This is a genomic window from Rhodohalobacter sp. 8-1 (genome assembly GCF_038150125.1).
In the GTDB taxonomy this organism is placed as follows: Bacteria; Bacteroidota; Rhodothermia; order Balneolales; family Balneolaceae; genus SW132.
Genome location: NZ_JBBVMF010000015.1, coordinates 115,343 through 162,762, shown reverse-complemented (window position 1 = coordinate 162,762; position 47,420 = coordinate 115,343). Strand labels below are relative to the sequence as shown.

The window sequence follows — 47,420 nt, the reverse complement described above, 5'->3', positions numbered from 1 at the left end:
TGGCTCTATTCTCTTGTGATTAGATAATAAGAATGAATTACCCACACCGATCAACATAGACCCACATTTTCTTGTAATACAGCATGAAAAAGATAAAAACAGGCAGCAACCCGAATAAGGTTATTGTGCCTGTTGTGGCCTGCAGCAATGAACTTAGAAACTCACTTCCGGTATCAAATAGATTGTTTATACTGTTTGTTACATACTCTGTTTGTTTGCCCTGGGAAATACCGGTGAATCGTTCAAAGAAAATCGTGCCTTCAATCACTGACTCTTTTAGTTTTTCTGCGGCTTCAGGGATCTTATCAGTAAACCCTATGGCGCGTACTGTGAGCAGCGTCAACAGACCCGTCACGATCACGATGATCATAAGTAAAACAAGAACGATGCTAAAGGTTCGTCCCATTTTCCAGGTCTCAAATCTTGCTACAATCGGATTTAGAAGCATTGAGAAGATGGCGGCGAAAGCAAGAGGCATCAGAATAAATTTTCCAAAGCTTAAAGTGACCACCAACAAGCAGAGCCCAAACAGTATAATAGTCGACTTAAACCAGAATGGGTAGGTTACAGACGAATTGAGATTTTGATTTCGCATGAGAGGCTCTTATCTCGGAATCTTGATCCACGTGCCGCTCTCTATTCGCTCATCGAGTGCTACCTGGTTCATAATCGCAAGATCTTCTGCAGTTACGTTTATGGACAGGCTTTCAATATTCGCCGGAAGAAAGGACATGAATAAGTCCGACCGGGTCGTTTTGACGGTTTGAAGGCGAACCGGCTGAATATTCAAAATGCCTGAATCTGTCAGTTGCCTGAAGCCATTGGTAATCTCCACAAATCGAGGCACATAGGTTCCGAATTTTTCAAGTGTGGTATAGTTTATAAACCGATAAATCATCCCATCGTACTCTACAGAGTAAAGATAGAATTTGAGTTGGGTTCCATCCTCAGTCTGTCCGGTGGCTTCTGCCCGAAACGAGGTGAGGCCATTGCTTTCTGCATTTGATTTTCCAATGGTGATAATACCTTCCTGATTTAAAAATTCGTTAACCGAGGCCTCTGCTCCTGCCGACTCGCCATCAAGTGTCATAATCGACACGGCATCCTGGTCTCCGTTGACAATCGCTACCAGTGACCGCTGATTAATCACCTGCCAGCCGTCAGGGGTTGGAAATTGAAATTTCATTTCCGGGTGATAAAAATTGCCGCTTCGGGTAAATCCTTCCCGCGGATTTTCGCCGTAGATCAGATTGTTAAGCTTGCCCATATACTGATCTGTATTATCTATAGTCTGCTCATATCCTTTCAACCTCCACTCCTCGGCAAGCTCAGGGATACTGTTTGCCCGTTCTGCAGGGTCAGGATGGGTAGACTGCCAGTCAGGGATACTTTGTCCCGACTGTTTCGACATCCGCTCAAGCGACACAAAAAACTGGGCTCCTTCAGCTGCTTTATACTTTTGCATAGAGGCGTACTCTACGCCAAGACGGTCCGATTCCCTCTCATCCTCTCTGCCATAACTTAAAAACAACATTTGAGCTGCCTGACTGCCAATACCAAGAATATCACCCCCGGGAAGGCCCAGTAATTCACCGCCAACGGCTCCTCCGATTAGTGCAATTTGTCCTATCTGTTGCTCAAAGGCACGCTGGGAAGCATGACGTGCTAACACGTGGCCAATTTCATGCCCCAACACCACGGAGAGCTGGGCTTCATTATCAAGATGTGACAACAGGCCACGGGTTACATAAACATATCCTCCGGGCAGGGCAAATGCATTGACCACCGGGTTATCTAAAACACGAAAGTAAAATTCTGTGCCTGCATACTCAGACGGCGTGTCGGGTCGGTTCAGATGGCTGACGGCGAGCATTTCCTGACCAATATTATTGACATACGCAGAAAGCTCATCATTATCATATAACCCGTACTGCTGCTGGATTTGCAGATCGGCGTCTTTACCAATCTGTTTTTCCTGGTCCCAGCTGTAACCATACGCCCGCTTGTCTCCGGTTATCGCACTTTGCTGAATGCTGCATGCAGAAACGAAAAGCGTTAGTGTTACGAAAAGGCATAACTTAAATATGACGGATCGCATTATCGACCTCTCTTGCTTAATTTTTTTCTGTTTGTTGATACATGATATGGGATGCAGTCTTGGATGAGTCCATACATGTACTAATTTCAATCAATAACAGTATGCATCATCCCCATCGGATTATTTAGTCTTATAAATGGCAACTCCCACAACGAGAACAATGAGTGATATTAGAATCGGAACATAATCACCGGTGCTTACGGCAACATCTGCTCCCAATAACTCAAATGACTCTGAGTCATTCAGATATTCAATTCCAAAAAATATTACCCCAATCAATCCTGCTATACTCAGTATACCGCCTAATGTTTGTTTCATCATTTTCTTATTTAAATTTTTGGTCCCATAATAACAGCTATCTGCTACGTATCTTTTTGATGTTTCAATGTGGTTAGATTGGTGCATGTATGCATTATGCCCTATGTATAAATTGTTACATATATCACAGGGTTTTTTTGATAGAAGACAAATTTGGTTAGGTATCTGCACATACTCCAAACCCTCCAAGAGTTTTGAACTTTTGGAGAGTTTTCTGCGGAGAAATTTTAGTTACTCCTGCAAATATTTCATCTCTGCTGAAAGATCTTTTTCCGGATGAATAACCTTTCTAATCGACGTACTCTGTTTCCGTTTTTCCTGCAGCTGCATCTGTTTTAGCATGCTGATGACCTCATCAACATTTTCCACACAGAGCATCACAAGTGTGCCCGGCAGTGCATTGTCCATCGCAACCAGAAGCGCCTCTTTTTCATTTGGAATACACTCTACTGGCGGATTCAATCCTGATCGTTCTACGCCCCGTTTCACAATCGCTGATGATTCTCCGGCCGCTTTCCCCCTCAGATCGGTATCTTCACGGATAATAATGTTGCTAAAAAGTTCAGCTGAGAGCCGGCCAAGCTCAAGGCTGTCTTCTTCTCTGCGATCACCAAGGCCGCATATGATGCCCGTTTTGTAGCTATAGGATGAATGATCAATAAACTCCCTGATCGCTACCAGGCCCGCAGGATTATGGCAGTAGTCCACTAAAACATCGTAATCTTCAAATTGAAAGAGGTTCATCCTGCCGGGTGTTTGCTCCGGTGACGGCATAAAACTTTTCAGCGATTTACGGATCACGTCAGCAGATATCTTTTGTGTATAAGCCACTGCTACAGCCGCCAGAATATTCTCGATCATAAATCCCGCCCGCCCGCCAAAACTAAGCGGAATATTTTCAACATTTTCAATGACGAGTGAATCCGGCCCGTCCCAGATGGTAACGTTATTATCGGTAATAACAGCACAGATACCGCCGGCTTTACGGTGTTTTCTTAACCGCTCACTGTTATCCTTCATAGAAAAGAGTACCGGTGTGCACTGCACATTTTTCCGCATCGCATACACCCTGTCATCGTTGGCGTTTAGGATGGCGTAACCATCAGCATGCACGCTTTCCGGCACAACCGCTTTCACGTGTGCCAGCTGATCGAGAGTATGAATTCCTTTCATCCCAAGATGGTCGGCGGTTACATTGGTGACGACAGCAGCATCACACCTGTCAAATCCGAGCCCGGCCCGCAAAATCCCCCCTCTTGCGCACTCGAGTACAGCGGTGTCCACGGTTGGGTCTTTCAGAATCAACCGGGCACTTTTGGGGCCACCGCAATCCCCTTTCATAAGAAGCTCATCATTCACATAAATTCCGTCTGTTGTGGTGTAACCTACCCGCCGCCCCGCTTCTTTCATGATATGTGAGATCAACCGGGTTGTGGTTGTTTTTCCATTGGTTCCGGTGACGGCTATAAGGGGAATCCGGCTCTTTTTGTTCTCCGGGAACAGCATATCTAATAAAGGTGCGGCTACATTCCGTGGTTCTCCTTTTGAGGGATCGAGGTGCATTCGAAATCCCGGCGCGGCATTTACTTCCAGTACAACGCCTCCTGTGTCAGCCAGGGGTTTTGTTAATGTTGGGGCAATCAGATCTATGCCACAAATATCAAGACCAATGATCTTGCTGACTCGTGAGGCCGTCTTCACCACTTCCGGATGCACCCGGTCGGTGACATCTTCGGCAGTCCCTCCTTTGCTCAGGTTCGCTGCATAATCTAAATAAAGCACCTCATCACTCTTCAAAACGGTTTTTAGGGTATAGTTTTTTTGAGATAAAATGAATCTTGCGGCGGGTCCCACATGGATTTTTGTAAGAACGTTTTCGTGGCCCTCTCCCCGTTTGGGATCACTATTCACCTCTTTAACTAATTGCCGGACAGATGACTTTCCATCACCCACCACATGCGCCGGCGTACGTTTTGCGGCAGCGGCCAATTCTCCGTCAATCATCAATAGGCGATAGTCGTAGCCGGGGATGTATCTCTCGACAATCACCCGCTCAGAAACTGTGGATGCAAATCTGAACGCTTTTTCAGCCTGCTCTGCGGTCGTAATATTTGTTGTAACGCCCCGTCCCTGGTTTCCATCTGCCGGTTTAATTACAAGAGGAAATCCCAGGGAATCAATGGAATCTACCAGTTCATCTGATGATTCTACCGCAGCACCATCGGCTATCGGCACCGACATGCTCATTAACAGATCGCGGCAACTCTCCTTATTGCACGCTATTTCCACGGCAGTATAGCTGGTTGATGAAGTGACTGTTGCGGATATTCGCTTTTGATTGCTGCCATACCCCAACTGCCAGGACGAATTGTCCTCCAGTTTAATGGCCGGTATATTACGCAAAGCAGCTTCGCTAAGAATCGATGCTGTGCTGGGTCCCGGAGTGTTTTCAGCCTTCGTATTCCTGATCTCTTTTACATGCTTATCAAGATCAGCTTCCGTTCCATACACCAGGTGCTGTGCAATCAAAACAGCTTTTTCTGCAGTGAGCCGCCCCGACTCTTCATCTGTGCAATCAAACACAACATAATAGTGTCCCTCTTCACCGGTTCCCCGGGTTCGTCCAAATCCGGCTTCAATACCGGCCATAACCTGCAGCTCTATTGCGATATGTTCTATGACGTGACCAATCCATGTGCCATCTTTTACCCTCGCAAAAAAACCACCCCGTTCCCCTTCCGAACAGTGATGCTCATAAAGGCCTGGAATGAGCTCTGTTATACGTTCATGAAATCCGTCTATTTCATTTGTAGGCCGGTATTCCAGGTCACCGATATCAAGCTGCATCACAACAAGCGGGAACCTTTTTACTGACCATTTATTAGGACCAGACATCACATTTATGTTCAGAATATTCATCAGATTTTTTTATTGAAAAATTTTGATACAAAATTGCAGAATATTCAATCTATTAAATAGATGGTGATTTAAGGTTACAGGATTCCCACCTCTTGTTACATATACCCTACTGTTGTGTCATTGATGAAATGTCGTAAGCAACCTGAGCACCCACCGGATCTGACAGCATTGGTTATTGACGCTGACATCCCGACCGCTGTCGGGACGGAAAGCACCGGGAATGCTGTCAGGTCTTTATGCGACAAATGAGAATTGACATGATACTACTCTTATTCTGGTGCAAACAGCTTTCTAATAAAATGACCCACTATAAAGGCTATTCCCAGATTGAAATATCCAAACAAAGAAAATTTTACTACTGAAAAGTTAGCTACCTTCGGATAATAATCTCAGTTCGTTTAATAAATTTTTTAAAAGATCAAAAAAAGTCTCCCTTAACAAGGGGAGATTGAGAGGGGTGTCTATCGGATTTTACCAGAATCTGATAAACATCCCCCTAATTCCCCCTTTTCTCCCAAAGGGATCCCTAGCGGGGTAAGGGGGACTCTTTCTTTTATGATTAAAAAATCGAACTCAGGCTTATACTATTATGACCAAATCTTGCAGAATCCATCTCAATGAAAACACCCATTGGAACGCTGATTGCCATTGGTGGCAATGAGCAAAAAAAGTTTAAGAAAACAGATGAGAGTTTTCATACCCAATTTGGGGAGGGGTTCATCCTTCAGGATATCATTAACAATTCCGAAGTATCTAAACCACGCATTGAGGTGATCACCAGCGCCTCCGAAATTCCTGAGATCGTCGGTAAAAAATATAAAGAATCATTTCTGAGGCTGGGAGTGGAAAACGTCGGCATTTTAGATATCCGTGATCGTGACGAAGCAGATCTGTCTTCTACACTGGATAGGATAAACAGTTCGGATATCATCCTCTTTTCAGGGGGAGATCAGAGCAAGATCAGCCGGATTATAAAAGATACGCTGACCCATCAATTGCTCCGAAAACGTTATCAAAATGAAAAATTCACCATCGCGGGAACCAGTGCCGGGGCGGTTGTTATGTCTGATGAGATGATTTCAGGAGGGCGAAATGGCACTATTCTAAGAAAAAATGATCTCAACATGGGGAAGGGACTGGGCTTAATGAGTGAGGTTATTTTCGACAGCCACTTCATCAAAAGGCACCGGTTTGGCAGGCTTGCGGAAGCTGTTGCCCGGCATCCCGGGAAACTGGGTGTGGGGTTGGGCGAGGATACCGGCGTTATTATCAGGGAGGGAAATATTTTAGAAATTATCGGATCGGGAATGGTTGTCATCTTTGACGGCAGCAACCTTACTTATAATCAATATGATAAATTGAAGAAACGAATACCGGTCTCTCTTGCTAATTTGACGGTACATATCCTGGCTACGCAAGACAGATACAACATCCGGGAGAAAGTTGCACGGATTCATTACGATACAAGGCATCATAACCCGCCAATCAAAAAATCCGGGTGATGGTTTGGGTCTTATTTTTCATGCCTCTGTACATCCCTTCGGTATTAAAAGGCATGCAAATGTTACCTGAAGAATCAACAGCGATCAATCCGCCTTCACCGCCTGCTCGTTTTAATGTTTCATGTATCACTTGATTTGCGGCCTGTTCGAGGGTTTTGCCGCCATATTCCATCCTGCATGAGACATCATGGGCCACCACTCCGCGAATGAAATGCTCCCCATGGCCCGTACAGGATATTGCGCAGGTGCTGTTGTTTGCATAGGTTCCCGCTCCAATCAGAGGGCTGTCGCCCACCCGTCCCCACGCCTTGTTTGTCATACCGCCGGTTGATGTTGCAGCGGCCACATTCCCATCAGTATCTACGGCCACAGCTCCCACAGTCCCAAATTTAACTCCCTCCCCGGAATGATCCAGTGTCATCTCTCCACCACCCTTCATTTCCTGCCACTGATCGTACCGAAGCTGGGTGAAAAAATAGGAATCCGGCTCAAATTTAAAATCGTTTTGGCGCGCATATTCTATCGCTTCCTCCCCTGCAATCATCACAAAGGGTGTGTTTTGAAGAACATCATAGGCTACCAAAACCGGGTTTTTTACTCCCTGCAGGCCTGCTACTGCACCCGCTTTAAGTGTTTTCCCATCCATGATAGCCGCATCCATCTCATGCTGACCTTTTGCCGTAAACACCGAGCCTTTGCCTGCGTTAAACAGGTCACAGTCTTCCAGGATTGTCACCGCTTTACATACACTCTCCGTAGCTGAATGTTCTTTAGTCAACATTTCAAAACCAACATCTAAGGCGGCAGTCAGAGCATCGAGGTACTGTTTCTTTAATTTAGAGTCTTTGGCGTCAAACGTGATTGTTCCGGATCCGCCGTGAATGGCAATTGCGGGTAATTTCATTAATTTGGAGGGTAAGTGGAATTTTTCCCAAAAGAGAAGTTCTCTGTTCGATGTAAAATAATGATTGTGAAAGTCATCTTTCCCGATTATAGCTGGAGCACTAACATTGGGGTTTTGCAGGTATTCGTCGGATGATTTATATCAAAAACCCGGGTAAAGTGGAGTCAACATGTCAATCATAGATGACTCACTCGTTGACTGTTCACAAAAATTACCCCCTCTACTTTTGAGATCCATTCAGTAACAAGGCCCCGTCTTTAAGGGTAAAGCTGGATGTGTTTATTCGGTTCAGATTATTATCTGGAAGTGGAAACGATAATGAAAATATTGTTCCTGAGTTTTTATCGCTCTTCACATCAATATGACCATCCTCATCTGAAACCATTTTCTTGACGTGCTGCAGCCCGATACCAAAACTCTGTTCCCCGTTGGTGCCATTCGCCCTTTCAACGGGCTTGCCCTGATTAAATGCAGATACCTGGTCAGGCAACATTCCTTTCCCGCTATCCACTACCGTTATATTTAACGTGGTTTGATCATCACCTTCATCCAGGGTAAAAACCACGTTTACGGAGCCGCCAGACGGAGTGAATTTGACAGCATTCGAAACTAAGTTTCCGGCAATCTGAATCAAATTAATATAGAAATCAGGTGTTAGCCGTATCTCTGTATCGATATAGGTTCTCAGCGACAGCGAGAGATCTTTATTTTGTGCCATTGGAAGATACAAGCGGTTAATCTCCAACATAGCAGACGAAAGTTTTCGATCGATATTCTTGCTGCCCCCCTCTTTTTGAGACTCTCCTACAAGCAACGTCCCATTTACAAGATTCAATAGGGATTGGGCAGATTCCTTAATTATATTCAGATCGCTGGTTCTTACTTTGACAATGTCATCTTCTTCAATAATCAGCAGGTCCATCATTCCGGTAATGCCGCCAAGCGGACTTCGAATATCATGATTAAGATTTTTCATGCGGCTTTTTAGTAAATCTAATTCTGATAGCACCTGTATATATTTCTCTTCAAGCTCATAATGATCGTCAACCAGCCGGGCAATATTTCGCAGCTGCTTTTCTTGATCAGATTTTATTGATGAATCATTTTTATGTTTATCCATTTCTTCCAACTTTACTTGTGGTTAACACGGAACACAATCATATTAAAAGATAGCAACCACTAAACCATTGTAATAACTACTGATACTGTTACATAAATCGCAGATTTTTCGATTAGATTATGTCATTTCACTGAACAGGTAATGAATATCATCATTTTATTCTGGTGTTTAATATTGGTTTGATAGCTGTAGAGGGATTTGAAAATAAAATAGAAGAGAGTGTGAATAACCAGCTATTAGGCCGGGTAAAGGCAGTAGCTCCAAAATACGGTCAATTATTTTTTGGTTCTACGGGAAACCTTGTGGGTACATAAAAATAGCCGGTGTTCAGCTTCTCTTAAAGTCCTCTCAAGACAGTTGGATCAATAAGTTCGCAAAACCAATCACTGGTGTCATTCGATAGAACATCATGTATTGCTTTTACAGATTCTTCATAAACCGGAAAATCACCGTTTTATTCAGAATGACCATTATTCGGCAAGGATGGAGGGCGGCGTGAAGAAATAACGAGGTAAAAAGCAACGACTGAGCCTACGCCGCCCGCTTGTCATCCCATGAACGTGTCATCATGATCAAGCCATTGTAGTTGATGGCGCAGAGAAGGATCTGCAAAAGCAATGGCTTACCATTTGAATTATTTTTTTAAATAATATTGATAGATTAGCCTTTAATCTTGAAAACCATCTTGCATTGAAAAACAACACAATCGATGAAATGAACACGAAGAAACTATACGGTAAAATTAGCCTGGGGAGATGTTCACAACCGAAGTTCCGTTTTTAACCTTAGTGTGAGCGATATTTTTCAGGGTTAAATTATTTTCAGAAATTGGAAATGATAATGAAAATTTTGACCCTGACCCAATACCGCTTTTCACCAAAATTTGGCCGTCGTCTTCTGAAACCATTTGCAGGACGTGCTTAAGCCCAAGTCCATAGCTTTGTTCCCCATTGGTCCCCTTGGATCTTCTTACCGGTTCGCCCAGATTAAACGCGGATACCTGGCCAGCCGACATACTTTTCCCTGTATCAGTAACAGTCATATTCAGCATACTGGGATTTTCGCTTCGATCCAGTCTGAAAACCACATTGACCGAACCTTTGTCCGGTGTAAATTTGATAGCATTCCCAATTAAATTCCCAATGATCTGTATCAGATTAATAAAAAAATGGGATGGCAGATGTATTTCTGTGTCGATCTGGCTATTCATCGAAAGAGAAACACCTTTATTTTGTGCCATTGGAAGATACAACCGATTGATCTCCGAAATAACGGAAGAGAGTATTCTGTCGATATTCATGCTTTCATGAATATTCTGATCTTCCAGTGTACCATTTATAAGGTCCATTAAGGATGCAGCAGATTCCTTAATCATCATCAGATCTTTGGTGTTTACCTCAATCTGATCTTTATCTTTGATAAGCAACAGGTCAATCATTCCGGTAATAGCTCCAATCGGGCTCCTAACATCATGATTCAGATTTTTTACGCTGTTTTTAAGATGATTTATTTTAGAGGAGACCAGTATGTACCTGTTCTCAAGCTCCTGTACCTCGTCCATCAGCCGGGCATTATCCTGGCCCTGTTTATTTTGTTCAGGTTTTCCAGACTGATCTTTCTTAATACGTTTATCCATGAGTTAACGATTTCTCAGATTATAATTACGCTAAAAATAGACGATAGTAAGCAGCTCACCATTACATAAGCCACAGTTAAAAATTAGACATACCACATGGTTTTATCGTAGTACAGACGGTTCAATTCCGGGGTTTTTTGAGGGGTGTGATCGTGTGATGCCGCTGTACCGGCTCTCAATCAATTTGTTCAAGCTAATCAAAGTAATGGTTGATTACTATCTCATTAATTATTAGAGGTGAAACAGGATAAATAACCCAGCACCTGTTAAATATATAACTTCAAATCGCCGCTGTATAACACTTCTCTCTTAAATTCCTCACACATTGCATGTGTGGAAATACTATCACGCCAAAAACTTAGTGGTAGTGGGTTAATTTTTGAAACCGTATTGGATGCAGATCTAAGATCGGATGTACAAACAACCCTTTTTTTAAAATTCTGCCCCCTAAATAACTCGCCCTGAATGTCGTCCTTTAAGAAAGTTTAAAATCAAACAAACAACAAAATCAAAATACTTATGAAACAGATACCTGGAATACTTACAACCGTCACACTTTGTGCAGCAATTTTTCTGACCGGTTGTGATAGCTCGTCTAACAAAATGGATGAGGCTGAAACAGCGGTTATCGAAGCAAACCGCGATTTGGAGATCGCCACAAGTGAGGTGGTAGCAGAGCTCCGAATCTACAGAGAAAAAAATGCGGATCGGATAATGGAGTATAATCGCGCCATAAGTGATATAAAGAAAAAAATTAATAATGAATCCAAAAGCGATATCAAAGCCAGATATGAAACAAAGCTTGATGGATTTGAAGCCACCCATCGCGACCTCAAACGTGAAATGGACAATTACGAAGCTTCAGGAAAAGAAAACTGGGATGACTTCAAGGTTAACTTCAGCAACAAAATGGATGATCTTGGTGACTCATTGAATGATTTCTTTGCCGCTGCCAATACCACTAATTAACATTAATCATACATATAAAATATCATGGGAAATCTATTATATCTCGTTGCCGTCGTTTTAGTAATCGCTTGGTTAGTCGGATTTGTTGGCTACAGTACAGGCGGCATTATTCACGTCCTGTTGGTCATTGCTGTTATTGCAGTACTGCTTCAGGTGATACAGGGCAGAAGAATTCTATAACAAAGCGGGAGAAATCGATTCGGCAAATTGTCTGTCCGTTACTTTTCGGGCATTCAATCGTCTCCGCAATCATATCAAAAGATTCAACTAAATTGTGTTCAATCATCAAATAAATCTAAAAAGAAAAAACAGTATGAAAATCTCATCTATCATTTTAACAGCTCTTGTTGCGGGAACCGCAGGCGTTATCGCCGGAACTCTGTTTGCACCCGTTAAAGGATCAAAAACGAGGGGCAGAATTGCAAAGAAAGGCCAGGAATACAAAGAGTACGTTCAAAATAACTTCGATGACTTAGCTGACTCTGTTTCTCATCCATTTGAAAACCTGGAAGACGAAACGATGAGGTTAGGCAAAAAAGCTCTTGCAAAAACGAAAATAATTAAGGCAGAAGTTAAACAACAACTAAACTAAGAAAATAACAAAGATCTTTGTTATAATATGTGTGAAAGACCTCTATAGAACAAAAACTTAAAACCGTTGCTGTTCTGAAAATTTTAATCTCCCACACGTTCTAACGCAGACACAATAACTATTACGCTAAATCAACACCATTATGAAAACAATCAATACCATATTCGCTTCCTTACTTCTGTTATGTGCATTTCATACAGCATCTATTGCACAATCAACAAACGTTACCGAAACCTTTAAAAAGCATTTTAATGAAACTGTTGAGAATGTTCATGATGCAGAAAATGCAGACGAAAAAAGAGCCATTTTAAATGACTCGTTCAACAAAATGATTAAAGCGTTAGATAAAATTGAATCGCGGGCTTCTCTTACTGAAGAAGAACGCGCGGGACTCAATACTTATAGACTCGGTCTGACGGAAAAATTGAGCGAATTAAACGGTTTGGATGGTTTTAATGACATCAATGATGAAGACCTGGATGACTTCTCCAATTTCTCCCAGGATTTCGTTGAACAGGCCGACCGGACCGTTACCATTGGTGTAACCACTGCCCTTTTGATTCTTATCATACTGCTGCTTTTATAATTCCCATCAACTCTGTGAATTGAAATTGCTTGAGAAAAAAAGTCCCTTTCTGCCTTCTTTTGGATTGATTCCATCGGATAGTGGAGGGGACTCTTTTCATTTATCCAGGTGTGGTGTTGGTTCGTAAAAGGCCGGAATTATTCAATGCCAAAGCTATTTATATACAGTAAAAATGAATGAATTCACACCTATCACGTTCCCGATTTTGCCACGAGGGTTCTTTAAGAATTGAATCGTTGTTTGTAATCATTGGCAAGTACTAATGCATTTAAAACCTTCGTGTATCTTTGGGCCTTTGTGTCCTCGTGGCAAAATCGGAGCTATAGTACGCAGAACAATTATTAACAGGGCTACTTACATACACCCTGTTGTGGCAGAACCATTTCTACTCATGAAAAACTTTATTCTTTCCCTGATTCTTTTTGCCGGGCTCATTATTTCAGGATGCAGCCACACATCGGAATTAAGCATGAAAACCCTGCCCGAAAATCAATCGGCTATTAGCTATTCAGTAACCTATTACATCCACGCCGATTCTGATTACCTGTATCACACACCTGACGGTAAACCGGTGCGGGAAAATTCTAAGATACTTACCACCGCATTTGACGTGGCTGAGGCAGCACATTCAGGCGAAGTGTTTATTTACCATCAGCGGCCGGAAAGAAAATTCTTAGGCCTCTTTCCACGGAAAAGCAGCCGGTTTTATCACTATAAAAACGGGCAGCTCATTAACCGGGTAAACTATCGCCATCCGGATAAAAAGGAAGCTTTTCTTGCTACCGAAGCGCAATTAATGAAGCAATACCGGGCTCATAACCGGACTGAGACCCATCAGAATTACTTTCTCTATTCTGGTCATGAACTTCCATCGGAAAACGGTTTTGGATACCATCAAACACTGCCTGATATAAATGTGAATACGGCAGCATTTGCCAAAGGTATTCAGAATTTCTTATTGTCGGATGACGATCGGTTCAGTCTGGTCGTTTTATCAACATGTAATAACGGCACGCCTGCGATGGCTGACCACCTGGCACCCTTTACGGATCTGATGCTTGCCTCTCCGCAAAACTTACACCTCTCCCACATAAATTCAGATGCTATAGCCAAACTGGAAACAGAACCGGGGACGTCACCCACTCAGATAGCCCATTCAATGGCAGAGCAAACGTTTGAGCGATTGGAAGAAACGGTTCTTACCACCATAACACTTGCCCTGTACGACTTTAAAGACGTTCGGGCCTATATCAATTCTCTTGCCTCACTCACTGCATCTGATGAAATTCCGGATCCTTCCATACAATTTCAGGACAATGTAGATTGTGCGATGTTGTCGCTCCCGGATTCTGCACGTTTCCGTGAAGGCGTGGAAACATGGTTCAAACCGGCTCGTTTTGGCAGGCAATCGGGTCGGAATACGCATTCCGGGTGGGGATGCAAACCGGGCGTGCGTTAATAAACTGATTTGATTTAGCGATTTTTGAGATGTAGCGACGTAGCGAATTCCGATTGGTGATACTCCAACCTTTATCAACGGTGTCTGACAAACTGCACCAAGTGCAACGTGACAGTATTACTAAGAGATACCTACTTGAGACCTTACGATAAACATAAATATTCTTGACTTCTGCACTTTTTTGGAGTCATAATTTTGGGCATTGAATATCAATGACTTACGCTTTAAAAATTGATCACTGGGGTGTCCCGATTTTTGATCCATTTTTGCGGTAATCTCGATCAGGAAAAAGGTCTCCGGCCTTGATGGGTAGAGGATTAGCATGGGTTGCACCACAGCACGGGAAAAATCGCAATGAGCGCTTACGCAGTGAGCATTATCATTGTGTACCCGTGCGGGACAACCCGTGCCCGGAAGCCATCACAGCCGGGAGTTTTTGCATACTTTCTTCTTTTGGTCCCGCTCCTGCGGGGTGGCGGTCCACCTGTCCCCGCGGAGAAAGTATGGGGAGATAACGCCACGTTAGGCATCTGTCATTGGTAGGCCCCAATTTTGCCCCGAAAACGGGCAACACCATTTAAACAGTGACCGATTAAGAGGATCCATGCAAGAATACCATAGATTTCACTCCAGAAGAAGAGATTTCGGCGTACCAGTATATCGCACGTTTAATGTTCTGCAATCACCCCATGATGAATCCACGGATTAGTTCTATCATGCCTCCTTCGACAAGATCCATTGCTTCTGCGGAATTAAACGCCTCGGAGCCCCTGGATTGTCTGCTCATCTTAACCCCGCACTGCGCGCCGACGCCGTAGGCATCCCTTATACCGGAAGAACCACGGCGCTTATGCGGGGCTATTAAGCTGACGCCCCTGCCAGGGGCTTGTTGTTACGCGCAGGCGCGAAACCGGACCTGGAGTGATAAGCGACAAGACATGTTCTCAATTAATTAAATCTTCACAATCTGTCATTGATAGCAACTAATTTTGCCCAAAAACGGGGCAACACCATTTAAAAAGTGACAGAGCAGATCCAGTCCTGTTCAAGAAATATTGTTTAGGACGCTAAGGTGTCCGGCCTTGATGGGTGGAGGGATAGCATGGGGTGCACCCCAGCACGGGAGAAATCGCTACGAGCGCTCACACAGTGAGCATTCTCGTAGTGTAACCGTGCGGGGCAACCCATGCCCGGAAGCCATCACAGCCGGGAGTTTTTGCATACTTTTGGCGGTCCAAAAGTATGGGGAGAAAACGTCATGTTTAGAATCTGTCACTGGTAGTTGTAGAAATGTAGTCTGCCCATCAGCTTTCTATAATCATTACAGTTACCTCTTAACCGGGTGTCCCAGTGCGGAAGTCAGGAGTATTACTAAGAGATTCCTACTTGAGACCTTACGATAAACATAAATATTTAGTCTATCACAGAGCGCTTCTTGTTCATTCTGTCTTGTATCGGAACTCCTGCGAAGAAACAAAACGACTTCCCCCCGGTGAATTTATACGTGATCTATATAAGATCTTACATTCTTTTCGTAACACTTCCGGATTAAAAACCATGCATTTTACCTGCAATTGAAAGGATTCCAAAAGGTGGAAATTAACCTGCCAAGAACTTTGAAAAACAATACCATGAAATTTTATTTGATTACAATGATAACCACACTGTTTATGGCTGTGGGCACAGTAAGTGCACAAAATGTAAATATCGGTACGAAGATAGGTCTGAATTCACATACAATTAACAGTGACAATAACTCTGACTTTGACTCAAGAATTGGGATTCATGCAGGTTTGATTGGTCATATCCATCTGAACAACGAGTTTGCTCTGCAACCTGAAATTATGTATTCCATGCAGGGCGCAAAGAGTGGTAATACTGAATTAAAGCTGGATTACATTAACATTCCGGTTCTCGCTCAATATATGTTTGATAATGGATTTAGATTACAGGCCGGGCCGCAGTTAGGATTTTTGATTAACGCTAAAGGCGAAAACAATGACTCTTCCAACGATCTTAAAGATGATTTTAAATCTCTGGATGCAGGATTAAGCTTTGGCGTGGGGTATATTCATCCGCCGACCAGCTTTGGAATTGATGCCAGGTATAATTTAGGAATAAGTGATATCTCAGAAAGTGCGAACGTAGAAACAACAAACAGAGGATTTCAGATAGGAATCTTCTACCTCTTTAATCATTCAGATTAATTCTGTCGCAACGTTGTCAGAATTTGATGTCTGTTGAGCTGCTTCATGCAAATGAAAAAGCAATACTTCACCACGAATATAAATACCGAATCAAACACTTTTAGACAGGCAATGAATTGGCATCAAATAGCTGGTTCAGTGCCTTTTTTCCACTAATCAAATTTTAAAAATCAACACTATGAATAGTACAAAAGTATCAGTTTTTATATCGATGTTATTAGCTGTTGCCCTGTTAGCAACAGGTTGTAAGAGCATAAGTAATACCACTAAAGGCGTAGTAATCGGAACAGGAGGAGGCGCGGCCGTTGGTGCTGTTATTGGTAAAACCCTTGGCAATACGGCTGCCGGTGCTATTGGCGGAGCGGTTGTTGGCGGCACTGCCGGAGCAATCATCGGCGGCAATATGGACAAAAAAGCCAGAGAACTGGAAGAAGAGATGGATGGCGTTACAGTGCAGCGTGTTGAAGAAGGAATTGCTGTCAGCTTCGATAGCGGTATACTTTTTGACTTCGACTCATCTACTCTGCGCCGGGAAGGTAATGATAATCTCCGGAAACTGACGACAATTGTAAAGCGCGATGAAGATACCATTTTAATGATTGTTGGCCATACAGACTCAAGAGGCGACGAGAATTATAACCTGCAGCTGAGTGAACGCCGCGCGCAATCAGCAAAAACATTTCTTGTCTCTCAAAGGCTTTCCTCATCAAGAATCGAAATTGTTGGCAGGGGCGAGTATGAGCCTATTGCCGAAAACGAAACTGATGCTGGAAGACAGGAGAACCGCCGGATTGAAGTTGCTATTTATGCAAGTCCGGAATATGTGGAACAGGTGAAATCAAATAACTAACGTGGGTTCAGGGCTCAGGGCTCAGGGCTCAGGGCTCAGGGCTCAGGGCTCAGGGCTCAGGGCTCAATATAAAAATTAGGTGAGAGAGAGCCTCCCCTCCTTCGTAACTCACGTTAAATAACGGCTCCGCAAATAACCGGCACCGTTTCGGTTTATTGATAAATAGCGTCTTCCAAAACTACCACAGAAAACCGAAAAAGCAAGTCGGTGTCCGGTTGATTTGCTTTGTTATAATGCGATTCCCCCCATTTTATAGTATTATTGAACCATGAAATACTATACTCCGAAATCAGAAGATGAAATACTACCGAATAAACTCGCATTAAAAGATCCCGAGAAAATCGCAGAAGAAGAATATCGTGGATTTTTGCGAGCTGAAATCAACTTTGAATCGGAGCTGGATAATATAGGCCAATTTAATTGGGATGTTATTTCATCGATTCACAAAGCAGCTTTTGAACATCTATATGAGTTTGCTGGCCAATTACGACAGGTAAATATATCAAAAGGCGGGTTCATGTTTCCTGCCGCTAAATTTCTGCCATCTGCCGTCAAGGAATTTGAAAAAGAATTTCTAAATCCATTACCAGACAAATTTGAGGAATATGATCAATTGATCAATCATGTTGCGCCTCTTCATGCTGAACTTCTTTTTATTCATCCATTCCGGGAGGGAAATGGGCGTACAGCAAGACTTTTTGCCGACTTGATTGCTTTAAAGAGTGGGTATGACCGCTTTAATTTTGAAAAGATTACCGAGAAAAGAATGCCGGAATATATTTCAGCAGTTCAGACAGCAGCAGACAAAAACTATGAAACGATGACCAAGCTATTCAGGAGTTTGAAGAAGTAGAACTGTTTTGAAACTCCCGCACCACTTCACGTCGAATTTGTTCTGCTCTTTTCTTTGGAATATTCATTCCCTCAATACGAAATGAAGCTCTTTGTGACTTCATGGCCTCGCGGGAAATGGAGTCAATATTTTTCTTTTTGATAGCTGATTTCATGTTCATATAATACAAAAATTTGAGCTCAAACTGTAGCTTTAAAAGAGCATTATAACATACCCTTTATGCCGCTGCTTCAGAGTATTCAAATTCGGGATCACCAAACTTCTTGAGGGTTCGGTAGTGGGAGGCCACGGCTTCAAAAAAAGTTTCGTGGTGGTTGTATGGGATATTGAACTCTTTTGCAGTCTTTTCTACGATCGGGCTAAGGGCCGGATAGTGAACACTGCATACTCTTGGGAACAGATGATGCTCAATCTGAAAATTCAGTCCGCCCACAAACCAGCAGAGCGCCTTATTATCGCGGGCAAAATTATTGGTGGTCACCATTTCGTGGATCATCCAGTGTTCGTCGATCATATTCTCTTCATCGGGCAGCGGATGATCGGTCTCCTCAACCACATGAGCAAGCTGAAAGATGATTCCGACAATCAATCCCGCCGTCAGCTGCAGTGTCAAAAATCCGATGGCAAGCTGTATCCAGGTGATATCGAGCAATAACATCGGTAAAACCAGCATATAGGTATAAAACGCTGCTTTAGTTGCAAACAGGATAATCCATTCACTTACCGCGTGATTCTTGCTGTTATAGGGTCCGATATTCGTTTTCAGAAAGTTTTTATAGTCTTTCACAAACACCCAGAATACCATGGCCAGGCTATAAGCAAAAAAGGCCAGAACATGCTGAACCCGGTGGATCATTTTATGTTCGGAATGAGGTGAGAGCCGGATGAACCCCGCCACTTCAAGATCTTCATCGTGCCCGTGAATGTTGGTATAGGTGTGATGGATGATGTTATGGGTAATCTTCCAGATGTATCCGTTTGCCCCAAGCATATCGAAGGTGAAGCCCAGCGTACGGTTTACAGCATTGTTGGATGAGTACGCTCCGTGAAGGGCATCATGCGAAATAGAAAACCCGATACCTGCCGCGGCAACCCCCATCAAAAAGGTTAGAAACCACATTGTGTTTAAAGAAAACTGGCCTGAGGTGATTAGGGCATAAGAGCCAAGGAACAGGGTGAGCATAATAATGGTCTTGATAACCATCTGTGCATTCGCATGCTTCGAAAGATCATTCTCCTCAAAGTATTGATCAACTCTTTGTTTAACGGTTTTACTGAATTCGCGGCTTGTGCGATTGTTAAACGTAACTTTTTCTACAACGGCCATAGTGATATTTGCTGATGATTAATGCGTACAGATACTAAAAATGGTCATACAATGATGAGAGAACATTACATAAGTTTTGAGCAAGCTTACATATATCTCACATTTTGTTGAAAATATAAGCTACAAAAAATGAAACAACCAATTGGTTAAACAGTGAGGCAGCTTACCTGAAAATTGAATTACCACCTATATCGGAAGAAATCGATCAACTTTTGTTCCGGATCAAATATGGTCTTCAAATCTGTAATTTATACAACAATAAAAAAAACGATTGTAACGCGACTGAAGTAGATTTTTTAAATATTAAAATTGCTTCAAGCAAATAATCGAATCTGCTTTGAGTACATGAATAAAAGCTTTTAAGCCTGAAAAATGAAACCAGTAAAGAAAAAAGTGTACGCATCAGAAACAAGCTCAATAGAGTTTGAGAAATCAAAAGCTTTAATTGTTGTCGAAATAATTGAATATGCTTCTGATTCGGTTGTCATCAAAACAATCATTAAGAAAACAACCGGGAACATAAGCGCCATTTCCTTTGATGCAGGTGAGAAATTTGAGGAGAAAACATCTCCATTCGACACATTTATACAGATCATTGACGGAAAAGCCGAGATCATTATTGATGGTATCAGCAAACTACTGGATACCGGTCAATCGATTATTATCCCGGCACATGCTCCTAATTCCATTAAAGCAAATTCCCGTTTTAAAATGATTTCAACAGTTATTAAAAGTGGATATGAAGAGGTAAGCTAATGAAAATTGAAAATACGAGTAACAATCACCAAAAGGCACTGACCGAATTGGAAAAAATTGATCCTGCTGTTTGTCGTCAGGCTATGTCAAACTTCGACAAATACATAAACGGACTTCGAAAATCTTTCCTGCTTCAAACTCTTTCTTCCCATTTAAGTAACGCAGAAGCCAACTACAGGAACAGAGATCTGTACGGTGAAGAAAAGGAACTTGAAATTATATGGAACGTGTTAAGGGCCGGTAGATTTTCAGATTCAGATCTCAAGAAGAACAATCTGGTTGATTACTCTACGGGAACGTTTCTCACGATACAAAAATTAAGAAAAAGGCTAAAATATTATGGTTGGAAGGAAAGAAAACCTGAGTTAATTACGTAAATTATCACGTTGAAAATGGTAAGAAATAGATTGACAGCGACACATAGCCTGCCAATATCTTCGGGTTACGACATATCCTTATATTCCAATTAGTATCCTGGCTATGTGTAAGTAATCAAAAATATAAAAATGAGTATATCAAATATCACAAATAGCAGTGATGAAAAAATTGCAAGCACTAGGCTATACGTAAAATACATGGTAAGCCTGCGATGCAAGATCATCGCTAAATCGGAACTTGATGCCCTGGAGCTCAAGTATTCGCTTTCACCTCACGGAGCGATAGAATTTGATGAAGAGATAACAGAAGGCCAGTATGACCAGCTAAAAAAGAACTTGATGAGTTCCGGCCTGGTTTTACTTAGTGAGAGTAATAGTATGCTGATTGATAAAATCATCACTACTATTGTCGAAATTATTCATTATTCAGATTCATTACCAAAACTGAATTTTAGAGATTTAATCAGCTCGCAAACCCTTTCCAGTGATGAGTCTATCCTTAAAATATTTTCTGATGTTAAGGGAATGTCTATACTTCAGTTTATTATTATCCAAAAAATAGAACGTGCCAAAGAATTGATGCTTTATGAAGACCATTCGCTATCTGAAATAGCCGATATACTCAATTACAAAAACAAGGACTATCTTCTGGCACAGTTTAAAAAAGTGACTGGCCTATCTCCCTCCTATTTCAAGCGTTTAAGAAAAGAGCGCTTAAAAATTTCCGAAAACCGTTTAAAAGCATCCCAATCCAATACTGCACAGGCAAGCTCTTAATTCAGACATCCTTCTCATTACAGCGATCTAAGTAAACTATCCCGAGGCAGAACCCATAATGTTATGACTTAGAACCGATATTTTTTCTAATCGATAAGCTGTATGATCTTTGCTCTTAAAAGAGTATTTATTAGAGACTATCGATTACATGTTTACGAAATTCTAAATCTTGTTTAAACGACAGAACAAAAATCTATGTCAGCTCAAAATATTTCCCTGCTTTTTGCTTGATGAGGCCTTTCATTTCAAGTTCAAGCAGGATGGCTGACAGTTTAAATGGTTCGGTTTCCATTTTATCCGCAAGATGATCGATATGCAGTGATTTTTCGCTTAACGACTTACAGAGTTCCACCTCCCTCTCAGAAAGGTCTTCGGCCGTTTCCCATTTTTTTGAGGTTACCACCGTTTCTGCTGCGGTGCCTGCTCCATTTTCGGTTTGAACAGAAAGCTCCTCGAGCAGATCGTCCATCGTTTGAACAAGTTTCCCTTGGCCGGTCCGGATCAAATAGTTGCACCCCTCGCCTTTCAGATAGCCCAGCGGGTGCGGCACCACAAACACTTCCCGGTTCTGATCGAGCGCCAGCCGGGCCGTAATCATGCTTCCGCCTTTGACTCCGCTTTCTACCACCAGCGTACCATAGCTCATACCGCTCACAATACGGTTCCGCTCCGGAAAATTGACTGCGTCTGGCTTTGTGCCGGGAGGATATTCCGTTACGACAGCTCCACCCTTTTCAATAATCTCGGCTGCCAGCCTAATATTCCGGTTCGGATAAATTCGGTCGATGCCGGAGCCCAAAACCGCAACGGTTGACCCGCCTGATTTAACGGCTGTTTTATGGGCGGTAGAATCAACTCCGTAAGCAAGTCCGCTATTGACCTGCAACCCCGCTTTGCAAATGTCATGGCTCCAATTCTCGGCCTGATACATCCCGTAGCGGCCCGGATTCCTTGTTCCAACAACAGCTATGCCAGGCTTGGAGAGAGCGGCCGGATCGCCTTTAACCCAAAGAATAATGGGCGGATCAAAGGTCTGTTTCAGCATCATCGGGTACGCGGGATCGGAAAGAGACAACAACTGAGCGCCGGACTTTTCCGTCTTTTCAAGGATCTTATCGACTTTCTTCCAGTCGTCAAATTGCGTGAGGCTGACGGCGCGTTCCTTGCCAATACCATGTATTTTCAGCAGGTCGTTTACGTTAAGGCTGAAAAGATCTTCGGCATGATCCACACCGGTCTTCTTCAAAACAACACGAGCTGTTCTGACGCCAAAATTCGGAACCTGCATGAGTCCGATCAGTGCCCTATGTTGGTTCGTGATCTCCAATGTCCTGAAGTTTCTCCCAGATCTTCTCTTTTAGCTGATCTATATTATGTCCCGTCGCCGCCGATATCTCCACGATATCAACTACATCATCTATCTCAACCGGCTCGTCCAGTTCAAATCCCTCTTTAAGGTCAAGTTTTGTGATGGCCAGGATACGCGGTTTATCAAGCAGATCTTCCCGATATTCTTTTAGTTCATGCAGAAGTGCCCGATACTGACCTTCTATATCCTCATCACAACCCACCAAAAACAGAAGAAGGTTATTCCGCTCGATGTGTCTCAAAAACTGAATTCCAAGCCCTTTTCCTTCGTGGGCGTCCTCAATAATTCCGGGGATATCCGCCATCACAAAACTGCGGTAGTCGCTAAATGTGACCACGCCAAGATTGGGTTCGAGCGTCGTAAACGGGTAGGCTCCCACTTTTGGCCGGGCTTCAGACAGTGCCGACAGTAATGTGCTTTTACCCGCATTAGGAAAACCAACCAGGCCCACATCAGCAATCAGTTTCAGTTCCAGTTCAATTGCACGCTCTTCTCCCTCGCGTCCTTCCTGGGCATGTTGCGGTGTCTGATTAGTTGCGGTTTTGAAATGCCAGTTTCCAAGTCCGCCCTGACCGCCTTTGGCTACGACCAGTTTCTCCTCGTGTTCTGTAATTTCACCCAGACGTTCTTTGGTATCTGCGTCATAAACAACCGTTCCCAGCGGTACCTTAAGCGTTTCATTTTTGCCATTACGTCCTGTCTTTCGTGACGTGTGGCCATCCTTGCCGTGTTCCGCTTTCACATATTTTCTGTAGCGCAGGTCAAGGAGTGTATTCAGCTGCTCATTGCCAATCAAAATGACATCGCCTCCTTTACCGCCATCGCCACCGTCTGGCCCGCCTCTCGGCACATATTTCTCTCGGCGAAAGTGCACCATGCCGCTGCCGCCGTTTCCAGCCGTTACATAAATTTTCGCGTAGTCAGCAAATCTCATCTTAATCCAAATTCTAAATAATTAACTGCGCTCTTATGAATACAGCTTCCGATCAACACAGGTAAAATTATTGTGGCAGAACTCTATTTTTTGGGCTTTTTAAGCACCATTCGAAGCAGCCGGGACACTTTACTTTTCATTTTGCGGCGGGGCACAATAAAGTCCAGGAACCCGTGTTCCAGCAGGTATTCTGATGTTTGAAATCCTTCCGGAAGATCCTGGCCGATGGTCTGGCGAATCACGCGCGGACCGGCAAATCCAATCAGTGCCCCGGGTTCGGCAATATTAAAATCGCCCAGCATGGCAAAACTCGCGGTAACGCCGCCCGTGGTGGGATTTGTCATGATGGAAACGTACGGAACACCGGCTTTTTCGAGCTGTGCAAGCTTGGCCGATGTTTTTGCCATCTGCATCAAACTGAGCACGCTCTCCATCATACGGGCACCGCCCGATTGAGAAATAATCAGCAGCGGCCGTTTTTCTTCACGTGCTGTGTCGATGGCCAGCGCAAGCCGTTCACCAACTACTGAGCCCATGCTTCCGCCGATAAATGCAAAATCCATACAGGCGATAACCACGTCCAGCTTGTCCATTTTGCCTTTGCCCACACGGCACGCGTCCGATAGACCGGTTTTTTCCTGGGTCGCTTTGAGGCGGTCTTTATATTTTTTGCGGTCTTCAAAATTCAGCGGATCGGCAGGCAGAATATCATCACCAATTTCATCAAATTCACCGTCATCAAACAAAAACGAAAAGTACTGTTTACTGCCGATCTTAAAATGATAGTTGCTGAGCGGATCTACCCAAAGATTATCTTCAAGTTCCCGGCGGTGAATTGTCTCGCCGGTAGTGGGCACTTTCACCCACACGCCTTCAGGCATATCTTTCTTTTTGTCGGTCTGAATATTTGAATCTTTGCGTTTAAACCAGGCCATTCTTTTTCATTTGATTAATGATAACGGCTTAAAATAATGATTCTGCCATCAAGCTAAAACGTTATCGCATTTATTTTGGGTTTTCTTCACCGGATGAGCGGACCTCCATCGGATGAATTCGCTTCATCCGATGAATCGTTCGGCCGAGTCGTCATACAAAGGTAGACCTTCCGTAAATCTTCGAGGCATTAATAAAATAGGTCGGGCGGGGTGCTGACCACCGGCAGATCTATCACGGAGGCTCGAGGCCTACACACTCATCCGATGACGGGAAGTCAGCGGATGAGGACCTTCATCGGATGAATTCGCTTCATCCGATGAATCGTTCGGCCGAGTGGTCATACAAAGGTAGACCTTCCGTAAATCTTCGAGGCATTAATAAAATAGGTCGGGCGGGGTGCTGACCACCGGCAGGCCTATCACGGAGGATCGAGGCCTAACCAACTCATCCGATGACGGGAAGTCAGCGGATGAGTGGATTTTAAAGTTGATTTTATACAGATGATTAAATATTGTCGACAAAAAAGGGGAGTATTATGAAATTTTATCCAGGAGAAATTTACCACGTTTACAATCGTGGCAACATTCATCAAAAAATATTCTTTGAAAGAAGAAATTATCCATTCTTTCTGCGTAAGATGGAAAAACACTTAACTCCATACTGTAATTTTCTGGCTTGGTGTCTAATACCAAACCACTTTCATTGGCTAATTCAAATTAAAAAAAGAGAGAAACTTGACTCATATACTTTGTCAGAAGATGGATCTTTGGATGATTTAAATAAAAACATTGGCATATTGCTTAGGTCGTACACACGAGCGATAAATGTAGCCTACAAAAACAAAGGGTCACTTTTTCAGCAAGGCACAAATTCAAAAAATGTAAATACTGGACTCACTGTTCACGAGAATTATGCTTTGATTTCTTTTCTATATATCCATCAAAATCCCGTAAAGGCAAAATTGTCAATGAGCTTTGAGGGGTGGGATTTTTCTTCGTATCGTGATTTCATGGGCTTGAACTGTAATAGCAAGATTTGTAACAAGAAGCTTGCTATAAATTTACTTGATTTGCCCAGATCAAGTTCTGTTTTTGAAGAATTTTCCAAACAGACTCTTCCTGAAGGTTATCAAGACTATATTTTTTGACTAATCTTCATCGGATGAATTCGCTTCATCCTTCATCCGATGAATCGTTCAGGCAAGGAGTCATCCACAGGGAGAGCGTCCGTAAATCTTCCAAAGGCTTTAATAGGTCGGGCAGAGAGTTGACCATCGGCAGGCCTACCACAGAGACTCGGGTCCTAACCAACTCATCCGATGACAGGAAGTCAGCGGATGAGGACCTATCCGCCAATCGATTACAAACCATTGCATTGCGTAGGGACCTGCAAGAGTGGCAAACGATAGAGAGCCTCCTGGCAGAGTCCACGTAAAATAGTGTCAAATCGTTGAATTGTTGAATTGGAAAATACTAAGGACCTGCAAGACCGCGATCCGTCGGCTGACGGAGAGCTGCTGGCAGAGTCCGGATGGGTAGTCTGACTGAGCATTTCCACGCCTTCTGCGGATTTCTGTCAGCGTCGGGGCAAGGCTCCGTACAAACATGGCATGTCTGTTCAATCCAAACACAACTACCTATCCACCAATCGATTACAAGCCATAGCATTGTGCAATTCGGGATAGACATGCAATGTTTTAATCTAAGCGTGTAATCAAATTCCACCATCAACGCTGTCAGATCCGGTGGGTGCTCACAGGTTGATCAGTCCAGACATAAAAAAGATCCCCTACCGTTGCTGACAGCTTTCCCCTCGGGTCAGGCGACCCGAGCTACGTAGTTCCACTATTATTCAACTGCGCCAGCTCAAGATAATCCGGCTCGAAAAGCTTGGGATCTTCTCTCTCAAAATGATGTTTTAAATCCTCATCTTGCCAGGCCGTAATGAGATTAGTGGCCGAAACCACTTCTGTTCCGTAAGTTTTAATTTTTGAGTCCTTCCCAAGCTCAAGTTCAAGCCTTTGCCATCCTGTTCCAACGATAACAGACTCGTCGGTGAGTTCTTCTTTGATGGCGGATAAATCCTTCACAGATGCATCACCCTCGCGTGTTAACTTTGAGCCATTCCAGCTAAAATGCTGGACGTAGAGATGCGTGCGTCTCGCATCAATAACGGAAAAAATATCGCGTGGTTTGCTGTCAAGATTGAGACCGGCAGCAAATGCAAAGAGCGTTGGGAACGTGTAAAGTGGCACATCTCTCCCATACAAGAATCCTTTAATGGCAGACGCGCCAATCCGTAATCCCGTGTACGAACCGGGACCGCGGCTGAAAAGAATCGCCTCCAGGTCGGCAACGCCTATACCTGCACGATCCAAAAGTTCGTCCGTAAACGTAAAGAGCCGCTCGGAGTGAACGCCCCTGCCTTCAATCCGTTTCTCCCATACTCCCCGCGCCGATGCCTTCAATGCAACAGAACAGACAGGCGTGGATGTTTCGATTGCCAATATCATAAGCTCTGTTTTTCGATTAGCCATGTTGCGTTGCTCAGCTCAACCCAGCGCTCATAAATTCGTCGAAGCTCCGGATAGAGATCTGCTGAGAATTCCTTTCGTGAAATATCAATCCTGAAGGAGTAATCCAGACGGTTACCGGCTATTTCATAGCGCTCGCTAAGCTCTGCGCCCGAGAGCTGAACAGATTGTCTGCCGGTACTTTCATCAACAGTAAAACCCTCGGGAATTTCAACACTATAGTTTATGACCAAATTCTCCGGGGCGTCAAGCGTGATGGGCACTCTGCGCTGTGTGGACTCAAACGGGTTTTGATACAGGTATCCAACAATCATCGGACGGAAATCAAGCCCATCGCTGAAACTGGAGGCGTACTCTTCGATCGCAAACTCAACATCAACCGCCACTTCCCTGCTATCCGAACTAACGCTTCTCACATTCGCAGAGTTAATAATTTCGCGGCCGTAAATATCCAAAAATGTCACCGCGGCAACTTCCTGTTCCGTTTTACCGGCGTCCAGCTCGCTGAGAATGCGTTGAGCCGGATATCCTTTTGTGAGGGCCGAAAGCGTACCGCTAAGATCTCCCCGGGTATTCAACTCTGCATCAATATTAATAGACAAGTCGAAGCGACTTTTTTCGGGGGTGATGTCAACCCACTCATGTGACGTTTCACGTAAAATAAATCCCTGTTCGTTGTATGATTCAATTGGGATCAGGTCAGGTTCACTAAATGGAAACGATGCGTCCATCGCCCAGTTCCTGCCGTCAATTCTGCTGTGGACCAGCATTCGGTTAAATTGGTAGGGTGATGGAAACGACCGGTTGATGCGGCCTGCATCGCGCCCTGAAATATAGAGTGGATATGATTCGATGCCGGCACCGCGAAGTAGTGCCAGCAGCGTCATATTAATCTCTGCCTGGTTTGCGGGCTTCCCGTCAAGCACATGACTCAAACTGTCATCAACAAATACTGCATTGAGCTTGTTATAGAGAACAGTTTCGTTTACATAGGAAAAAATCGAATCCTGGGCTGCCTGCTTGGTTTCGAAATAATCTGATATCTCATCACCTATCTCTTTCAGCCCATGCTGATCTTCAAGCAACTCTTCCGGGTCCGCATTTCGCCTGATTTGCGCCGCTACCAGTTCCCAACTGTTATCCAGCGGCTGCCGGGGAATACCAAACTCGCTGATCAAAAACCGAACCTTCCCGCGAAGATCATCTACCGACGAGACATAGGCTGACGGATCCACAGCAGGAATGTCCTCTGCATTCCACCGTTCAACTAAAATCGGTTCCGGGCGCTCATAGCTAAATACCATGGGCACGCTGCTTGTGTCAATCTCCTGGCGGCTGTAATTAATCTCGAAATCTGCGTCTTCAAGAACCGCATCATACCTTAGAAATCGTTCATTTTGCAGCGTCACAAACGCCTCCCGCGTTGGCACACGATGAGAAAGATAGAAATCCGGGAGCTCCTCAATATAGCGCCGGTTAACGGTGTATTTATATTCCAGAACCGCGCCCTGTTCCGTTTCCGGCATTTCAAATTCCATAATATTGTAGCGGCTGTTCAGCTGGGACGTGCTCACTGCATCACTCTGAAGTTTTACCTCACTCCCATCGGGCAGATGAGTGATCGCTTCAAGATTTTGAATTCTCTCCATGCTGTCGGCACTGTAGTATGGAATTGAGATGACCGATGCATCGGCAAGTTCCAGGCGATCATTCGTGTAGATTTTAATCCGTACAAGGTGATCAATAATTGCTCGAATGCCGTCTTCATCTTCGATAAAACGAATGGATGCACGCTTGGTGAGGTACTCAAATGGGTAGTCGTGCCCTGGGGCCATCGACAGCGCCTCAGGTGAAATGTTTCCGAAATCCGAGAACAGGTTTACAACATCAATCTGTGAATCAGAAATCTGCGCCTTTACACTTGCATTGATATTGATATTAATGCCGGCAAAGGTGATGACCCACAATAAAAGCACGCAGTTTTTCCTTTTCATACAGACATGTCAACTCCGGGATCAGCCGTCTATTGTGTTAACGACCAGTTTTCCGTTATTATAAATTGCAATCGCCCGTCCGGTTAGCTTGTCGTTCAGATACGGCGAATTCCTTGATTTAGACCGCACCCTTTTTGGCGAATAAACCCACGATTCGTCCGTGTTGAAAATGGTGAGATTCGCGCGTTCTCCTATCGCAACTTCCGGGACATCAAGAGTCAGAATCTCCCTCGGTTTGATGACAATCTTTTCCAAGATCTCTTCAAGAGACAGTTTTCGGGTTTGCAACAATCGTTTCACCGTGATGCTCCACGCCGTTTCGAGACCGATAATTCCATTTGGCGCATAAATGAACTCTACTTCCTTTTCTTCAACGGCGTGCGGAGCATGATCGGTGCAGATCACATCGATGGTACCATCGGCCAGGCCCTCGATCATCGCTTCCACATCGTCTGCAGTTCGAAGCGGCGGATGCATTTTTACATTTGTGTCAAATTTTCGTTTTTCAACCTCTTCGTCGGTCAGATCAAAATGGTGAGCACATACTTCGGTCGTTACGTTAATTCCATCCTTTTTCGCCTGGCGAACCAAATCTACCGCCTTTCGTGTGCTGATGTGGGCCACGTGAACATGTCCGCCCGTAAATCCGGCCAGCAGAATATCCCGTGCAATCATCGTTTCCTCGGCAATACCCGGCGTGCCATCGAGACCCAGGCGCGTGGACACTTCCCCCTCATTCATATGGCCCGGGCGCGATAGTTCAAGATCTTCCTCATGGTTGATGATGGGCATTCCCAGCATCGAGGAGTATTCGAGAGCCACCCGCATCACCTGGGAGTTGTAAACGGGGTCGCCGTCGTCACTAAACGCAACAGCTCCGCCTTTTTTCATATCGGCCATTTCGGCAATTGATTTACCGGCCCTGTCTTTGGTGACACAGCCAATCGGATGAACGCTCACCGCTTCACCTTCCGCTTTCTTGCGAATATATTCTACCACATCACGGGTGTGCGTGGCCGGTTTGGTGTTGGGCATACAGGCTACTTCCGTAAACCCGCCAAACGCCGCTGACCGGCATCCTGTTTCGATGGTCTCTTTGTGCTCAAATCCTGGCTCGCGAAAATGGACATGCATGTCCATCCAGCCGCCGCTGATGTAATTGCCGGCTGCATCAAACAGCTCTTCGCCATCGTTCTGCACAATAGCCTCAGAGATCTCAGATATTTTTCCGTCTTTGATTCGAATATCCAGCGAAGTTTTTCCATCATAGCCATTACCCACCGGCTTACCGTTTTTTATAAGAAGATCGTGATTCAACGTATGTCTGGTTTGATTGAATTTGCTTTCAGGTGCAAATATAGCCTGAAATCTGCTGAATTACGATTGGGATTTGGGGGTGGGTTTATTGGTTGATTCAGAAATTAGTGATTGGTGGATTTGTGGACCTGCAAGACCGCGAACGAAGAGAGCTGCTGGCAGAGTCCACTCGGTGCGTCAGACCTGTCAGCATTTCCGCGTTTTCTGCGGATTTCTGACAGCGTCGAGGTAAACCCTCGTTTCCAATGAAGGGGCCGTCTCAAGGCAACACTACATCTCAACGCTGACAGATCCGGTGGGTGCTGTCAGGTTGATAGATCCAGGCACAAAAAAATCCTTCACCGCTGTTGACTGCTTTCCACTCGGGTCAGGCGACACGAGCTACATAGACCTGCAAGACCAAGAACGAAGAAAGCTGCTGGCCGAGTCCGTTCCTAGAATTTGCCCCGAAACCAAACATGGCATGTCTATTTCTCACTTTTCAAGGTTCAGTATCAAAACCAGTTTAGAGATAGATCTGTGTACCAAGATTGAATAGACATGCCAAGTTTCAAGCCCTACCTTTATCCACTCCTCCGCTGATAGAAAATCAGTTGATGAGGAGAATTCAAAGTCTCAATCCTCAACCGTTCGGATCCGGCTGGAGCCGCTTGATTGGTTTGAAATTTCAACGGGATTGCCGTGAACGATTATTTCTGAAGATCCCGATGAGCGTGATTCCAGCTTACCTGATACATTTACCTCTGCTTTTGATGATCCGCTCGTGCGAATGACCGCCGATTCTGAAACCAGGTTTGGAGCATTAATCCTGGAACTGCCCGACATCCGAATCTCAACTTTATCCGCATATCCATTCGCTTCAATCGCCGTGCTACCGCTTCCCCGTATGGCAAACAACTCCTGGTCGATGTTTCGCAATACAATTCGGTTTGAGCCGGAAACTCTAACAGCATTCAGTCTTGTAGATAGGATTTCAATTTCAACTCTCGCTGTGGGATTCAGAGAGGTGTTATCTTTGGATGAGATCACGAGCCGGTTTCCATCAATGTAAGACTCTATATTTTCGAGGATGTTTGAATCTCCCTTAATTCGGATTGGCCCGTCTTCATCACCATAAACAACAGTGCTGCGCGATCCGGTGATCCTGAGTTCCGAAAAATGCCCCACATCCCGGGTTTCTGTAATAATGTTGCTATTACCCTGAATTGTTTGTTGAGCAAAGGACCCGGTATATATGCAGCCGGAAAGTGATATGAGAAAAGTCGTAAGCAGAAGCGTGATTCGTATCATAGATCTGTGTAATTTTATTGAAAGTGAGCTTTGGTTACGAACCTCAAAAACATTTGGTTACACTTTTCTTCTAACCTGAATTGGATTTCTAATGAGTAATATTTCATTACCGCAAGTCCCTTTCTTTTTCGTGGTGGGAATATATTCAGATAATGATGAGGCATTAGATCAGGGATCCGTTAATTTTCGTGACTACAGCTCCTAAGGCTACCACCCCTTGCAGGCTGCCCAAAAAAGGTTGTTCAATAAAGAACTTTACAATCAAATAGTCATACCGGACTCCGATCCCATTGGGAAAGTACGGGATGACACCCTTTTTGGACAGCCTCAACGCATCTATCCGAGTTTCAGAGTCGGACTCAGGTTATTAAGTTTTAACTTTATTGCAACCCTTTGAAATATTAACCATGCATAATAGAATGCAACACCCACTATCTTTAAAAACAGTGATCGGTTCTGATATTGAGCCCTACATTAATGGCCTGGCGCAACTTAGAATAGAGGTTTTCCGGGAGTTCCCTTATCTATACGATGGCTCGATTGAGTACGAAACATCGCACCTGAACACCTACCTTCAATCAGACCGATGCATCGCTGTGTTAGTTTTTGACAACGGCAATCTTGTGGGAGCATCAACCGGCTTGCCTATGGAAGATGAAAAAGAGGTATTTAAGCAGCCGTTTCTTGAGAAAGGCTATAATCTGGCAAATATTTTCTATTGTGGTGAATCTATCCTGAAAAAAGAGTATCGAGGCCGTGGTATTTACAGTCGGTTTTTTGAGGAGAGGGAATCACATGCAAAACACCTGGGCGGATTTCAGTGGATCTGCTTCTGCACTGTTGAGCGTCCGGCCGACCACCCGCTTCGACCTGATGAATATCAAACCCTGGATCCCATCTGGCAAAAATACGGCTACAACAAACATCCTGAACTCACTACAACTCACCGCTGGAAAGATATTGATAAAGAGTCGGAGTCTGATAAAACAATGGTATTTTGGATGAAGGAGATAGGGTAGTTTAGTGGATTGGTTTGTTGGTGGATTGGGTTATTGGTTGACTGGTTAATGAGACCTGTCAGCATTCCGGTGTTTTTCCGGTTTCTGACAGCGTCCGGGTATGATAAACATGGTATGTCTTTTCAAACCACTTTCAGAAATACAAGCTTTGATTTTCTTTCACCCCATATCCCGGCTCTGCGTGTGATAGACATACAATGTTTCATTTACTGGATGATAAAATCTACTCATTGCCGCTGCTAAATACTTTCCCTCTCGGGTCAGGCGACCCGAGTTGCGTAATGCGGCGTCGCTGACCCGCTCCTTCTGCGTCCCGAACGATACAATTCACTTTGAAGAAAACGGCTTTTGATTTACATCCAGATGAGAAATAAACACGTTGCCGCTGTTGACTGCTTTCCCTATCGGTTCAGGCGACCCGAGCTACATAGACCTGCAAGACCAAGAACGAAGAGAGCAGCTGGCAGAGTTCGCTTGTGGCATAAGACCTGAGCATTTCCGCGTTTTCTGCGGATTTCTGTCAGCGTCGAGTTAAATCCCGTTCCCAATGCAGGGTCCGTCTCAGATCGTCTACATCTCAACGCTGCCAGATCCACTGGGTGCTGTCAGGTTGAATGAACCAAGCTTTGAGCAAACTCACTCATCTGATAACAGGAAGTCGTCGGATGAGGGATCACATCTCATTAAACCGTTCGCGGGCTGCTTTTTCGAGTTCTTCGCGATGATCGGGGTGGGCAATTTCAATGAGGGATTGGGCCCGGCGGCGCATGCTCTGCCCGTAGAGGTTCGCCACGCCGTATTCAGTAACGATGTAGTGGACATGAGCACGGGTTGTGACCACGCCTGCTCCCTGTTTTAGAAATGGAACAATCTTAGACTCTCCCTTCCCTGTGGTCGACTTTAAAGTGATAATCGGTTTTCCCCCTTCAGACAGTGACGCCCCCCGAATAAAATCCATCTGTCCGCCCACTCCCGAATATTGATAAGTTCCGATAGAATCAGCGCATACCTGGCCGGTCAGATCGATCTCGATAGCGCTATTAATAGCCGTCACTTTCGGGTTCCGCTTGATTACAGATGTATCGTTCACATAGGTACAATCAAGCATCTGAATCAGGGGGTTGTCATCCATATAATCATAGAGTTTTCGCGTTCCCATCGCGAATGATCCCACCACCTTTCCGGGGTGTATCTGTTTCTTAGAATTATTGACCACGCCCGAATCAATCAGCGGAATTAAACCGTCGGAAAACATCTCAGAATGAATACCAAGGTTTTTATGATCGCTAAGAGATGAGAGAACCGCATCCGGTATATTGCCAATACCCATTTGAAGCGTTGCACCATTTTCTATCAGCCCGGCACAGTGCCGTCCGATTTTGAGCTCCACATCCGACAAATCGGCCGGATGATGCTCCGGGATCGGATCGGTTACCTCCACTCCGTAATCGATTTCACTCAAATGAATCAATCCGTCGCCGTGTGTTCTTGGCATATTTGGATTGATTTGAGCAATCACCGTATCGGCATTGAGTATGGCAGCACGAGTTGCATCAACAGATATACCAAGCGAACAAAAACCGTGCTTATCCGGTGGGCTTACCTGGATCATTGCGACATTCAGATTTACAATCCCGCGATTAAAAAGATGGGGAACTTCGCTCAAAAACACCGGTATGTAATCAGCCTGTCCTTTTTTAATTGCGGAACGAACATTCTGAGCCGCAAAAAAAACATGTGTACTGAAACTCTCTTTGTACTCAGGTTTTGTATAGGGTGCCTCGCCCTCAGTATGAAGGTGAAAAATCTGAACTTTTCTCAGCTCCGTGTGACGTTCCGTTAGTGCCTTTATGAGCTGCTGGGGTGCAGCAGCCGCTGTGTGTATAAAAATATGTTGTCTTGATTGAATATAACTTAAGGCTTCCCGGGCTGATACAATTTTCATCGATCTGTAGATTAGTTTTATCTTTTTAAGGATCTATCTGAGCACACAAGATTTCTATATTCTTACTCCTTTTAAGGTATAATATTTCTGTGTAGTTCATATTAAGTTGTATAAATTTAATCTCATTTTTTTACTTTGGTTCGTGCCAATTCAGTGTTCATTAATCCATCATTACATGCAAATTTTATCCTTCCTGGTCCCACTTTTTCTCATCCTGACCTCTGGTTTCTTTCACTCCACTTCTGCCTCGGTTATCCAGGATAAAGATGAACGTAAAACTATTGGCATACGGGTGGCCCCGCCATTTGTAATCCAGGAGGAAAATACCGACTACAACGGTCTGACCATTGCGCTTTGGGAACACATCGCGGAGCAAACCGGTGTAGACTACAGCTTTGAAGAACGCAGTATTCAGGGGCTGATCGATGGCGTTGAAAATGGTGAGCTCTATGCATCAGCTGCCGCGCTTACCATCACATCAGACCGCGAAGAAATTGTGGATTTTACCCACCCGTTTTACGTGACAGGTCTTGGTATTGCGGTTTCGTACCAGCCGGCCGGGTTCTGGCAATCTCTGATAGCGATGTTTTCACTCGATTTCTTCTGGATACTTTCTCTTTTACTTCTGCTCCTTTTGTTTTGGGGGTTCCTGGTCTGGATTTTTGAGCGAAAAGAAAATAGTGATGAGTTTGGCGGAACTGCAGCTGAGGGTGTTGGCAGCGGGTTATGGTGGGCGGCCGTTACGATGACTACTGTAGGTTACGGCGACAAATCACCCCGGACACTCGGCGGGCGCATTGTAGGATTTATTTGGATGTTCACCGCTATCATTGTGATCTCATTTTTTACGGCATCCATCGCGTCAAGCCTCACCGTTACCCAGCTCGACAGCAGAATTGACGGTCCTGAAGACTTGCCATTTGTGAGAGTGGGCGCTCTCGAGCAATCCGCCACTCAAACCTACCTGCAGGAAGAGCGAATCGGATCAACAACTTATGCAAGTATTTCTGAAGGATTACGGGCAGTTCAAGAGAATGAAATTGACGTATTTGTTCACGATGCCCCAATTCTTCAGTACTACACGCAAATCGGGTTTCGGAACCGCGTTCGTATTTTACCAGGTACCTTCAACGATCAATATTATGGAATTGCGCTGCCGCTAAACAGCGAATATCGCAATGAAATGAATCAGATCATTCTGGACTATATTGCAAGTGATGAGTGGAATGACCTTGTAAATAGATACCTGGGAGAGTAGAGATTTGAGTTTAGGGAACTATGAACAAAAACCTGCAAGAGTGCGAACGTCAGAGAGCTCCTGGCAGAGTCTGCGCTTCGTGGAATTGGTGAATTCAATAATTTGACAATTGACTGGGTAATATGGCAAATTAGCGGGATTAGATTGATTTGCCCTAATTTAATATTGTTCTCCAGGAAAGTTTGTGGGCGGCAAGCTTTATGAACAATCGTCTAAACCATGTTCAATTTATTCCCAAGAACAGGTCCTTGTATTTGCAGATCCTTTGATAACATTCCTCGGGACTCTGCACCACCAACTGCTATGGCTTGATCTGTAAAAGCAACATATTATATCCTATTGAACGAAATAGATGTCTGATGTTACCTACTGAATGACCCAATTGGCTTAATAAGACAGCATGAAAAGCTCTACACAAGTTTATATAGTGTATCTAAAAACTTTCCTGAAGAATATTACAGGTCTCCTTCACTCATGCTTTCCACTTCCAACCACTGATAGCTCATCCTCATCGGGAGTGGTTACCTTTTTTTGCTTGACGGCATCAAGTATCTGAACAAAAATAGCACCGGCGATGATGAGCAGACCGGCGATGATTTCGTAGAGAGATGGATTTTCGCCTATCGAGAGCCATGCAATCAGCATAGCAGCCAGTGGAACGAGGTTACCGTAAATTACTACACGCGTCGGGCCGATGGATCGAAGCGCTCTCACTTTAATCCATTGCCCCATTCCTACACCAATGACGCCACCGGCCAAAATGGCAAACCATGTCCAGAAACCGAAGGTCAGCCATGATTCCCCCAGCAGCGACGGTGTGGCAATCAACAGGTAAAGGGAGCCGCCAATAGCTGTACGCATCGCTACCATACTTATGGATCCATACTTTCGTGCCAGCGGTTTAATCAGATGAAGTTCAACTACTGTCAGAATTAGTGCGATCAATAGCATTAAATCACCAACCCAGTAACCGTCGCCGTTTTGCAAACCATCCAGGGCCATTATTAACGTACCTCCTGCAGCAAGAATAATACCTACATACCCATACCTCCCAATTGACTCGGTTTTTAAAAGGGCACCGCACCCTGTACTTATGACCGGGCCGAGCGCTAGCCAAATTGACGCCCGAGATCCATGCGTGAGACCCAGCCCCTCAATTCCCAGCCAGGGAGCAAGTGTGGCTCCAAAGAGGGATACAATCAGAAGCCTAGCCCAGTCTTTTTTCTCAATAAGGGGGAAAAACCTGAATGGTTTCTCTTCCCGTTTCGCGTCGAAGTAGCACTGCATGTAAAGAAGTAAAAGCATCGCGATGCCACCAATGGCAAACCGTGACACGCTGAATGATATTGGCAGCATTTCATTCAGAGCAACTTCAGCCAGGATGAAGTTCGCCCCCCAGAAAATGGTAAACAGAAGAAGTAAGCTATGATGAGAAAATGCGTCTGTTCTCGAGTCACGCATAAATGATGGTATAATTTCCTGTAGAATTATCTAAAGCAACTGCACTGCAGCTGAAACATACCATTTCTGACGCGCATCGTTCATAGCAATCCGTACATTTTCAAATTTTTACGGAATACTCGTAAAGTTGACTTAACTACACTTCTACCGCAAATTTCTCTTTTCGAATAACCGGAGCAACTTCCGTTGCGAAGAGCTCAATAGATTTCAGCAGCTTTTTATGCGATATGCTCCCCACACTCATCTGAAGCATAAACCGATCATGCCCGAAGATTTCATGCTGATGCAGTATTTTGTCAATCACCTGTTGAGGGCTTCCAACAACGTTAGCACCTCGAAGTGATGTGGAGGCGTCAAACTGCTCGCGGGTCATAGGTGACCATCCGCGTTCGCGGCCAATTTTATCCATGGTCACCTTAAATGCGGGAAATGCAATATCTGAGGCCTCTTTTGACGACTCAGCAATGAAGCCGTGAGAATTTATACTAAGCGGTTGCCGATCATTTCCGGCTTCATCTGCTCCTCGTTTGTGCAGATCAGCAAACGGTTTGAATTGCGCCGGTTCACCTCCAATAATTGCCAGCGCCATTGGTATTCCCAGCGCTCCGGCCCTGTAAGCCGACTGAGGTGTTCCGCCAACGGCAATCCAAACCGGCAGTTTGTCTTGAAATGGCCGCGGATATACGCCTCGGTTAGAAATAGAGGGGCGATGCTGCCCCTTCCAGTTGACCACCTCATGTTCACGAAGGTTCAGAATCAGGTCAAGATGTTCGGCAAACAGTTCGTCATAATCCTCAAGATCTTTGCCAAATAACGGAAATGACTCAGTAAAAGACCCGCGCCCGACCATGATTTCTGCACGCCCCTTCGACAGAAGATCAAGCGTAGAGTACTGCTGGAACACTCTTACGGGATCTTCAGACCCAAGCACGGTTACCGCGCTCGACAGTCGAATATTTTCTGTGCGTTCTGCTGCCGCAGCCAGGATAACCGCAGGAGACGATGATATATATTCTGAGCGGTGATGCTCGCCAATTCCAACCACATCAAGCCCGGCCTGGTCCGCAAGCTCGATCTCTTCCATTAAATTTCTGAGCCGTTCAGCGGGATGCAGCGTCTTTCCTGTTTCTGCGTCCGGTGTATTCTCAACAAACGTGTAAATTCCTAAATTCATAGTTCCGACTGTTTAATTGTTTAACATTAAACATAATGCTTTTTACGCATAAAATCATTCCGGTTATGTTGGTTACGTGATCAACGTTTGTTTTGCACACCTCCCGACTTTTACATATAGTGATCTCTCCTGAAGCTCTACTATAAATCTGCGAATCTATTTATGTGTCATGCTACACGTGATGCGGCATCTCCAATCCGTGCGCCAACGAAATGCATCAAGAGTTCCCGGTGATTATATTTGCAATGACTGTGGATCGCGGATATTGGTCCGCGAAGACGTTTATAAAAACTCGCTACGATCAATAACCCATTTAAAATACCACACACCCAAATAAAATTAAGAATGGGTTTTAGTTAATAATGATTGATGCGTTTGTGACCAGGTCTCCCACCTGAATTCTATCGACAACGTCCATGCCGCGCACAACTTCACCAAACAGCGTATAGTTGGCATCGAGATGCGGGGCCCACTGGTGCATCACAAAATACTGACTCCCTTCCGTATCCATTCCCGAACTGGCGATCCCTACAGCTCCGCGCTCAAATGATTTCAGTGACGGCTCCGTTGGAATTCTATATCCCGGGCCGCCAAATCCATCGCCCCGTCCTACATCACCTCCCTGAATAACGAAATTATGTACCACTCTGTGGAATGCTACATTATCATAATCACCTGCTCTTGTCAAACTGTCAACCGACGATACGGTAAACGGCGCTGATAAAGGATCAAGCCGTATAACGATCTCCCCTTTTTCTGTTTGCAGATGCCAGTACGGACGTGTTCCCATCGCATGCAGGCGGCTCCAATCGGGCATTCTGAAAGCCGGGTCCGCCGGTTCTTTAAACTCCTCAAACCGGTCTGGAAACCGTGTTTCAAGAGCCTCGCCAAACGCAATTATATTCACCCGGTTATCTGCCGTAACAGACTCTTCATACCTCGTCAGCAGCCAGTCAAAATCATCGTCCCTCACCAATGCTTCATCTGTCAATAATGTAGCCAAACCGGATACAACACTTCTGTTTCCTGCTTCGGCAGCTTCTTGCACCATCAACCGCACCTGTCCGGTTTGCGACTCATCTTCCAACTCAATCCAATAGGTCGTAAGAGCCTGCACTGCAAGAAGTCCGCGAATGCCACCCTCTTCCAAATAATCCTCAAACCTGGTTAAAAATGCTTCTTCTGAATCAGTTTGCCGGTAGATACCCAATATGCGATTCGTCAGATAGGGATTTTGATCTTCGATAAATGCCAATTTTCTATGTATTGGGTTGATGTCTTTGCCATTCGCCAATACGAGTTCAGCGGCCGTCACAAAAATGACTGGATTTCGCGTACGCTGAACATGATGACTATAAATATACTCAAGTAGCGGATCACTCAAAGGTTCCTTCGTTTTAAGCCGCTCGAGCATCTCCGTCACAACGGTAGGATTATAGTGAGACAACAGATCCGATATGACGGCTTGATAGGGTTCGGACTCTATCGCCGTCATGTCCATCGCCCGGATAAACTCAATAATAAGCTGCTGATCGCGGATAGATTTAAGGGTTAACATCTCGTTAAGAAAAAGATCCGCACCTTCTGTCCCCAAAATACCGATCATATATTGATCTGTCGCCGGCTCAGTCCCTAATCCCAGCGTAAGCCAGTTTCCCCTTAATTTCTTCCAGAGATCGTCTCCCTGAGCTGGCCGGTTCAGCGGATTTCGGTAAAATCCATACAGCAAATTCCGGCGTACAATGGACTGCTCAGCATCAAACGCTGCGGTAATGACCTGATTAATCATATTGTCCGGATACTCTTCCCGGGTCAGAATTCGCCCGGCTGCCGCTGAACAAAGATAATTTCCCTGAAGCTCAGGCAGCAGACTCAGAATAAGGTCAAGTTCAGCTTCTGCCCCCTGGCGCTTAAACACTTCACATGCGTATTGAAAATCAGTTGGCTTTTCGGAAAAAATCTCCCTGACACGCTGCAATCCGTCTTCTGAAAGTGTGTGATTGCTGATCGCAAGCCAGGTTGCATGCTCATTGCGCCGGATGATGGTGTCTATGAGCGAATCTGGGTTCTCAACCTCGGATTTGGCCAGGGCCCGCCAGCTCAAACTCCTCACTTCAGATTCTTTGTGATTCGAAAATCTAAGTAGCGCATCGCTATCGCGTTCAACAATTGCATCAGCAACTTCCGGAAACTCATGCAGAAAGACATCATTGGTATACACGAGCGGTTCATCGCCGCAGGATATAATTACAAAAATAGAACCTACCAAAAGAAGAAAAGAAAGACGTGATGTCATAAAGTTAGTCCAGGCGTTGTATTTATTGATTCTTATTCGTTTATTGCACATATATCATACATAAACCAATGAATCCATGGATCACGCACAATTAACCCGCAAGCAGAAAGAATTTTTCGACTACATCACAGATTATAAAAATGAGCACGATGTATGGCCCACCTACCGTGAAATATCTGATGAATTTAACTATAAATCTCCCAACAGCGTAACTCAAAACATCCAGGCCCTGCTGAAAAAGGGATATCTTGTAAAAGGTGAGGATGACGAATATGATATTCATCCTGAATTTGGAGAGCTGATCGGTGAGAAAAAAGGTAGCGGCATTCCGGTTCGCGGCTTAATTGCCGCCGGGTATCTGCAGGAAGCTGTTGAGTCCGACCTGGGTGAAATCACACTTGAAACTCTCTTTCCAAATATCGACAGCCTGTTTGCTCTTCGGGTATCGGGCATGAGCATGAAGAATGCAGGAATTTATGATGGTGACTTTGTTCTGCTTATGGACAGCGACGTGAAAGACGGAGATATTGGCGCTGTTCTATATAATGGCGAGACCAGCCTGAAACGTATCTACCACGGTAAAGACGGCCTTCGGCTTGAGCCGGCAAATGAAGAGTATAATGACATCATTGTCACTCCAGATGTATTTGAAGAAGTTCGTATCATCGGAAAATACATCGGGCACGTTAACAAAACCGGGATTCACAGGGCGGTTCCTGCACGGCTGGCCAGTTAAATTCATTACGGATAAACTGTCCGGCATGGTATGGTTTACAAGCCGGACTTCAGACTTACCTTCGGTCAGATAGGTTTTACTTTATCTGATGGATCCTGAGTGTCAGCTGGATCAGGAGATTCATTAGCCGACTTATCATCTTTAGTCTGCAATTTACCATTAGCTCCTTTTCGCGCCTCATAAAGCTGAGAATCTTTGATCCATGCACGGCCGCCATCATGCTGAAACTTCTTTGAATTTTTAAATTTAAAAGCTTGTCTGTGAAGGTCTGGCAGTTCTTTACTCATTATTCTAATGATTACACTGTTTAAAATTTGCAACCAACAAAAAGGTTGTTTAACTGTTTTTGAATTAATTTAAAAAACGCTATCTTTCTCGTCTATCAAAAAATGCAATATAAAGGATTTTAGTTATGTACGCTATTGTAAAAATCGGTGGCCATCAATATAAGGTCGAGGAAGATCAGACGATCTTTGTTAACAGGCTTGCAACCGATGATGAAAGCATCACTCTTGAAGATGTTCTTCTCATTAAAGACTCCGAAGGGAATGTAAAAATTGGAGCACCTACAGTTGAAGGGTCTTCTGTTACAGCAACTGTTGTCGAAAATCTTAAAAGTGATAAAGTTATCGTTTTCAAAAAGAAACGACGAAAAGGCTATCGAGTGAAGAACGGTCACCGTCAGCATATCACTCAGCTAAAAATTGAGAAAATTTCATAAAACCGGAGAACACCCATGGCACATAAGAAAGGACAAGGTTCTACAAGAAACGGACGAGATTCAGAATCGAAACGACTTGGCGTTAAGAAATATGGCGGCGAAGTTGTGAGAGCCGGTAACATTATCGTGCGTCAGCGCGGTACAAAATTTCATCCCGGCATTAATGTTGGACGCGGCGGAGACGATACTCTCTTTGCGCTCGCTGATGGAAAAGTTAATTTCCGAAGAAAAGGTAACGGCAGAAAATTTGTATCCGTTGAACCGGCATAACACCCGATTCCTTATTTAACAATTTAAAAAAGCTGCGCTTCTGAGTGCGGCTTTTTTTATGTTTACCATTATGGATTTTAAAATACCCGATTTCCCGAATTTATCCTACGGCTCCGTCTACTGTATCGGACGAAACTACGCCGATCATATCAAAGAGATGAAAAGCGTTCAGACGACCAACCCTGTCGTTTTTTTAAAACCCCGGAGCAGTATTGTTCACTCCGGCGGTTCGGTACATATTCCGCCACAATCAACAGATGTTCATCACGAGGCTGAGCTGGTGTTACTGGTTGGTAAAACAACAAAAAATTGCTCACCTGAAGCTGCCCTTTCATCGATTCACGCGTTTGGAATTGGAATCGATTTTACGGCAAGAGACCTGCAAAGTGAAGCCAAAAAAGATGGGCGTCCCTGGACGCTTTCCAAGGGATTCGACACATTTGCCCCTGTTGGGAATCTGGTTCCATTGTCAAAAATTACTGATTTAAATAACCTGATGATTTCACTTCGGGTAAATGGTGAGACCCGCCAGAAAGACAACACCTCCCTGATGATTTTTAAGCCGGGTGATATTATCTCCTACTTATCCCACCAGTTTACACTTACGCCTGGCGATTTGATTTTTACAGGTACTCCAAAAGGGGTATCTCCCGTTAATGCGGGTGACAGCGTCATTGCTGTTCTTGGAGATAACCTTTCAACAGTAAAGATTGATGTTACATCGTAAGCTGATCATTTTTTTCCTGGCTTTCATCGGCCTTCACTTTGGCAGTGCAACCAAGCTCTACACACAAGATCTTTCTTTTTTAAGTGATTCCGTGTCGTACGCCTGGCCAACAGATGCAAGCAAGTATCTATCATCTACGTTTGCCGAAACTCGATCGGCGCACCTTCACTCCGGACTCGATATTCGCACCTGGGGCCGCGAAGGCTACGAAGTTTACGCAACACGCGATGCAGAACTGTATAGAATCGGCATCGGCCCCAGCGGCTATGGAAAAGTTCTTTACCTGAAACATCCCGATGAATCATATTCGGTTTATGCTCACCTTCAGCGATTTCATCCGAACTTACAAGCTTATGCTGATTCCATTCGTCTCAAAGACTTCAGCTTTGAAATGGATCATTTTGTACCCCAAAAGAAATTTACGTTCAAAAAGGGAGAGTTGATCGGATACTCTGGCTCAACCGGCGTAGGGCCGCCTCACCTTCATTTTGAATTGAGAACACCTGACTTCGAACCATTCAACCCGCTTCTTACAAATTTATCAATTGATGATGACATCCCTCCTGTTATCAATTCTATAGCCGTTGAATCACTGCATCCCGAAACACTGCAGTTTTCTGACTACGAGATTGCCCAGCCTATTGGTGAAAATGGAACCGTCCTTAATTTCGGAACGCTTCGCACCGATTCGCCTGTAGGTATATCAATCAATGTTCACGACAGGGCCAACCGCACGCCCAACTACTATGCTGTTTACGAACTCATGATGGTGGCCGATGGAGATACGCTGTTTCATTCGCAGGCTAATAATTTCGATTTTACCGAAGCCTCCATGATGTTTCTGGATCGTTCATACCCAATCCTGGCAGAGACCCGGCGTGGCTATCAGCGGCTTTATAATGTAAACGGAAATCAGCTACCTATCTACAAACAATTGAGCAACAGGGGTTTATTAGGATTAAGTCCCGGCGAGCAGAATGTGACGATAACGGCTATCGATTATTATGGTAACAGGCGAACGGCTACATTTACTTTAATCAGTGAGGGGAACGGGTCGCGCGAACAGGTTACAAGCGTTCCGGCTTATCCGCTGCGAGATTCAAATGGCAGGTCTTCAGTACCCAATTCCTCGCCGGCACATGCACGAGTGGCACCCACCTATAAAATTCTGGACAATAATCCTGTATCCCGGGGGCCGTCACCATCACCCCGGGATTATGCCTATATATTTTCCGATACTGACTACTCCCCTGTAACCATATCAACTATTGATCCGGGTAAAAAAAATGTTTTACACAGCTCCGGTTACAACTCATGGGTTACCATTCCCTCAAAAAGCCTTTACGATACTCTCTCTATCAGCATGGAATACGGAAGCAGTGAAAATCTGCCCAGTATACGGTTTCAGCCAAACCGGCTGCCGGTGAACGAAACGATGCAGTTTACCATGCTTCTACCTGATGAAATCGCTGATGATCCGTCGATCGGCCTTTATTCGTATGATGAGTACAGGAACCGGTACACCTATCTGAATTCAACGGTTAAACACGGTGTTTTGAAGGCGGAGTTAAATGAATTTGCCGAGCTTCGCATCAGGCGAGACCGAACGGCTCCATGGGTTGGAAAAGCTAAGATTACGGCGGACCCAACCGGCATCTACGTTGTGCATGTACCAGCTGTGGATCGCGATTCAGGAATAGACTATCAACGCTCCACTATTGAAGTAAACGGCACTAAAGGAATCATCGAGTATGATAAAGACAAAGACCTTTTGATTTTTTATAACCCAAAATTCAGTTTTAACAACGGTGAGAACCGTGTAGATGTGAGTATTTACGACCGAACCGGCAATCAATCGGACCGGTCGTACAACCTCACATTAACGCGTTAAAGAATGTATGAGTAATAAATCAGATGTAGGCGACACAGCTGATTTCAACCAACACATTTTTTGGCAGTGTCTGAACAGCAACCGTTTCACGTGCGGGTGGATTTTCTTTAAAATACTCGCCATACACCGTGTTTACGGTCGCAAAATCATCCATATCATCTAAAAAGATTGAGCACTTTAGTACTTTGCCAAAATTAGTTCCTGCGGCAAGCAGTACTTCATTCAGATTCTTCATTACGCGCCGTGCCTGCTCTTCAATACCGCCGTCGATAATCTCCATTGTTTCGGCATCGAGTGCTATCTGACCTGAACAATACACGATATTATTGTGTATCACGGCCTGGCTGTAAGGGCCAATTGCTGCCGGTGCTTTATTTGTTTGAACTATACTATGATTCATGGGTAACCTTTTCTTTGAAACAATTTTTATTGATAAGCCTAAATATAGGAAGTGTAACAGAACAGATCGAAATTTTTATTGTCTTGATGCAGATTGCGATAAGGCTTAGTTATGATTACTTTTTAGTATTCAAAAAATCTATTAACCGACATCAAATATTATAATGAAACGTATAAACATATTACTGTTTCCTTTACTTCTCATTGGTTTTTTATGGGGTTGTGAAACAACCGACCCTCTTGTATCTGAAATGGAAACAAATCTTTTTCTTGGGAACTATGAAACTGTGTATGAAGCTGCTGACGAAGCCCTCGAAGCTGACTCCAGCAACAGTCTTGCCTACTTCTACAGAGCCGTTGCTTATGGTTTTGAAGCACAGGATACAGATCCTTCCTGGGAACGTGTCCCACTCTACGAAAACTCAAGGGAAGCTTTCATGAACTCAAGAGAGTGGATGAACAGAGCTGAGGAGCGACCGGGTGAGTATGAGGAAATCAACGACTACATTACCAGTTTCTGGGCCGAAGAGCATAACGCAGCAATTGGATATCTTACCGACGACAGCGTACGAGCCACGGTTAATGAACCTGTGCGATATGCTATCGGCCATCTTGAAAGTGCAACAACGATTCAACCCGATAGCGCCTTGAGCTACATTGTTCTCGCATCAACTCAGTTTAACCAGGGTGATACTCCCCAGGCAATTGAAACCTACGAGATGGCTATGGAGCGCATGGACGTGCCTGAACAGGATGATTACGAATTTTTGATCAGCCTCTATCTCAATCAGGAGCAATACGATAAAGCGTTTGATATGACGCAGCGGGCCCGTGAAGATTATCCCGAAAACACCCAGTTTGTTCAGTTCCTGGCCGACGTTTATATTCAGCGAGGTGATGTAGATGAAGCTATCTCTATCATCGAAAGCCTGATAGAAACAGATCCGGACAACCCGCAATATTATCGCGTTCTTGGTACCCAGATCTACCAAAATGTTAGTGCAATAAATAGTCAAGTAGCCGAGTTGTACAATCAGGCCTTTGATTTGGAGCGTGAAATACGGTCGCTATCAGGTGATGAGCGTGAAGAAGCGGAAGAAGAACTTAGAGATGTCAGAAATCAAATTGATGAACTCCAGAATGAGTCCTCTCAATTAACTGAAATCGCCGTTAATAACATGGAGAAAGTTGTTGAACTGCTCCCTGAAGATGATGATGCCTATAATATTTTAGGAATAATCTATCAAAATAAAGCTGCCAATCTTTTTGAACAACGAAACAGCATAGTTGACGATAACGAAATGGTCCAGGAACTCGATGATCAGGCCAGGGAAGCCCTTCAGCAGGCCCGGCAGTATTACGAGCGGGCTGCAGAAATTAATCCCGATGTTCCGGAGTACTGGGAATCTCTATTCCAGGTGTATACCACGCTTGGCATGGAAGAAGAAGCCCGTGAAGCGATGGAAAAAGCGGGAATGTAAAACAATCATTTAAATAAAACTTATGTATCACCTATCAACCCGAATGGTAAGCTTGTTGCTTACCTTCGGGATTTTTTTTGCTCTGTCATGCTCAACGTTTAAGACGTCCTCAAAGACTGCGTTAGACCTTTACGAGTCGGGCAACTACAACAATGCACTAAGAACTGTTAACCTTCAAATAGAAGATTCCCCTGATGACCAGCAGCTCAGGATTCTGAAAGCTGAGATACTTCAAAAAATTGCTGTCGAAAATTATCAGCCTGAAAATCGAGAGTCTGTTTATTCAAATTTGAGAACGACAACAGACGAGATTACCTTCTCGACGGACAGGTACCAATCAAAGACCGATAGTATTTTAAATTCAGCCTGGATGCACGAACAAAGTGCAGGCGTCAGACTTTTGCAGCAGGATGGAACCG

Annotated in this window: 43 protein-coding genes (1 of these 43 cut by a window edge); 22 read left to right on the top strand and 21 right to left on the bottom strand. The window is 44.3% G+C overall.

The features are described from left to right. Window positions 1–37: 37 nt before the first annotated feature. The 4 genes from AABW11_RS14570 to cphA all read right to left on the bottom strand — a co-directional run bounded on the left by AABW11_RS14570 (window position 38) and on the right by cphA (window position 5,335). Window positions 38–595, bottom strand: coding sequence for an AI-2E family transporter (locus AABW11_RS14570; RefSeq protein ID WP_340105857.1), 558 nt, complete (start codon window positions 593–595; stop codon window positions 38–40). A 9-nt stretch (window positions 596–604) separates the two neighbouring features. Then, entirely contained in the window at window positions 605–2,098 is a 1,494-nt protein-coding gene (locus AABW11_RS14565) for a M48 family metalloprotease (RefSeq protein ID WP_340105856.1), read from the bottom strand. A 120-nt stretch (window positions 2,099–2,218) separates the two neighbouring features. Further along, complete coding sequence (locus AABW11_RS14560; protein ID WP_340105855.1) at window positions 2,219–2,419, bottom strand: hypothetical protein; 201 nt, start codon at window positions 2,417–2,419, stop codon at window positions 2,219–2,221. Between the two features lie 228 nt (window positions 2,420–2,647). Then, window positions 2,648–5,335, bottom strand: coding sequence for a cyanophycin synthetase (cphA, locus tag AABW11_RS14555; protein ID WP_340105854.1), 2,688 nt, complete (start codon window positions 5,333–5,335; stop codon window positions 2,648–2,650). Between the two features lie 617 nt (window positions 5,336–5,952). Here cphA and AABW11_RS14550 point away from each other — a divergent pair. Next, window positions 5,953–6,837, top strand: a complete 885-nt coding sequence (locus AABW11_RS14550) for a cyanophycinase (protein ID WP_340105853.1) — start codon at window positions 5,953–5,955, stop codon at window positions 6,835–6,837. On the opposite strand, the gene AABW11_RS14545 is transcribed toward AABW11_RS14550, so the two are convergent. The 3 genes from AABW11_RS14545 to AABW11_RS14535 all read right to left on the bottom strand — a co-directional run bounded on the left by AABW11_RS14545 (window position 6,821) and on the right by AABW11_RS14535 (window position 10,497). Continuing rightward, window positions 6,821–7,741, bottom strand: a complete 921-nt coding sequence (locus tag AABW11_RS14545; RefSeq protein ID WP_340105852.1) for an isoaspartyl peptidase/L-asparaginase family protein — start codon at window positions 7,739–7,741, stop codon at window positions 6,821–6,823. The two genes, AABW11_RS14550 and AABW11_RS14545, sit on opposite strands and share 17 nt — an antisense overlap. Window positions 7,742–7,961: 220 nt before the next feature. After that, window positions 7,962–8,861 (bottom strand): sensor histidine kinase, encoded by a 900-nt coding sequence (locus tag AABW11_RS14540; protein WP_340105851.1) that lies wholly within the window; start codon window positions 8,859–8,861, stop codon window positions 7,962–7,964. A 742-nt stretch (window positions 8,862–9,603) separates the two neighbouring features. Then, window positions 9,604–10,497 carry a sensor histidine kinase gene (locus tag AABW11_RS14535; protein ID WP_340105850.1) on the bottom strand — a complete coding sequence of 298 codons (894 nt, stop codon included), beginning with the start codon at window positions 10,495–10,497 and terminating at the stop codon, window positions 9,604–9,606. A 519-nt stretch (window positions 10,498–11,016) separates the two neighbouring features. Between AABW11_RS14535 and AABW11_RS14530 the strand changes: the two genes are divergently transcribed. From AABW11_RS14530 to AABW11_RS14495, 8 genes are all read left to right on the top strand, one after another. Further along, complete coding sequence (locus AABW11_RS14530; protein WP_340105849.1) at window positions 11,017–11,466, top strand: hypothetical protein; 450 nt, start codon at window positions 11,017–11,019, stop codon at window positions 11,464–11,466. A 24-nt stretch (window positions 11,467–11,490) separates the two neighbouring features. Then, on the top strand, window positions 11,491–11,646 hold the full coding sequence (locus AABW11_RS14525) for a lmo0937 family membrane protein (protein ID WP_340105848.1): 156 nt from the start codon (window positions 11,491–11,493) through the stop codon (window positions 11,644–11,646). Window positions 11,647–11,779: 133 nt separating this feature from the next. Next, entirely contained in the window at window positions 11,780–12,058 is a 279-nt protein-coding gene (locus AABW11_RS14520; RefSeq protein ID WP_340105847.1) for a YtxH domain-containing protein, read from the top strand. Window positions 12,059–12,200: 142 nt separating this feature from the next. Further along, complete coding sequence (locus tag AABW11_RS14515) at window positions 12,201–12,644, top strand: hypothetical protein (RefSeq protein WP_340105846.1); 444 nt, start codon at window positions 12,201–12,203, stop codon at window positions 12,642–12,644. A 391-nt stretch (window positions 12,645–13,035) separates the two neighbouring features. Further along, window positions 13,036–14,103: a hypothetical protein gene (locus AABW11_RS14510; RefSeq protein WP_340105845.1), complete on the top strand. Its 1,068-nt coding sequence runs from the start codon at window positions 13,036–13,038 to the stop codon at window positions 14,101–14,103. Between the two features lie 1,631 nt (window positions 14,104–15,734). Then, on the top strand, window positions 15,735–16,310 hold the full coding sequence (locus AABW11_RS14505; RefSeq protein ID WP_340105844.1) for a porin family protein: 576 nt from the start codon (window positions 15,735–15,737) through the stop codon (window positions 16,308–16,310). 178 nt (window positions 16,311–16,488) lie between these two features. Next, the gene (locus tag AABW11_RS14500; RefSeq protein WP_340105843.1) at window positions 16,489–17,160 is read left to right on the top strand and encodes an OmpA family protein; all 672 of its coding nucleotides are present in this window, start codon (window positions 16,489–16,491) and stop codon (window positions 17,158–17,160) included. 268 nt (window positions 17,161–17,428) lie between these two features. Then, a complete protein-coding gene (locus tag AABW11_RS14495) occupies window positions 17,429–18,013 on the top strand; it encodes a Fic/DOC family protein (RefSeq protein ID WP_340105842.1) in 585 nt (194 codons plus the stop codon). A gap of 217 nt (window positions 18,014–18,230) precedes the next feature. Here AABW11_RS14495 and AABW11_RS14490 read toward each other — a convergent pair whose 3' ends face one another. Beyond that, the gene (locus AABW11_RS14490; protein WP_340105841.1) at window positions 18,231–19,340 is read right to left on the bottom strand and encodes a fatty acid desaturase family protein; all 1,110 of its coding nucleotides are present in this window, start codon (window positions 19,338–19,340) and stop codon (window positions 18,231–18,233) included. Between the two features lie 372 nt (window positions 19,341–19,712). On the opposite strand from AABW11_RS14490, the gene AABW11_RS14485 reads away from it, so the two are divergent. From AABW11_RS14485 to AABW11_RS14475, 3 genes are all read left to right on the top strand, one after another. After that, window positions 19,713–20,096 (top strand): cupin domain-containing protein, encoded by a 384-nt coding sequence (locus tag AABW11_RS14485; protein WP_340105840.1) that lies wholly within the window; start codon window positions 19,713–19,715, stop codon window positions 20,094–20,096. Then, window positions 20,096–20,473, top strand: coding sequence for a hypothetical protein (locus AABW11_RS14480; RefSeq protein ID WP_340105839.1), 378 nt, complete (start codon window positions 20,096–20,098; stop codon window positions 20,471–20,473). Before AABW11_RS14485 ends, AABW11_RS14480 begins: the two co-directional genes overlap by 1 nt. Before the next feature lie 129 nt (window positions 20,474–20,602). Next, complete coding sequence (locus AABW11_RS14475; protein WP_340105838.1) at window positions 20,603–21,250, top strand: helix-turn-helix domain-containing protein; 648 nt, start codon at window positions 20,603–20,605, stop codon at window positions 21,248–21,250. 193 nt (window positions 21,251–21,443) lie between these two features. On the opposite strand, the gene dprA is transcribed toward AABW11_RS14475, so the two are convergent. The 3 genes from dprA to accD form a co-directional block, all read right to left on the bottom strand. After that, window positions 21,444–22,538: a DNA-processing protein DprA gene (gene dprA / locus AABW11_RS14470; protein ID WP_340105837.1), complete on the bottom strand. Its 1,095-nt coding sequence runs from the start codon at window positions 22,536–22,538 to the stop codon at window positions 21,444–21,446. 16 nt (window positions 22,539–22,554) lie between these two features. Beyond that, complete coding sequence (obgE, locus tag AABW11_RS14465) at window positions 22,555–23,553, bottom strand: GTPase ObgE (protein WP_340105836.1); 999 nt, start codon at window positions 23,551–23,553, stop codon at window positions 22,555–22,557. Between the two features lie 83 nt (window positions 23,554–23,636). Continuing rightward, window positions 23,637–24,488, bottom strand: a complete 852-nt coding sequence (gene accD, locus AABW11_RS14460; protein ID WP_340105835.1) for an acetyl-CoA carboxylase, carboxyltransferase subunit beta — start codon at window positions 24,486–24,488, stop codon at window positions 23,637–23,639. A 536-nt stretch (window positions 24,489–25,024) separates the two neighbouring features. Here accD and AABW11_RS14455 point away from each other — a divergent pair. After that, the gene (locus AABW11_RS14455) at window positions 25,025–25,636 is read left to right on the top strand and encodes a hypothetical protein (protein WP_340105834.1); all 612 of its coding nucleotides are present in this window, start codon (window positions 25,025–25,027) and stop codon (window positions 25,634–25,636) included. 684 nt (window positions 25,637–26,320) lie between these two features. On the opposite strand, the gene tsaB is transcribed toward AABW11_RS14455, so the two are convergent. The 4 genes from tsaB to AABW11_RS14435 all read right to left on the bottom strand — a co-directional run bounded on the left by tsaB (window position 26,321) and on the right by AABW11_RS14435 (window position 31,623). Continuing rightward, window positions 26,321–27,025, bottom strand: a complete 705-nt coding sequence (gene tsaB / locus AABW11_RS14450) for a tRNA (adenosine(37)-N6)-threonylcarbamoyltransferase complex dimerization subunit type 1 TsaB (protein WP_340105833.1) — start codon at window positions 27,023–27,025, stop codon at window positions 26,321–26,323. Next, window positions 26,998–29,016: a DUF3857 domain-containing protein gene (locus AABW11_RS14445; protein ID WP_340105832.1), complete on the bottom strand. Its 2,019-nt coding sequence runs from the start codon at window positions 29,014–29,016 to the stop codon at window positions 26,998–27,000. Before AABW11_RS14445 ends, tsaB begins: the two co-directional genes overlap by 28 nt. Before the next feature lie 21 nt (window positions 29,017–29,037). After that, the gene (locus tag AABW11_RS14440) at window positions 29,038–30,333 is read right to left on the bottom strand and encodes a dihydroorotase (protein ID WP_340105831.1); all 1,296 of its coding nucleotides are present in this window, start codon (window positions 30,331–30,333) and stop codon (window positions 29,038–29,040) included. 615 nt (window positions 30,334–30,948) lie between these two features. Beyond that, on the bottom strand, window positions 30,949–31,623 hold the full coding sequence (locus tag AABW11_RS14435) for a GIN domain-containing protein (protein WP_340105830.1): 675 nt from the start codon (window positions 31,621–31,623) through the stop codon (window positions 30,949–30,951). Window positions 31,624–32,042: 419 nt separating this feature from the next. On the opposite strand from AABW11_RS14435, the gene AABW11_RS14430 reads away from it, so the two are divergent. Beyond that, complete coding sequence (locus tag AABW11_RS14430) at window positions 32,043–32,642, top strand: hypothetical protein (protein WP_340105829.1); 600 nt, start codon at window positions 32,043–32,045, stop codon at window positions 32,640–32,642. Window positions 32,643–33,315: 673 nt separating this feature from the next. Here the strand turns inward: AABW11_RS14430 and AABW11_RS14425 are convergent. Beyond that, the gene (locus tag AABW11_RS14425; RefSeq protein ID WP_340105828.1) at window positions 33,316–34,587 is read right to left on the bottom strand and encodes an acetyl-CoA hydrolase/transferase family protein; all 1,272 of its coding nucleotides are present in this window, start codon (window positions 34,585–34,587) and stop codon (window positions 33,316–33,318) included. 175 nt (window positions 34,588–34,762) lie between these two features. Here AABW11_RS14425 and AABW11_RS14420 point away from each other — a divergent pair, with 175 nt between their 5' ends. After that, complete coding sequence (locus tag AABW11_RS14420; protein WP_340105827.1) at window positions 34,763–35,845, top strand: transporter substrate-binding domain-containing protein; 1,083 nt, start codon at window positions 34,763–34,765, stop codon at window positions 35,843–35,845. 468 nt (window positions 35,846–36,313) lie between these two features. Here the strand turns inward: AABW11_RS14420 and AABW11_RS14415 are convergent, their stop codons facing one another. The 3 genes from AABW11_RS14415 to AABW11_RS14405 all read right to left on the bottom strand — a co-directional run bounded on the left by AABW11_RS14415 (window position 36,314) and on the right by AABW11_RS14405 (window position 40,776). Continuing rightward, the gene (locus tag AABW11_RS14415; protein WP_340105826.1) at window positions 36,314–37,306 is read right to left on the bottom strand and encodes a DMT family transporter; all 993 of its coding nucleotides are present in this window, start codon (window positions 37,304–37,306) and stop codon (window positions 36,314–36,316) included. 136 nt (window positions 37,307–37,442) lie between these two features. Then, window positions 37,443–38,480: an LLM class flavin-dependent oxidoreductase gene (locus tag AABW11_RS14410; RefSeq protein ID WP_340105825.1), complete on the bottom strand. Its 1,038-nt coding sequence runs from the start codon at window positions 38,478–38,480 to the stop codon at window positions 37,443–37,445. Window positions 38,481–38,832: 352 nt separating this feature from the next. After that, the gene (locus AABW11_RS14405; protein ID WP_340105824.1) at window positions 38,833–40,776 is read right to left on the bottom strand and encodes a peptidylprolyl isomerase; all 1,944 of its coding nucleotides are present in this window, start codon (window positions 40,774–40,776) and stop codon (window positions 38,833–38,835) included. A gap of 76 nt (window positions 40,777–40,852) precedes the next feature. On the opposite strand from AABW11_RS14405, the gene AABW11_RS14400 reads away from it, so the two are divergent. Continuing rightward, entirely contained in the window at window positions 40,853–41,512 is a 660-nt protein-coding gene (locus AABW11_RS14400; RefSeq protein ID WP_340105823.1) for a LexA family protein, read from the top strand. Between the two features lie 65 nt (window positions 41,513–41,577). Here AABW11_RS14400 and AABW11_RS14395 read toward each other — a convergent pair whose 3' ends face one another. Continuing rightward, window positions 41,578–41,799 (bottom strand): hypothetical protein, encoded by a 222-nt coding sequence (locus AABW11_RS14395; RefSeq protein WP_340105822.1) that lies wholly within the window; start codon window positions 41,797–41,799, stop codon window positions 41,578–41,580. Window positions 41,800–41,924: 125 nt separating this feature from the next. On the opposite strand from AABW11_RS14395, the gene rplU reads away from it, so the two are divergent. From rplU to AABW11_RS14375, 4 genes are all read left to right on the top strand, one after another. After that, window positions 41,925–42,233, top strand: coding sequence for a 50S ribosomal protein L21 (gene rplU / locus AABW11_RS14390; protein ID WP_340105821.1), 309 nt, complete (start codon window positions 41,925–41,927; stop codon window positions 42,231–42,233). 15 nt (window positions 42,234–42,248) lie between these two features. Next, complete coding sequence (gene rpmA / locus AABW11_RS14385) at window positions 42,249–42,503, top strand: 50S ribosomal protein L27 (RefSeq protein WP_340105820.1); 255 nt, start codon at window positions 42,249–42,251, stop codon at window positions 42,501–42,503. Between the two features lie 70 nt (window positions 42,504–42,573). Beyond that, window positions 42,574–43,230 (top strand): fumarylacetoacetate hydrolase family protein, encoded by a 657-nt coding sequence (locus AABW11_RS14380; RefSeq protein WP_340105819.1) that lies wholly within the window; start codon window positions 42,574–42,576, stop codon window positions 43,228–43,230. After that, window positions 43,217–45,121: a M23 family metallopeptidase gene (locus AABW11_RS14375; protein WP_340105818.1), complete on the top strand. Its 1,905-nt coding sequence runs from the start codon at window positions 43,217–43,219 to the stop codon at window positions 45,119–45,121. The genes AABW11_RS14380 and AABW11_RS14375 overlap by 14 nt, the downstream gene beginning before the upstream one ends. A 19-nt stretch (window positions 45,122–45,140) precedes the next feature. On the opposite strand, the gene AABW11_RS14370 is transcribed toward AABW11_RS14375, so the two are convergent. Beyond that, window positions 45,141–45,521: a RidA family protein gene (locus tag AABW11_RS14370; protein ID WP_340105817.1), complete on the bottom strand. Its 381-nt coding sequence runs from the start codon at window positions 45,519–45,521 to the stop codon at window positions 45,141–45,143. 163 nt (window positions 45,522–45,684) lie between these two features. On the opposite strand from AABW11_RS14370, the gene AABW11_RS14365 reads away from it, so the two are divergent. Both AABW11_RS14365 and AABW11_RS14360 read left to right on the top strand, forming a co-directional pair. Continuing rightward, window positions 45,685–47,001 carry a tetratricopeptide repeat protein gene (locus tag AABW11_RS14365; RefSeq protein WP_340105816.1) on the top strand — a complete coding sequence of 439 codons (1,317 nt, stop codon included), beginning with the start codon at window positions 45,685–45,687 and terminating at the stop codon, window positions 46,999–47,001. A 22-nt stretch (window positions 47,002–47,023) separates the two neighbouring features. Next, window positions 47,024–47,420 carry the beginning of a tetratricopeptide repeat protein gene (locus tag AABW11_RS14360; RefSeq protein ID WP_340105815.1) on the top strand. Its footprint extends 824 nt past the window's final position, so 397 of the gene's 1,221 nt are visible here — the first part of the coding sequence; its start codon is at window positions 47,024–47,026; the stop codon falls past the right edge of the window.

Excerpts from the sequence above, each read along its gene's own strand:
- AABW11_RS14570 (WP_340105857.1), bottom strand. The coding sequence starts at position 595 with ATGCGAAATCAAAATCTCAATTCGTCTGTAACCTACCCATTCTGGTTT.
- AABW11_RS14565 (WP_340105856.1), bottom strand. The coding sequence starts at position 2,098 with ATGCGATCCGTCATATTTAAGTTATGCCTTTTCGTAACACTAACGCTT.
- AABW11_RS14560 (WP_340105855.1), bottom strand. The coding sequence starts at position 2,419 with ATGATGAAACAAACATTAGGCGGTATACTGAGTATAGCAGGATTGATT.
- cphA (WP_340105854.1), bottom strand. The coding sequence starts at position 5,335 with ATGAATATTCTGAACATAAATGTGATGTCTGGTCCTAATAAATGGTCA.
- AABW11_RS14550 (WP_340105853.1), top strand. The coding sequence starts at position 5,953 with ATGAAAACACCCATTGGAACGCTGATTGCCATTGGTGGCAATGAGCAA.
- AABW11_RS14545 (WP_340105852.1), bottom strand. The coding sequence starts at position 7,741 with ATGAAATTACCCGCAATTGCCATTCACGGCGGATCCGGAACAATCACG.
- AABW11_RS14540 (WP_340105851.1), bottom strand. The coding sequence starts at position 8,861 with ATGGATAAACATAAAAATGATTCATCAATAAAATCTGATCAAGAAAAG.
- AABW11_RS14535 (WP_340105850.1), bottom strand. The coding sequence starts at position 10,497 with ATGGATAAACGTATTAAGAAAGATCAGTCTGGAAAACCTGAACAAAAT.
- AABW11_RS14530 (WP_340105849.1), top strand. The coding sequence starts at position 11,017 with ATGAAACAGATACCTGGAATACTTACAACCGTCACACTTTGTGCAGCA.
- AABW11_RS14525 (WP_340105848.1), top strand. The coding sequence starts at position 11,491 with ATGGGAAATCTATTATATCTCGTTGCCGTCGTTTTAGTAATCGCTTGG.
- AABW11_RS14520 (WP_340105847.1), top strand. The coding sequence starts at position 11,780 with ATGAAAATCTCATCTATCATTTTAACAGCTCTTGTTGCGGGAACCGCA.
- AABW11_RS14515 (WP_340105846.1), top strand. The coding sequence starts at position 12,201 with ATGAAAACAATCAATACCATATTCGCTTCCTTACTTCTGTTATGTGCA.
- AABW11_RS14510 (WP_340105845.1), top strand. The coding sequence starts at position 13,036 with ATGAAAAACTTTATTCTTTCCCTGATTCTTTTTGCCGGGCTCATTATT.
- AABW11_RS14505 (WP_340105844.1), top strand. The coding sequence starts at position 15,735 with ATGAAATTTTATTTGATTACAATGATAACCACACTGTTTATGGCTGTG.
- AABW11_RS14500 (WP_340105843.1), top strand. The coding sequence starts at position 16,489 with ATGAATAGTACAAAAGTATCAGTTTTTATATCGATGTTATTAGCTGTT.
- AABW11_RS14495 (WP_340105842.1), top strand. The coding sequence starts at position 17,429 with ATGAAATACTATACTCCGAAATCAGAAGATGAAATACTACCGAATAAA.
- AABW11_RS14490 (WP_340105841.1), bottom strand. The coding sequence starts at position 19,340 with ATGGCCGTTGTAGAAAAAGTTACGTTTAACAATCGCACAAGCCGCGAA.
- AABW11_RS14485 (WP_340105840.1), top strand. The coding sequence starts at position 19,713 with ATGAAACCAGTAAAGAAAAAAGTGTACGCATCAGAAACAAGCTCAATA.
- AABW11_RS14480 (WP_340105839.1), top strand. The coding sequence starts at position 20,096 with ATGAAAATTGAAAATACGAGTAACAATCACCAAAAGGCACTGACCGAA.
- AABW11_RS14475 (WP_340105838.1), top strand. The coding sequence starts at position 20,603 with ATGAGTATATCAAATATCACAAATAGCAGTGATGAAAAAATTGCAAGC.
- dprA (WP_340105837.1), bottom strand. The coding sequence starts at position 22,538 with ATGCAGGTTCCGAATTTTGGCGTCAGAACAGCTCGTGTTGTTTTGAAG.
- obgE (WP_340105836.1), bottom strand. The coding sequence starts at position 23,553 with ATGAGATTTGCTGACTACGCGAAAATTTATGTAACGGCTGGAAACGGC.
- accD (WP_340105835.1), bottom strand. The coding sequence starts at position 24,488 with ATGGCCTGGTTTAAACGCAAAGATTCAAATATTCAGACCGACAAAAAG.
- AABW11_RS14455 (WP_340105834.1), top strand. The coding sequence starts at position 25,025 with ATGAAATTTTATCCAGGAGAAATTTACCACGTTTACAATCGTGGCAAC.
- tsaB (WP_340105833.1), bottom strand. The coding sequence starts at position 27,025 with ATGGCTAATCGAAAAACAGAGCTTATGATATTGGCAATCGAAACATCC.
- AABW11_RS14445 (WP_340105832.1), bottom strand. The coding sequence starts at position 29,016 with ATGAAAAGGAAAAACTGCGTGCTTTTATTGTGGGTCATCACCTTTGCC.
- AABW11_RS14435 (WP_340105830.1), bottom strand. The coding sequence starts at position 31,623 with ATGATACGAATCACGCTTCTGCTTACGACTTTTCTCATATCACTTTCC.
- AABW11_RS14430 (WP_340105829.1), top strand. The coding sequence starts at position 32,043 with ATGCAACACCCACTATCTTTAAAAACAGTGATCGGTTCTGATATTGAG.
- AABW11_RS14425 (WP_340105828.1), bottom strand. The coding sequence starts at position 34,587 with ATGAAAATTGTATCAGCCCGGGAAGCCTTAAGTTATATTCAATCAAGA.
- AABW11_RS14420 (WP_340105827.1), top strand. The coding sequence starts at position 34,763 with ATGCAAATTTTATCCTTCCTGGTCCCACTTTTTCTCATCCTGACCTCT.
- AABW11_RS14415 (WP_340105826.1), bottom strand. The coding sequence starts at position 37,306 with ATGCGTGACTCGAGAACAGACGCATTTTCTCATCATAGCTTACTTCTT.
- AABW11_RS14410 (WP_340105825.1), bottom strand. The coding sequence starts at position 38,480 with ATGAATTTAGGAATTTACACGTTTGTTGAGAATACACCGGACGCAGAA.
- AABW11_RS14405 (WP_340105824.1), bottom strand. The coding sequence starts at position 40,776 with ATGACATCACGTCTTTCTTTTCTTCTTTTGGTAGGTTCTATTTTTGTA.
- AABW11_RS14400 (WP_340105823.1), top strand. The coding sequence starts at position 40,853 with ATGGATCACGCACAATTAACCCGCAAGCAGAAAGAATTTTTCGACTAC.
- AABW11_RS14395 (WP_340105822.1), bottom strand. The coding sequence starts at position 41,799 with ATGAGTAAAGAACTGCCAGACCTTCACAGACAAGCTTTTAAATTTAAA.
- rplU (WP_340105821.1), top strand. The coding sequence starts at position 41,925 with ATGTACGCTATTGTAAAAATCGGTGGCCATCAATATAAGGTCGAGGAA.
- rpmA (WP_340105820.1), top strand. The coding sequence starts at position 42,249 with ATGGCACATAAGAAAGGACAAGGTTCTACAAGAAACGGACGAGATTCA.
- AABW11_RS14380 (WP_340105819.1), top strand. The coding sequence starts at position 42,574 with ATGGATTTTAAAATACCCGATTTCCCGAATTTATCCTACGGCTCCGTC.
- AABW11_RS14375 (WP_340105818.1), top strand. The coding sequence starts at position 43,217 with ATGTTACATCGTAAGCTGATCATTTTTTTCCTGGCTTTCATCGGCCTT.
- AABW11_RS14370 (WP_340105817.1), bottom strand. The coding sequence starts at position 45,521 with ATGAATCATAGTATAGTTCAAACAAATAAAGCACCGGCAGCAATTGGC.
- AABW11_RS14365 (WP_340105816.1), top strand. The coding sequence starts at position 45,685 with ATGAAACGTATAAACATATTACTGTTTCCTTTACTTCTCATTGGTTTT.